A 57,168-nucleotide genomic window follows, 5' to 3' on the forward strand; every position below is an offset into this window, starting at 1 on the left:
CCGCAGCAATGGATATACACCCCGTCCAATTCTTATCTACAACCCCACGCTTAAGTGAGCTGTATTACAGTAATCAGCGCACTTTGTGATAAACATCACGCTTGAGAACGAGAAGCTTTCATCGCGATTATTACTCGCCGGTCGTCGCTCATCCGGGAAAAAATTTGCGCTCATCCAGATGCCGATTAGTATTGCGTTAGGCTCTGTAAATAATTGAAAAGGCTGAGCCGGATATCCTTGGGGCCACGACTCCATGGAATCGGTTTTGAGGGCAGTAGAACGGCACGTGTTTTACTGGCGCAGGTGATAAATACGCTATTTGACTTGTCCTTACTTGGCTAAATGGATGGGCGTTTTCTTATGTCTGCGACCCTTTCAAACCAGGCACTCACCCAACGTCTAGCGGACTTTTCCACGCTGGTGGAAGCACTCGATTATGCCGCTTCAGGCCAGGGCGGCATGAACTTCTATGACAGACATTGCCGCTTGAATGCAGCGCTCGATTACTCAACGCTCAGAAGTAATGCTGTCTCGATTGCCCAGCGCCTACTTGGGCTCAAGTTGAACAAAAGCGATCGGGTTGCGCTCATCGCCGATACGCACCCAAGCTTTATCGAGTCGTTTTTCGCCTGCCAGTACGCTGGCTTGATCGCCGTTCCTCTGCTGGTTCCTGCCAGCCTGGGAAGCCATCGTTCCTATGTGGACAAGTTGAAAGGGTTGTTCGCCAATTGCACGCCGGCGGCCGTTTTGGGGGTGGAGGAATGGCTGCCCTATATCCGCGAAGCACTGGGGGACACCCGGCAGGTGTTCGTCGGGACGCTTGAGGCATTGGGCGAATTGCCCGCGTTGCAGACGTTACCCACGGTCGTGCCGGAGGACATCGCCTACCTGCAATACACTTCCGGCAGTACCCGCTTCCCGCGTGGCGTGATCATTACCCAGCGTGCGGTGATGGCCAACATCAGAGGCATCGTCGTGGACGGTGTTGGCGTTCGCGCAGGGGATCGGTGCGCCTCATGGTTGCCCTTTTATCATGACATGGGGCTGGTGGGTTTTGTCCTGGCGCCCATGGCGGCGCAATTGACTGTCGACTACTTGCACACCCGGGATTTCGCCACTCGGCCCGGGCAATGGCTCAAGCTTATCAGCCAGAATCGAGTCACTGTCTCGGTGGCGCCGCCCTTTGGCTATGACCTTTGTACCCGGCGAGTCCGGGACCTGGAAAAAACGCCGCTGGATCTCTCCTGCTGGCGCGTGGCGGGGATCGGGGCAGAACCGATTCGGGCATCGGTGTTAAGCCGTTTCGCCGAGTGTTTTCTCGACACCGGATTCGATCCGGCTGCCTTCACGCCTTGCTACGGTCTGGCGGAAAGCACGCTGGCCGTCAGCTTCGCCCGTCGCGGGGTGGGGGTGCAGGTGGACCATGTCGCGCGCTCGGTATTGGAGCATCAGCTCAGGGCGCAGGCGAGCGCCGCCGATGATCCGGCAAGCTGCGCTTTCACCAACTGTGGCGCCCCTTTGCCCGGCCATCGCGTGGAAATCCGCAACGCTGCGGGGCAGCAGGTTGCGGAGCGTGAGGTAGGGCAGATATTCGTCCAGGGACCCAGCGTAATGTCAGGTTATTTCAATGACCCACAGAGCACCCGGGCAGTCCTGGAAGATGGCTGGCTGAACACCGGTGACCTGGGCTACCTGTCCCAGGGTGAACTGCATATCACCGGTCGGAGCAAGGATTTGCTGATTGTGCGCGGTCGCAACATCTGGCCCCAGGATATTGAATACCTGGTGGAATCCGAACCTGAACTGAGGCCCGGCGATGCGATTGTATTCGTCGTTCCCGTCGATGATGAGACCCAGGTCGTGGTCCAGATTCAATGCCGCATCCGTGAGCCAGAAGGTCGTGAACGCCTGGTCCGTACCCTGGTGGCGAAGATCACCAGTGAGTTCGGTCTCACTGCTGACGTGCACCTTGTGCCTCCTCACTCGTTGCCGCGAACCTCCTCGGGCAAGCCTTCCCGTGCCGAAGCCCTTGAACGATTTTTGGCCCAGGCGAACACCGACCTTCCTTATCCAGCGCTGGAGGTGACGTGAGTGCTCGCGTTGTTTCGCTCACTGGCGCGACTGGCTTCATAGGCAGTGTCCTACGCGAACGGCTCATCACCCGTGGCGTGGAGGTCCGTGCCCTGGCTCGCTCCAGGAGCGCAATGACAGCGGATGGAACAAAGTGGATCAGCGGAACACTGGAAGATGAACAGGCCCTGGCCGAGCTCACCAGGGGGGCAGATACAGTCATTCATTGCGCAGGCAAGGTCAGGGGCAGGAATGCCCGAGACTTCGACGAGGTCAATGTGCAGGGCAGCAAGCGCTTGATGGAGGCGGCGCGGATGAGTGGGAGTTGCGAGCGTTTTTTGCTGATCTCGTCCCTTGCCGCTCGCTATCCGACATTGTCCTGGTACGCCGCTTCCAAATTCGAAGGGGAATGCCAGGTCAGGGAGGCGGCCGGGACGATACCCGTGTGCATTTTCAGGCCAACCGCCGTATATGGACCAGGCGACCGCGAGTTGCGCCCGGTGTTCGAGTGGCTCCTGCGGGGCTGGCTGGTCACGCCCGGTAAAGGCGATTCACTGCTTAGCTTTCTGCATGTCGACGATCTGGTCAGTGCCGTCATGCAGTGGTTGGATGCGCCTGTCATGCAATCGCAGACCTTTGAATTATGTGATGGCCAGGCGCAAGGGTACGACTGGGCAAGCCTGGCCAGCATCGCCACCGATATCCGCAATGCGCCGGTACGGCACGCGGTAGTGCCTGCCAAGGTGTTGAAGGGGATCGCACGAGCGAACCTGGTGCTGTCGCGCTTCACCCGCCAGGCGCCCATGCTGACCCCAGGTAAAGTCAATGAACTGATGCACCCTGACTGGACTTGCAGCAATGCCCGCATCAGCGCGGCATTGGGTTGGGAGCCTCGGATTCTTTTGCGCCAGGCCTTGCACGATCACTTGTTCTGAACGGGTGACGGGCTACTGAACTCAAGGAGCGCCACGTTGATCTCAAAAGAAGCGATACTCGAAAAGGTGATAGTGCTCATCAAGAAACTTGCACCTGATGGAGCGCTAATAACACCGGATACCGACCTGATCCAGGACCTGGGGATTGAGTCAATAAGGGTGATGGACATGTTGATGGAACTGGAGGACGAGTACGACATCTCGATCGAGCTCAATGTTCTGGTGAAGGTGCGCACCCCCGAGCAGTTGGCCCAGGCCATTCTTACCCTGATGGAGCCTAAATATGGGACTGTTTGACAAGTTCGGCAAGCTGGCAGCCGAACGCGCCAGTCTCTGCGACTCACAGATCCATCCCTTTGGAATTCGCATCGATGAGATGTATTCCCCAACCGAGGGCCTGATCCAGGGTAAGCGGGTGATTCTTGCCGGCACCAATAACTATCTTGGGCTCACCTTCGACCCCGCCAGCATCAAGGCGGCGCAGCGCTCGCTGGAGCTTGAAGGAACCGGCACCACCGGCTCTCGCATGGCCAACGGCAGTTACGCCGGGCACAGCGCGCTGGAAGAAGAACTGGTCGATTTCCTGGGGCGGCGTTCTGTCATTGTGTTCTCGACAGGCTATGTCGCCAACCTGGCTGTCATCGGGACGTTGGCGGGATCGCGCGAGGTAGTGCTGCTTGACGCCGACTGCCACGCGAGCATCTACGACGCTTGCAAGCTGGGAGGTGCGGAGGTGATCCGGTTTCGCCATAACGATGCCGCTGACCTGGAGCGGCGTATGGTTCGGCTCGGTGAGCGCGCCCGAGAAGCGATCATCCTGGTGGAGGGGATCTATAGCATGTTGGGTGACCAGGCGCCACTGCGGGAAATAGTCGACGTCAAGCGCCGCCTCGGAGGGTACCTGCTGGTTGACGAGGCTCATTCCTTCGGCGTCCTGGGGGCTAATGGCCGGGGCTTGGCCGAGGAGTTGGGCGTAGACTCGGAGGTGGACATCCTGTTGGGAACGTTCAGCAAGAGTCTGGGCGCCGTCGGCGGATTCGCCGCCTGTCACGACGCGCAAATGGACCTGCTTCGCTACGCCAGCAGACCTTATATTTTTACCGCTTCACCAGCCCCCTCGGCGATTGCCTCGGTAAGGACGGCGCTGGCGGCCATCAAGGAACGCCCGGAGCTGCGGCATCAGCTGTGGTCGAACGCCCGACGGCTGTATCAAGGTTTGGCAGAGTCAGGCTACCAGTTGGGACCGCAGGCCAGTCCAGTGATTGCCGTCATGCTGGAGTCGCCTCAAGAGGGCCTGACCGTTTGGCGGGCGCTGATAGAGAGGGGCGTCTATGTCAATCTGGTCCTTCCTCCCGCGACCCCCGGCGCCGTCACCCTGGTGCGTTGCAGCGTCAGTGCGGCCCATACACCTGAACAAATTGACCGGATCATCGAGGCCTTCGCTTCATTGCGTGGCGCGATGGGCCAGGTCACGGCGGGCGCTTGATGAGTGTCGTGAGCTGTCGGTGAGCTAATCTTTACCTACGTCATAGTGAACCACAGTCATGCGGATTATTTTTGCCTTTGGCCGCTCCTATCCGGCCCGCACCGTGCTGATGCTCCTGAGCCTGCTGCTGGCAGGGGTGGTTGAAAGCGTCAGTTTGAGCACGATGCTGCCCTTGATATCGGCCATGCTTGAAGACCAGCCCCATTCGAAGCTGGCGGTCTACGTCTTCGGGGCGATGAACTCGATTGGCCTGCAGCCGACGATCGCGAACATGCTGGTGGTCATTGTCGTGGGCATGACGCTGAGCAACCTGCTGATACTGTTGGGCAACCGTCAAGTGGGCTATACCGTGGCACACGTGGCAACCGACCTGCGTGTGAGCCTCATCAAGGCATTGCTGGGTAGCCGCTGGGAATATTACCTGCGCCAACCCTCCGGAGCACTGGCCAATGCCGTGGCAACCGAAGCCTTCCGGGCTTCAACAGCCTATGAGCATGCGGCCAATATGCTGGCGCTGGGTATCCAGGCGGCGGCCTATGCACTGATCGCGCTTTTTGTCTCGTGGCAGGCCGCGATCCTGTCACTGGTGATCGGCTTCGTCCTGCTGGCTGCCGTGCGAGGTCTGGTCAAGACATCGCGGCGTGTCGGGAAAAGCCAGACCCGCCTGATGCGCGAGTTGCTGGTCCACCTGACGGACACCCTTGGCTCGGTGAAACCGCTCAAAGCCATGGCACGCGATGACATCGCCGATTCCTTGCTGCGTCGTCACGCCGGCGAGCTCAATACCGCATTGGAGCGCGAAGTGATGAGCCGCGAAACGCTGCGGGCCTTGCAGGAGCCCATGCTGGCGATCCTTGCCGCCGCGGGCCTCTACGCGGGGCTGGTCATCGGCGGCATGCCGCTGTCTTCGGTGATGGTGTTGATCTTCGTGGTAGTGCGCATGCTGGGGTTGCTGCACAAGGCACAGCAGCGCTATCACCGGATGGCCGCGCAAGAGAGCGCCTATTGGGCCATTAACGAGTCGATCGACAACGCTATTGCCGATGCCGAGCCTGTCGGAGGGACTTGCACGCCTTCCTTGCAGCGGCATATCGATTTTGAAAATATCAGTTTTGGCTACGGCGGGCGGCAGGTTCTTGACAACGTGTCGATGAATTTCCCGGTCGGTTCATTCACCACCATGATCGGTCCTTCCGGCTCCGGCAAGACCACCGTGCTCGACCTGATCTGTGCGCTGCTCGCGCCACAGTCCGGACGCATCAGGGTCGACGACTGTGACTTGCATGCCTTGGACAGGAAGGCCTGGCGCCGAATGATCGGCTACGTCACCCAGGAAACCCTACTGCTGCACGATAGCATCCTGGCGAACGTCACCTTGGGAGACAGGGCCTTGAACGCCACCGACGCAGAGCGCGCGCTGCGTCAAGCCGGTGCATGGCAGTTTGTGCAGGAATGCCCTGGCGGACTGCAATCGATCGTCGGCGAGCGCGGGGCCAAACTCTCAGGAGGGCAAAGGCAGCGTATCGTCATCGCGCGTGCCCTGGCCCATCGCCCCAGGCTGCTGATCCTGGACGAAGCCACCAGCGCACTCGATCCGGAGTCGGAGGCGGAAATATGCCAGGTGCTGAAGAACCTCACGCCTGGCATCACTGTCATCGCAGTGTCGCACAGGCCTGCCGTGATCCGCATTGCGGATCAGATTCTCGAGGTCCGAGACGGCAAGGTACTGGCCACGCACCATGCCGTCGATCCTGATGGCACTCGGGCTGACGAGGCGAAAGCCTGAGAAAAGCGCAGGGGTAGGGGGCGTCCAGTCTGTAGGAGCGAGCATGCTCGCGAAAAACCTGAGAGCACCGCGGCGTGTCAGGCTCCTCGCAACATCGTTGACCTCCATCGTCGGAACGCCGCCCGGAGCATGCTCGCTCCTACAGAGATATCCGTTCATTCGCGGGAGCTAGCGTTTACAGGCTGCCGACCAGATGGCCGCCGTCCACTGCCAGGACCGCGCCTGTCATGAAGGCGCCGGCCTCGCTCGCGAGCAGGAGAAACGGGCCTTCCAGTTCCTGCAGGCTTCCCAGTCGACGCATCGGCACGGTGTCGCGTATATACGCCTGGCCCTTTTCGCTGTCGAAATACTCATCGTTCATTTCGGTCTTGAAGTAACCCGGCGCAATGGCATTCACGCGGATCTGGTAGCGCGCCAGTTCCAGCGCCAGGGATTTGCTCAGTTGCACCACGCCAGCCTTCGCCGCGCAGTAGTGGCTGTAGCCAGTGCCTACGCGCAGCCCGAGCATCGAGGCGATGTTGACGATGCTGCCAGGTCGCTGTGCCTTTGCGAGGCGTTGCGCTGCACACTGGGCAACGCGCCAGACGCCGTCGAGGTTGGTCGACAGCATCGCCCGCCAATCGGCCTCGCTGATCTCCAGCACGCGCTGGCCGTTGCCGATGCCGGCATTGTTGAGCACTACATCCACCACACCGAAAGCAGCCTGGGCGGCGTCAAACGCTGCTTCGACGCTGTCGCGATCGGTAACGTCCAGGGCCACGGCCATAGCCTCACCGCCAGTCTGGCGAATTTCGTCTGCCAGTTGCTGCAAGCGCTCCACGCGCCGGGCGCCCAGCACTACGCGCGCACCCGCACCGCTGGCCACGCGCGCCAGATGCGCGCCAATGCCGCTGGAGGCACCGGTGACCAGTACCGTCTTGCCAATCAGGGAAAAACCGGGGTTTTCATTCATCGCATTGTTCCTGTCGGGGAGTGGATCGGCCGCCCATGGCGGCCGATCGGGACTCAGATTCGTTCGATGCGGGTCTTGCCGGCAGCCACCAGGCGTTCCAGCAACGGGGCAGGGTGGAACCACATCTCGCCGTATTCGCCGAGGGCCTTGCGGTAATGGCGGATACCGTCCAGCACCTTGTCCAGGCCGATCTGCTCGGCATAGTGCATCGGCCCGCCGAGCCACGCCGGGAAGCCGTAACCGTTGATCCACACCAGGTCGATATCGCCACTGCGCTCGGCAATGCCTTCGTCGAGCAGCTGGATGCCCTCGTTGATCAGCATGAACAGGCAGCGGTCATGAATCTCCTGCGTGGCGATCGGCCGGCGGCGGATGTCCAGTTCGCCGGCGATGCGTTCGGCCAGGGTGATGACCTCGAAGTCCTCCTTGCGCTCGCGGCCCTCATAGATATAGGCACCGCGCCGGGTCTTCTGACCGAAGCGGCCGAGGGCGTTCAGTTCGTCAGCCAGGCGGCAATAGCTCGGATCATGGGCAATCGCTTCACGACGCGACTCGCGCACCAGGAAGCTGACGTCGATCCCGGCCAGGTCGTGCATCGCCATCACCCCCATGGCCAGGCCGAGGTCAGTCAGCACCTGGTCGATCTGCGCTGGCGTAGCGCCCTCCAATACCAGGCGATGGGCTTCGCGGGAGTAGGGTTCGAGCATGCGATTGCCGATGAAGCCGAAGCACACGCCGGACACTACCGGGATTTTCCCAATCGTCTTGCCCAGTTTCAGTGTGGTCGCCAGCACCTCGGGCGCGGTGAGTTTGCCGCGAACCACTTCGAGCAGGCGCATCACATTGGCCGGACTGAAAAAGTGCAGGCCGATGACGTCTTGCGGGCGGCGCGTAACCGCGGCGATCTGGTCGACATCGAGGGTGGAGGTGTTGCTGGCCAGAATCGCGCCTGGCTTGCACACCTCGTCCAGGGTGCGGAACACTTGTTGCTTGATCGGCAGGCTTTCGAACACCGCCTCGATCACCAGGTCGCACTCGGCAATGTCGGCATAGTCAAGGGTGCCGGTGAGCAAGGCCATGCGCTGGTCGAGCTGTTCCTGGGTCAGCTTGCCGCGTTGCCGGCTGATCTCATAGCTGCTGCGGATTTGCCCCAGCCCACGCTCCAGCGCCTCGGGTTTGAGCTCCAGCAGCGTGACGGGGATGCCCACGTTGGCGAAGTTCATGGCGATGCCACCGCCCATGGTCCCGGCGCCGATCACCGCGACCCGGGCGACCGGACGCAAGGCAGTGTTAGCGGTGACACCGGCCACTTTGCCGGCCTCGCGCTCGGCGAAAAACACATGGCGCAAGGCCTGGGATTGCGTCGAGGCTTCGGCTTCCTTGAACAGGGCGACTTCGCGCTGCAGGCCGGCCTGCAACGGCAGCACGCAGGCCGACTCGACGGCCGCCAGCACCAGTCGGGGCGCCAGGCGGTTTTTCCAGCGCGGTTCGTGGCTGGCCCGATAGTCTGTGAAATACCCATCGGGCAGGGCGGCGGCCGGGTTGGCGTGACGTTCTGCGGGGCGCGCCGGTGCGCCTTCGCGGATCAACTCCCGGGCGAAGTGACGTGCGCCATCGAGCAGGCATTCGCCGTCCCCGAGCAAGCGGTCGATCAAGCCGAGCTCAAGGGCCCTGCCTGCGCTGACAGGCTGGCCGGAGATCATCATTTCCAGTGCCGGTTCGGCGCCGATCAGTCGCGGCAAACGCTGGGTCCCACCCGCACCGGGCAATAGGCCCAGGTTGATTTCCGGCAAGCCGAGACGGCTGTCGGCAGCGCTGATGCGATAACCGCAGGCCAGCGCCAGCTCCAGCCCACCACCGAGGGCGAAGCGATCGATGCTGGCAATCAGTGGTTTGTCGATTTGGGTCAGACGCAACAGCAAGTCGGGCAGCGAAGGGGCGGCGAAAGACCCGGGAAGGCCGAATTCGCTGATATCGGCACCGGCGCAGAACAAGCCGTTTGCACCGTGCACGATGATCGCCGAGACGGCAGGATCGCTGGCGGCGCGCTCACAGGCGTCGAGAATGGCCGCACGCAGGGGTTGCCCCAGTGCGTTGACCGGCTTTGATGCCAGGCCGATCAGGGCGAGGTTGTCTTCGACGTGGTAGGTGACCAGGTTGCTCATGTTGATTTCCCGAAATTTATTGTTATCACGGCCCCCTGTAGGAGCATGCTCGCTCCTACAGGGGAGGGGCATTAGAACCAGCGGTCCTGCATGTAGTAGGCGACATGGTTGGCTTCAGTGAGCAGCCGCCCCTGGGACTCCAGCGACGCCAGTTCCCAGGTCATGTAGTAATGCGCAGCCTGCAACTTGCCTTGATAGAAATCGGCGTCGCTGTCGCCGGCGCCCGAACCCAGGGCGCGGCTGGCCAGCAGGGCCTGGCGCAACCAGATCCAGCCGACCACCACGCGTCCAAACAGGTCCAGATAGGGCGTGGCATTGGCCATGCCGAGGTTGGCATCGGCCGTCACCTGCGCTTGCAGGCTGGTGGTGACTTGCTCGAGTACGCGCAAGGCATCGGCCAGCAGTGCCGCGAGCGGCGCACAGTGTGGGTCGCTGTTGGCGGTGAGCAGGGTGGCAAGCACTTCGGCAGTGAACAGTCGATAGCCGTCACCTCCGCGCGGCCCCAGTTTTCGACCTAGCAGGTCGATGGCCTGGATGCCTTCGGTGCCTTCATGAATCGGGTTCAGGCGATTGTCGCGGTAGTACTGTTCCAGCGGGTATTCGCGGGTATAACCGGCGCCGCCAAGCACCTGGACGCCAATCTCGGACGCGAGCAGGCCGTAGCGCGAGGGGTAGGTCTTGACCACCGGCGTCAGCAGGTCGAGCAATTCGCCGGCATTGTTGCGCGCCAGCGCAGTGGTCGCGGTGTGGGCATCTTCCACCAGGCTGCTGGCATACAAGCACAGCGCCAGGCTGCCCTCGGCGTAGACCTTCTGTTGCAGCAGCATCCGACGCACATCGGCGTGCTCGATGATGCGCACCTGGGGTGCCGCCGGGTTCTTGTTCCCGGGCAAGCGGCCCTGTGGCCGCTGGCGGGCGTAGTCCAGGGCGTGAATGTAGCTCTGGTAGGCGAGGCTGGCGGCCCCGAGGCCGACACCGATGCGGGCCTCGTTCATCATCTGGAACATGTAGCTCAGGCCCTGATGTTCCTCACCGACCAGGTAGCCCACGGCGCCGTCGTGCTCGCCGAAGCTGAGCACCGTGGACGTGGTGTTGCGATAGCCCATCTTGTGCAGCAGGCCGGCCAGCGCCACGTCGTTGCGCGCACCGACGCTGCCATCGGCATTGACCAGGAACTTGGGCACCAGGAACAGCGAAATGCCCTTGGTCCCGGCCGGCGCGCCTTCGATGCGGGCCAACACCATGTGCACGATGTTATCGGTCAGTTCGTGGTCGCCACCGGAGATGAACATCTTCTGGCCGAAGATCCGGTAAGTGCCGTTTTCAGCCGGGCGTGCCAGGGTGCGCAGGTCGCCCAGCGCCGAGCCCTGGCCGGGTTCGGTGAGGGCCATCGTGCCGCTGAAGCGACCGTCGAGCATCGGCGCCAGGAAGCATTCAAGCAACGGTGGACTGGCAAAGGCCCTGAGCAGATTGGTCGCGCCGATGCTCAGGAAGGAATAGGCGACCGTGGAAATATTCGCCGCGTTGAAGTAGGCCATGCAAGCTCGCAGGATCACTTCCGGCAATTGCAGGCCGCCATCGGCAAAGTCGTGGTGGGCGGCCAGGAACCCGGCCTGGGCAAAGGCGTCCCAGGCGACTTTGGTTTCGGCGATCATGTGAACCCGCTCGCCATCGAAGGTCGGTTCGTTGGCATCGCCCTTGTGATTGTGCGGGGCGAACAGCTCAGCGGCGATCTGGCGGGCGGTGGTGAGAGAAGCGTCAAACACGCCGCGGTCGTGCTCGGCGTAGCGCGGGCGTTGCAGCAACGCTTCGGTATCGAGCAGCTCGTAAAGCTGGAAGCGCAGTTCGCGTTCGTTGAGCAGCAGGTCAGTCATGGCATCTCTCGTCAAACAGTGTCGAGTGTGGGCCATGGAAGCAATTCTCGGCCCGTTACAGGCGTCCACAATAGTGTGATGTGCCGGGCTTTTATCCCCCTCCTTTGGGGGAGGCCCGGACGTCGTCAGGTGATGGAAACAGTGTCCTCGCCCGCAACAGGCGCGAAGAGAGAGCCTCGAAGGTTCCAGGCACGGGGCTTGCGTCGAAGCACCCACCGCCGATGCTATGATCTGAGCGTCTAGGCCTGGCCAAGAGATCGTCCATGGATCGCCTGTCTACCTTGTTTTCGCAGTTCGGCGTACGCGCAAACCTGTTTTACAACGGCAGGTTATGCGGCCTCGCGTCCTACGATGGTGCGCAAGGGCGTGGTTATATTCATCTGCTGCAGGCGGGCAGCGTCACGTTGCTGGGCGCCGATCGCAAGGACGTGCTGCTGACCCGGCCCAGCCTGATTTTCATGCCACGCCCCAGCCGGCATCAGTTGTTTGCCAATGAGTCCGAGGGCGCTCAACTGTTGTGTGCCTCAATGGAGTTCGAGGGCGGAATCGATAATCCGTTGGCGGCTTCGTTACCCGATTGCCTGGTGTTGTCCCTGGATGAACTGCCCATGCTGGCCGATACGCTGAAGTGGATGTTCGGCGAGGCAGCGAGCGCGCATTGTGGCAGGGAGGCAGCTCTGGAGCGTTTATTTGAATTGCTGATCATCCTGTTGTTTCGGCATCTGCTTGATCACCAACAATTGCGCACCGGAATGATGGCCGGCCTGGCCGATCCGCGGTTGGCTCGCTCCCTGGTGCAAATTCACAACGCACCCGAGCGTGCCTGGTCAATTGCGCAACTGGCGAGCGAGTCGAATATGTCGCGCGCGGCCTACGCGGTGCATTTTCGCGACGTCATCGGGCAGACACCTGCCGAATATCTGTTGAGTTGGCGGATCAGCCTGGCGCAGAAACGCCTGCGTGAAGGGCGGTCGATTACGCTGATCGCCGCCGAGGTCGGCTATGAAAGCCCTTCGGCACTGGCACGTGCGTTTCGACGCAAGACGGGCTGCAGCCCGCGGGACTGGGTGAAAGACCTGGCGGGAGACGATGATGGGGCAATGGCCTGAAAGCATCGAACTGCTTCAGGCCATCGCGCAGGGTCGATCATCGGTTCAACGGCTTTGCAGCTCAGTCAGCGAGTGGCCGGCGATAAATATCGAGGCGGCAAGCAAGCCGATGTCCTTGAGCAGAAACTGGCCCGGCGCCACCGAGATGCCTGGAAAACCGAGGCCGGGTTCAATCACGCCGGGGGTCGAAAACATGAAGCTCAAGGTGGTGAAGAACAGTCCGGCAGACAGGGCTGCGCCGATCAATGAAAGCTTGGGTGACAGCAAGCGACCTGCAATCAGGACCCCGATCGAGACCTCCAGTATGCCAAGCAGGCTGGAGAAGGTATCGACACTGAAAATGTCGTAGACCCAACCCAGCAAAGGGCTGTTACTCACCAGCGGCACCAGACCGGTGGCTTCGTAGTGGGTGAACTTCATCCCGCCAAACCAGAAGTAAATGACGGCGAGTGCAAAGTAGGCACCATAGGTGCCAAGCGCCATGGTTTTGATCCCGAGCGTGGAAGAGCTTTGTACGTTGGTGCTGCTGTTGTCGATGCTTAAGGTTTTCATGATCAAGGCTTCCAGGAGAGTGGTGAGGAACGCTAATCAACAACCCGGCGCGGTGTGCGTTGGGAGTGCGGACAGTGTTGCCTTGGATGCCATGCTCGTGGCGCCAGAACGTATTGCATTCAGTGCAGATCGTCTTGACTTGGCGACGAGAAAAACCACAAGACCAGAGCAGCAGCACTGATCGAGGCGCCCAGCAGGCTGACGGCCATCCAGCCCCAAAGCGCATAAACCTGGGTCGCTGCGGCGGCTCCCAGCGCGCTGCCGACCGAGTAGAAGCACATGTAGGCGCCGACCATGCGACTGTGCGCGTCGGGTCGTGCGGCGAAGATGATGCTCTGGTTGCTGACGTGTACTGCCTGCACCGCAAAGTCGAGCAGGACGACGCCGCAGACCAGGGCGACCAGGGACGTCTGGGCGAATGCAATGGGCAACCAGGACAGCGTCAGGAGCCCTAGCGAAATGCCGGTCACTCGTTGCCCCAGGCCTTGATCGGCCCAGCGACCGGCTCTTCTGGCCGCCAGGGCACCGGCGACGCCGGCCAGGCCAAACAGGCCGATAGCCGTGTGTGACAGCGACAGCGGCGGGGCGCTCAAGGGCAGCACCATGGACGTCCACAACACGGAAAAAGCGGCAAAGATCAGCATCGCCAACAGGCCTCTGGCGCGTAACGTGGGCTCGGTAATGAATAGGGTGAACAGCGAACGGATGAGCGTGAGGTAGCTGTCTTGATGCCTTGGCACTGCCGTTACGGGCACGCTTTTCCACAGCACCGCCGCGAGCGTGAGCATCAGCCCTGAAGACACAAAGTACACGGCGCGCCAGCCCGCGATGTCCGCAATCACGCCAGAGGTAAACCGCGCCAGAAGAATGCCCAGGACAATCCCGCTGGTTACCGTCCCGACGGCTTGCCCGCGTTGCGAGGGCGTTGCCAGCGCGGCGGCGTATGCCACAAGTACCTGTACGACCACGGCCAGCAGGCCCATCACGATCATGGCACTCAACAGGGCCAGCCATTGCTGGGCAGCACCGACCGCCGCCAGCGCCAACGCCGACAGCAGCACTTGCGCCAGAATCAGCCGCTTGTGATTGACCAGATCCCCCAGCGGGACGATGAACAGCAGCCCCAGCGCGTAACCCACCTGGGTGGCCGTCACCACAATCCCGATCATAGATGAGTCCACGCCCAGACTCTGGGCCATGGAATCGAGTAACGGTTGCGCGAAGTAAACGTTGCCGACTGCAAGTGCGCAGGTGATGGAAAACAATAACGTCAGCGATGGTGAAAGCCCTGGAGAGTGTTCGAACCCGGTGCATTCGCCGATTTGCCCAGGCCGCCTGACCAGGCATTGGGCCGCTGAATCGGTATCTGCTGTCATGTGCGCCTCCGTGGCGTTAAACTGGTTGCAAATTAAAACCTGAATCTATTGTTGGCATGACAGGTTTCAAATTGCAACCACATTCCCGGGAGTAAAAAATGCTCGACGACGCTACGCCACAAGGCAACGAATGCCCGGTCGCAAGAACACTGGAAGCCATTGGCGATCGCTGGTCGCTCATGATCATCCGCGATGCCTTTGACGACATTCGCCGGTTCAGCGAATTTCAGAAGAGCCTGGGCGTGGCCAAGAATATTCTGGCTTCGCGACTGAAGACTCTGGTCGAGATCGGGATATTCGACATCCGACCGGCGTCGGATGGCAGCGCCTACAAGGAGTACGTGCTGACAGAGAAAGGACGGGAGATCTTTCCGTTGGTGGTCTGCATGAGGCAGTGGGGCGAACGATTCCTGTTCGAGCCGCAGGAGACCCGTTCTGTGCTGTTGGACAACGCGTCCGGCAAGCCGTTGATGCCGATTGAGGTGCGCTCAGCGAGCGGGCAGACGCTGGGGCCCGCTGATTGCCACAGGGTTAGACTGGTTGATGGCGAGTCGTGAATCGGCTGTTGTCATTCCAGAAGTGGTGAGGGCCAAGCAAACTTTCCATCATCGCCCAGGCTGCCATTGTGAGTACCCTGGCAGACCCTCCCCATTCAGCCACGCCACGTCCTGCTCCGTCCAGATGTGATATTCGGGCCTGGAACCAGGATCCTCGTCCAGCGTCGCCACGCGCACGATCATCGCGCTTGAGCCGTTACGCTCTGCCGCAAGGTGCGATCCGCAGTGCGAGCAGAAGTGTCGGATCTTCCCGGGAGTTGACTCGAAAGGCCTCAACGCGTCCAGGCCTCGTGTCCACCTGAAATGCTCTTTCAACACGCCAGCCGTGGAGACATAAGCAGCGGCATGGGTCTTGCGGCAGGTGCTGCAGTGACAATGGCTGATCGGCATATCAATGCTGTCGATCTCATAGCCTACAGCCCCACAAGCGCAGCTTCCTTTCATTTTGTCCTCCGGTTTGGGCACTGTGTGAAGATCACGGCTTTTTGCAGTCTGACGGCGTTTGCCAAGCGACAAGCTCGACGTAGCTCGACTCCCCACCTCCAGTCGCACCCGACAACCAACCCCATACGAAGGACAGGGTGGTCCGCCCCTCGTGATCAACGCCTACCGTGCCACGAGACCAGCCGGACAGAATCTCACCCTCCGTGGTCAGGCAATGAAAAAGCAGCTCGATGGTCTCGGGGCCTGTCACGCGGCCGACCTGATGGCCCATGCGGATCTTGCCGCCCTGGTAGGTACTTGAAATGGCATCTCCCTCGACCTGGTAGTGAAACACCGTGCCTGCACCGGACAGCCCGTGGGTATTGCCTGCTACCGTGAATCGGCGATTGTTCAAACGTTCGGTGACTTGAGAAAAGGGGCTTTCCATGAATGTTGCTTCCTTGTAGTGGAGAGGGTCCATCTTAGCGTTGGAGTACTGATTACTTTCCGGGGAGCGATGCGATCATTTGATCAAATGCCGTTACCGAATATCTCCCATCAAGGTTGCCGACGGTGGGCATTTTTGAAGGAAACCCGAATCGCACTCTGCCGGGAAGCACTTCATCCATGGCTGAGTACCAAGTCAGCAGCGCTTGTTGGAGGCGCACGTGTAGCTCGAATTTGCTGCGTCGGCGGGTGGTGTCTGCTTTGGCACGCGCGCGCGCGAGCTGGGGATCGATGCGGCCAACAATGTAACAGTCAGCAAAGCCAATACGTCCTTGTGCGATCGTTTCTCTTGTAGCGTCCAACTCTACCCGCCACTCGGGTTCGCTCGCCTCGCCGATTTGCCAAAGGCTCCAGATGTAGTGGAGCTTGAGAGGATCACTGTCACATAAGGCCCACGAAGAGGTGTCTTCCATGGCCAACGTTTGTTGCCAGCGATCCACGTTTCGCTCTGCCCAAAAGGTGGCTGCTCCGACTGGATTCTTTATCCGGTCCGGCTCGTTATCAAAACGGCCGTTTTCGGGAATGACATGCTGCTTTCCATGCTCGGCGCACCAAGTGGTTTTCCCACTGGCGCTGATACCTTCAACAACCAGGATCATTGTTATGACTGCTCCATTAATTGCGTCATTGCGGCACGCGTCAAAACCTTCCCGTCAGCGGATACTCCACAGCCAGGCGTATCTGGTCGGTGTCCAGTTCTGCCTGTGCGGTATTGCCCCGATGCACATTGTATTGCAACGACAGGGTGGTGCCTTTCGCCGCGCCACCTTGCACCACATGGCGCACCTGCAGGTCACGCTCCCAATGTTTGCCGCCTTCGCCATAACCCAGGTAGGCGTAGCCGCCTTGCGGGTCGACATGGCTTCCATCGATCCGGCTGCCGCGCACATAGGCGGCGCTCATGGACAGGCCCGGTAACCCCCAGGGGCTGGCATCGAAATCGTAGCGGGCTTGCCAGGACTGTTCATGGGGAGCGTTGAAGTCCGACAGCTGGACGGCGTTGCTGATGAAGATAGCGCCACGGGTGACGTAGTCAAACGGTGTGTTGGCGTCCACCTTCTGATAGCCGAGGCTGAAGCCATGGGGGCCTTGGGTGTAAGTGGACATCAGGCTCCAGGTCGTGCTGTCGATCCTGCCGGACAGCGACTTGCCCTCATCCGTGGTGCGGTACAGGTTCAGGTTGATCGACAACGCGCGGGTTTCATCCAGCGGCTGGATGAAGGAGCTACCCAGGTAATGCTGGTTCCAGGTGTCCTCATAGCGCGATGTATAGGCGCTGACGGTCAGCTTCTTTGCCGGTGTGAAGACCACGCCCGCGAGATCGAAGGCATTGCCTTTCACGGCGTTGGAGTAGTTGACCACAAAGCCCTGGTCATGGCTGCTGGCGTTCCGATCGGTACTTTCGCTGAAATGACCAGCTACCAGCGTCAGCGCCTCGAACTCGTTGCTTGTGAGAAACACCCCGGTGGCGGTCTCCGGGAGCAGACGGCTATCGGACGAACTGAATACCGGCGTTTTCACGCGCTGTTCGCCATAGCTCAGCACGGTCGATGACCGGCGCAGTTTGAGTGCCGCACCGCCGCGGCTGAACGCATCCTTGGGATGTCCCTGGTTGTCGAGACCGAGCAATCGCGCTTTCCCTGCGCGGCCACCGCCGCTGTCGAGTTGTGCCCCGAGGTAGGCATGGGCATCCATGCCCACCCCGATCAAGCCCTGGGTGAAGCCCGATTGCACCGTCGCCATCAGCCCGTAGGCCCATTCTTCGGCGTAGCCATTACGCTCGTCACGCGGTTTGTAGGCATTACGCGCAGCGCCATTGCGGGCGCCATTGAGGTACTCGCGATGGTCGTAAACCGTGCGATTGAGCACGCTCCAGGCGCTGTCCTGGATAAATCCCTTGGCTTGCGATTGAACTGAATCGGCGAGTGCGAGAGGGCTTGCCAGGGCGAAGAGAATGGCTGATCGGGTATGCATTCCGGGGTGTCCACAAACAAATCAGGATGAGCGCAAGCGCAGGATGTGCGTGCCGTCGAAGGGGTCAATGAGGTAGTGCGCGTGCACCCCGAAAGTCTCCAGCAGGCGTCGCGGGGTCAACACCTCGAGCGGCTTGCCAAGGGCCACCAAGCGCCCTTTTTCCAGCACCGCCAGACGATCGCAGGTGAGTGCCTGGTTGAGGTCGTGCAGGGCAATCACGGTGGTCACGGGCAATGCGTGAACAACGTGCAGAATCGCCATCTGGTGCTGGATATCCAGGTGGTTGGTCGGTTCGTCCAGCAACAGGATCTGCGGGCGCTGGGCCAGGGCGCGAGCGATATGCACGCGCTGACGCTCGCCGCCAGAGAGGCTACGCCACGTGCGCCTGCAAAGATGCGTCGCATCGACGTCGCGCAAGGCTTGATGGACGATGTCTTCGTCCGCCTTCGACCATGGACTCAAGGCCGACAACCACGGCGTTCGGCCCAGGGCCACGGCATCGAACACACTGATCGCATCCAGGGTGTCGGCCTGCTGCTCAACCACCGCCAGGGTTTGGGCGATGGTTCGCCGGGACAGGGCCTTGAGGTCTTGGCCGTTGAGATGGACCGCTCCCCGGCTGGGCGCACGCACGCCGGCCAGCAGTTTGAGCAGGGTGGATTTTCCAGAGCCGTTGGGCCCGACAAGGCCCAGGGTTTCGCCACGACGAATGTCCAGGTGAATCTGGTGCAGAAGTTCAACTTCGCGGATATGCAATCCGAGTTTGGAACAACTCAGCACGGTTTCGTCGGTAACCGGCGCAAGCGCATTCATCGGGCATTCCTCCGACCGACCAGGATCAGCGCAAACACCGGCGCGCCGACCAATGCCGTAATCACGCCGACCGGAATTACCTGGCCCTTGATCAAGGTTCGCGACAGCACATCGGCGGCCACCAGAAACACCGCACCGCCCAGCGCACTCGCCGGCAACAGGCGGGTATGCCGAGTGCCCAGCAACAGCCTGGCGGCGTGGGGAATGACCAGTCCAACGAAACCGATAGAGCCGACAATCGACACCATCACCGCCGTCACCAGGGCGGCGCAACTGATCAACAGAAATTGCACGGGACGAACCGCAATGCCGAGTGAGGCCGCGGAGTCGGCGCCAAAGGTGAAGGCATCCAGTGCCCGCCGGTGCCACAGGCAAACCGCCAGGCCGGCCACCGCAACCGGTACAGCCAGCCACACGGAGGGCCAGCGCACGCCACTGAGATTGCCCAGTAGCCAGAACATGATGCCGCGAGCCTGTTCGGAACTGGCCGACTTGGTGATCAGGAACGCGGTGAGCGCATTGAACAGTTGTGAACCGGCAATGCCCGCCAGGATGATCTGGCCGGTACTGCCGGGCGAACCGCTGGCACGGCCCAGCAATACCACGACGGTGAAGGCGGCGACGGCGCCGGCAAACGCCCCGGCCGACATCGAAATTGCTCCGGCACCCAGGCCCAGCAACGCCACCAGCACCGCACCCGTCGAGGCCCCCGCGGAAATGCCAAGCAGGTAGGGATCGGCCAACGGGTTGCGCAGCAACGATTGCAGGATCACCCCGCAGGTCGCCAGGCCCGCCCCGCAAGCCGCCGCCACCAACGCGCGAGTCAGGCGGTAGTTCCAGACGATGCCCTCATCGATAGGATCGAGGACATACCCGGCCATCCACATTTTATTGGCCAACACCTGGAACACCACGCCGGGTTCGATGCGGGTTTCACCGATGGCCACGCCGGCGATCACGGCCACGAGCAGCATCACCAGTGCAAGCAGAGTGCGAATCAGCGTCGCGGTCATTTTGGCAGGTCGTAGCGGTTGATGGCCGTTGCCAGCGATTCGAGACCGTCGAACATTCTCAAGCTGGCCTGCATGGCCATGGCGTCGAGGATAATGATGCGGTTGTTTTTCACCGCGTCCATGTTGCGGGTCACGGGATCGCTGCGCAGGAATTGCAGTTTCCGTTGATAGTCGTCAGCCGGGAAACGCCGGCGATCCATGCGGGCGATGACCAGGAATGTCGGGTTGGCCTTGGCGATGGTTTCCCAGCCAACGGTTGGCCACTCTTCGTCGGACTGCACCACATTGCGCACGCCCAAGGTGCCCAGCATGAAGTCGGGGATGCCCTTGTGCCCGGCGACATAGGGATCGATGTCCAGGCTGGCACTGGAAAACCAGACCAGCGCGCTGGTGTGCGTGAGGTCTTTGCCTTGCACCGCGGCAATGGACTTGGCCAGGCTGGCCTGCAGTTGCGCGTTCAGTTGCTGCCCGCGCGCCTGGACATCAAAAATCTCGGCCAGCTGGGTAATGCTCTTGTAGAGACTGTCAATGCGAAACGGCTGCAGGCGGGTGCCGTCGGCCCCCACCAGGTTGTCCTTGGATTCGCAGTCCGAGGGCATGAGATAGGTTGGAATCTGCAGTTCGTGAAACTGCTCGCGGGTAGCGACTGCGCCTTGCGGGCCGACCATCCACTCAAGTTCGACAGCGACCAGTTCCGGGCGCTTGCCGATGACCGACTCGAAACTCGGCTCGTTATCGGCCAGGCGTTCGATCCTGTCGTTTTGCCCCTTGTATTTGCCCAGCACATCATTGAACCACAGCGAAGTGCCGACCAGTTTGTCACCGAGTCCCAGGGCGAAGAGCATTTCGGTGCCGGCCTGGCCGATAGTCACCGCCCGGACAGGGGCGTGCGTGAACGTCAGTGTGCTGCCGCAGTTCTCGATCGTCAGCGGGTAATGAGTAGGGGAGGCACAGGCGAGGGCAGAAAGTCCCAGGCCGGTGACGAGGGCGAAAAAGCGCGGCAACAGCATGATGCAATCTCCATTTGAACCGTACACGCAGCCAGGGTGCAAGGTCTGGAAAACACATCATCGAGCGCTGCCGAAAACAGCAGTGCAAGGCCCATCACCTGAGTGACGCGCGCGCAGATGTCCTTCCCGGACACCCCGCCGGTTAGTGATTTGTTGCTTGGCCGGCAGGTCTCCTGACTGATGCGTCATGGCGTGCTCCAGCCTTCCCGGGAATCGATCCCAGTGGCAGTTCAGGAGCAGGCTCGGCACCTACAGTTGCGGGGGCAGTTCCGTTTGATGCGTTGGCAGCATCACGGATTCCCTATTAATCCCGTTTGGGAACCGGCGGCGGCATGGTAGTCGATCATGCCGCCCGAGGCGAACCCAAGTCCTGTTGAGCTGTGCCGATCAGAAGTATTTGAGCCAGCCGATATCGCGACGACGTGCCTTCAATGCCGCGAACCAGCGCACTGGCAGGTACAGCGTTGCAGCCAGGAGCACGGCCGCCAGCCACACGGCCCACATGCTCTGGAAGCCGAAGTAGTCGCCCTGGTTCAGACCGAACATCGCCACGCTCAGCAGATACAGGATTTTCAGCACATAAAGATGGAGCAAGTAGAAGAACATCGGTGCCGCGCCAAACACCGCCAGGGCACCGATCCACTGGCGTTGTCGGGCCCGCTCGAAACCAGACAGCAGCAGTAGCCCGACGCCTAGCGTCAGACACAGGAACAGCAGGGAAGGGGGGTACTTGGTGATGTTGAAGAAACTCATGAGGGTTTCTGTCGTGCTTTCATGAACCACCCACTGCGCTTCGCCATAACCGTTGACCAGGCGCAGGGCGATGAAACCGATCAATGCACAGGCACCTGTCAGCAACAGATAACGCTGACGCATTGCGAACGAGGTAGAGCGCGCGAACCACGGACCGATGCAGTAACCCAGGGCGATGACGCCGATCCACGGCAGCACGGGGTAGGAGGTGCGCAGGCGCAAGTGGTCGGAGAATTCGATCCAGCCGCGATCATGCAAAATCGCCCAAGGCAGGTGCAGCGCCGATCCGGGCGGGAAGTGCAGGGGATCGAGCAGGTTGTGCAAACCGACTATGGCCAGGCCCAGGACACACAATATTGGCCGAGGTAGCCAGGCCAATACAGAGAGAGCAATCATGCTGACACCAATCGCCCAGATCACCTGCAGGTAGATCACAGCAGGCGGGAACTGAAAGGTCCAGGCGAAATTCACCAGGGTGAACTCCAGCACAACCAGGAACAGGCCACGCTTGAACAGGAACATCGACGGCGTGCCCTGGTGCTTTTCACCGTACAGGAATGCCGACAGTCCAGTGAGCAGAACGAACACCGGCGCACACAAATGTGCGAGGGTGCGGCTGAAAAACAACGTTGGCTCCGTGCTGTCGACAAGCATCGGGTCGGTGACCTGGCGGTGCAGGAAGAACGTCTCGCGCACATGATCCAGCAGCATGAAAATAATCACCAGGCCCCTGAGGGCATCGATGGACGTCAGGCGTTGGCCCAGGCGGGTGATGGGCGGGATTTGAACAAGGTTTGTCATCGAAAGTCGCAGGCAGGGGGTGGGTCACGCTGTCGGTTAGCAATCGACAGTTTCTATGTTGTTATAACGTAACATACACCCTATTGCTGTGTCATCAGCAGCCGCTCTACCGTAAAACCTTTGTTTCTCAGTCGTTTCAATAGGGCTGCGTAAGCTTGAGGGGCTACGTGAGTTGTTCGAGACAAAATCCACAAATATTTGCGAGTCGGCTCACTGACGGCGGCCAGTTGATATTGGTTGTCAATATCTACAATCCAGTAGTCCCCCCACACTGCCGGAAGGAACGACAGCCATTCTGGCGCGAAACGCACTTTAAGCTTTGGAGAGTGGGTATCACCCACTTGATGACCAGTGGCGATAAAAAGATAGGGTTGGCCATTGCGCAATCGACAGCGGTAGAGCGCTTGCACGGTACCGTCGGCTTGCAGGTGAAAATCGGTGCGGGTGAAGCCCGCGCACTTTTTCTGAAACTGATTGGGGGTTCGGGCGATCTCGTACCAGATGCCCATGAACCGAGGAAGATCAATACTGACGACAGGTTGCAATGAGCGATTGGGGCTGTCTGCCTGATTACCAGAAACGGTAGAACTCAAACCGGCCAAAATCAGGCCAGTAAAAAAGTAGTCAAGTATTCTGCGCATAGCACTATCGCTCAAAACTGGCGACTCATACCCCTTTTGCCGTTGGAAAGTCTGGTGAACAACCTGGTTCTTAGGTTCAACGATAGACCTAAAGCCAGTTCAATCCATTGTATCGCTCCAATTTGGTACTGATGAACGGCGGCCGTGCTTGTTGAGCCAGGCGAGTTTGCTGCATAGATGTGAATGACCCCGGGTTTTATAAGTGCTCTCTAGGCTCGCGGTGCAATGTGTTTGAAACTCAATCGGTGACAGCTGAATGTCCAATAATTGCAAGTTAGACGGCTTTCAAATGCACGCTGGTGAACGGCCGACGCGACGATAGGAATTCTCGGTAACGCAGTCATTCGTGCGGGGGACATGGCCTGGCGTTCGTGGTTACCAGCCGCTCACCTGTGCGGCTCGATTCATCTAACTGCCCCGGCGCCAGTGAAAGCAATCGTGCGGTATTGATAAGCGCCATATGGCTTAAGGCCTGCGGGAAGTTTCCTAGCATGTGTCCGCTGCGAGGGTCGAACTCCTCGGCGAGCAGGCCAACGTCGTTGCGCAAAGCTAGCAGGCGCTCGAACAGCGCCTCGGCCTCAACTTGACGACCGGTCACGGCGAGGCAGTCGGCTAACCAAAAACTGCAAGGCAGAAAGGCACCTTCGCCTGGCGGTAGGCCGTCGACGGCCGTCGCAGTCTCAACGCGGTAGCGCAGCACCAGGCCGTCGACCACAAGTTCGCGTTCGATCGCAGCGATCGTGGATCGTACTCGAGAATCGTCCGGCGGCAGAAAGCCTACCAGTGGGATGAGTAGCAGGCTGGCATCAAGCGCCGTACTGCCGTAATGCTGAGTGAAGCACTTACGTTTCACATCGAAGCCAGCTTCGCAGACCTGCGCATGAATTTGTTCGCGGGTTCGACGCCAGGCCGCAACGGGGCCCTCTAAGCCATAGCGTTCGACCGCTTTTATACCTCGATCGAAGGCAACCCAAGCCATTACCTTCGAGTGCGTGAAATGCCGTCGAGGCCCACGGACTTCCCAGATACCCTCATCAGGCCCTTGCCAATGGCTGTCAAGATAGTTCAGCAAGGCACACTGGATGTTCCAAGCATGCGGCTGCAGCACCTGACCCGCCGCGCGCGCCAAATGCAGGGTGTCCATCACTTCTCCATAGACGTCGAGCTGGAACTGTTCCGCCGCTGCATTGCCTATGCGCACCGGTGCGGCCTGCATATAGCCAGGAAGCCACGGGATTTCGGTTTCTTTAAGCCGGCGTTCGCCTGTCACGCTGTACAGTATCTGCAGGTCGGCCGGGCTACCCGCCACAGCGCGCAACAGCCAGTCGCACCAAGCCAGAGCCTCGTCGGTATAACCAGCGAGTAGCAGAGCGTTTAGTGTGAAGGTCGCGTCGCGTAGCCAGCAGTAACGGTAGTCCCAGTTACGCACGCCACCCGGGTACTCGGGCAGCGAGGTGGTTGGTGCTGCGACGATGCCACCTGTGGGCTGGTAGATGAGTGCCTTTAGCGTGAGTAAGGAGCGCAGCACTGCATCCTGCCAGCGGCATTCAAAGCGACAGCGCCCAGACCAATTCTGCCAGTGGCGCTCGGTTTGCTCCAGCGTACTTTCGGCGTCAATGGCGTGCTGTGCCGGTTCATGCGACGGCCGGTAATTGAGCACGAAAGGCACGCGCTCACCGACTCCGACTTCAAAGTCGGCCCGTGAGGTCATCTGCTCGCCACGTATGTGTACAGGGGTATGCAGTTCGAGAGTGTCTGGCCCGGCAGTCGCGAACAGCGCGCCATTGTGCCGGGTTACCCAAGGGACAATGGAGCCGTAATCAAAACGGATAACGAGTTCCATTCCCATGGCGACGCGCCCCCGCAGGCCTACGACGATGCGTAACACATCCCAACGTTCGTTCGATAATGGCATGCAATCAATCAGGCGTACTGCACCAGAAGGGGTCTCGAAGTCTGTTTCCAGGATTAAAGTACCTTCGCGATATCGGCGACTTACCGAAGTGATTTTTTCGCGTGGGGCAATCGCCCAGCGCCCATTCTCTGAGCCACCTAGCAGGGCTGCGAAGCAGGCGCCCGAGTCGAAATAGGGCAAGCACAGCCAATCGATCGAACCATCACGGCCCACCAGTGCGGCGGTATGGCCGTCACCGATCATGGCGTATTGCTCTATAGGCATGGACATTGTTCAACTCGCCGAATCAGAATGCTGCCAGCCGTAATCGGTGTTATCGAGTGCGGTCAGTAACGGCTGATGTTTTGGCCTCAATGCGGATCTTGGCTAAAGCGTTCATGGGCGACCTCTACGATGAGGTCCCTAAGAAATCATAGCAGGGGGTTGCCTTGCGTGTAGCGGCTCAAGTGATGCAATAGGCCAAGGCCAAGGCCAAGACTGATGCGTGATGTCCGGAAAGTTTTACTACTCTGCACGGGGTGTGCATCATCGCGCAGCCCAAAACATATTCCACGCTCGTGCAAGCTTATTGGCCACCTTGGGAAAGAACCGGGCCTATCCTGCATCGCCGAAGATCACCTTGGCCATGGCATTAATGTGCGCGAAGCGGAACAACCGATGTGAGCGCCCGGCAGAGACATCTCTGTATTCCGCCCGCGATGTCCGGAGATGGTATGCCCAAGCTCTGCTGCCAAGGCTGGAGCATAAGAACAACCCAGCTTCTGGCATCAGATGGTGCAGCGCTAATCGTGGCTTCGTGTGAAGCTGTGGCTCATCACCAATTGCCGCATCCCCAGTTCGGGATTAGTAACCTCCTGCAATCTGACATCTTGCAGCTGCTGAACTACGCTTTGGTTCCAGGACTCATGGAAACGACATGCATTGAATGTCATCGTCAAACTCCGCGTAGGAACCTGTTAATCAAGGAGCAGGCAGATGCGGGACAGGTTTCTTCCAATACTGGTCGCCGTTTTAAGCATGTCCTGGTCTGTTTTGCTCTTCGCAGAAGACGCACTGCACCCTGTTGAACATCCTCCTGCAGATCTCAAAGTCGCCAATCGCAGCATCATGGTCTTCCGTGCAACTCTGCTGGGAGAGTCCCCGGACACTCGAGCGAAGCGCGCGAAAACGGTGATCAACGAAGCGCTGGATGATTCTGACGATCTCGCTGTTACCCTCGACCCCATTCAGAATAGCTACTTGATTCTGCTGGGAACCAAACGCGCTTTTATCGTCTCACCCAAAGATGTCGACAGTTTGGAATATGCCTCGGTGCGTGAGGCAGCCGAAGGCACGGCTGAGAAGCTTAGGCAGGTGGTGGCTGAAACTCAGGAGGCACGAAGTCTACGGTTGATTCTCAGAGCTCTTGGCACTGCGGCATTCGCCACAGCCATTTACTTTGTGCTGCTTTGGGGCATGGCCTATTTACGACGGAAACTGCTGGGGAAACTCCCCGAGTTGATGCATCGACACACCCGGACCTTAAGGGTCGGGCGAACCCAAGTGATCGACGCTAATTATCTATACCCACTGGTCAGTCGTTTGTTTGGGGCACTGCGTTGGGGCGTGATACTGCTGCTGACGTATGAGTGGTTGGGATTCGTCATGTCGCGCTTTCCATACACCCGACCATGGGGGGAAAGTCTCAACAAATACCTTCTGGAAGTCGCAACTTATTTGCTGCAAGGCATAATGGATGCAATACCTGGAATGGGTGTTGCAGTGGCGATCTTTCTCATCGCGAAGGGTACAACCGCGTTCACTCGTCGAATAGTCCATCGCGTGGCCACCTCTGGGTCCTTCAGTTGGCTGAGCCATGAAACCCTCCGGCCGACCCAGCGCTTGACCTCGTTAGCAATCTGGTTGTTTGCCTTCGCCATGGCCTATCCCTATTTGCCGGGCGCCGGCACCGATGCCTTCAAAGGATTGTCGGTGTTGATCGGTTTAATGATCTCGCTCGGCGCGTCCAGCGTAGTGGGCCAAGCGGCTGCGGGTTTGATCCTGACCTACACTCGAACCTTGCGCCCGGGTGAGTTCGTGCGCATTGGCGAGTATGAAGGCACGGTCACAGAGCTGGGGACGTTCACAACAAGCATTCGTACTGGCCTTGGGGAAGTGCTGACTTTGCCCAACTCGATGATTACGGGCACCGTCACCAAAAACTATTCTCGAACCGTAAAAGGTGCTGGTTATGTAGTCGACACCGTTGTAACCATTGGCTACGACACACCATGGCGGCAGGTAGAGGGGATGCTACTGGAAGCCGCCAAGCGTACCCCGGGTGTTCAGGAGGACCCGCCACCTCAAGTGTTTCAAACGGCATTATCAGACTTCTACCCGGAATACCGGCTGGTTGCCCAGGCGATTCCCAGCCTGCCGCGACCCCGTGCGGTACTGCTCAGCATACTGCACGCCAACATCCAGGATGTATTCAACGAGTACGGCGTACAAATCATGTCACCGCACTATTTGGGTGATCCGCGCGAAGAGAAGAAAGTACCCAAAGAAAAGTGGTTCACGGCACCCGCACTTCAACGGAAGGACACTTGATCTTACTCAAAGGAAGTCTGTGACATGCTCGAATTTATGTTGCACGCCCTGCGTTCCAACCCGGAAATTGCGGTATTCCTCGCCATTGCGCTGGGCGTTTTTATCGGCCGTATTCGAATCGGCAGCTTTCATCTAGGTTCAGTGGCTGGTGCGCTGTTGATGGGGCTATTGATCGGTCAGATCGGCCTGGAGGTACCCGCCGGGATGAAGTCGGTATTTTTTGTGATGTTCATTTACGCCGTCGGTTTCAAGAGCGGACCGGAGTTTTTCGGCAGTCTTAATCGCGGCACCCTGAAATTGGTGGTGCTTTCTGTAGTCCTGTGTGCAACGGCGCTGGGATCAATTCTATTGATGTACGCCTTCTATGATTTCGACGCAGGTTTTACTGCCGGGCTCGGCGCCGGGGCGTTGACCGATACGGCAATCATGGGGACAGCGAGCAGCGCCATCAATCAATTGGCAATCGATGCTGCGGCCAAGGCCGAACTCAACAGCCACATGGCAATCGCCTATGCGATTACTTATTTGTTCGGCACCATTGGCCTAATTGTCTTCGTGGGCAGTGTTGCTCCGAAGTTGCTAGGTGTCGACCTCAAGGTATCTGCTCGCGAACTGGAACTGGAATTGGGCATTGCCAATGATGAAGACGCAATCACTGTGCCTTACACGCGCATCGTGGTGCGCGCGCACCAAGTGATTACCAACGGTTCTGCAGATGGCCAGCGCGTTGCCGATTTAGAAGGGCAGCACCAGTCGCTGACAATCGAACGTGTAGTGCGCGTCGGCGTGGTGATAGAGCGTGATGAGGAGTTCGTCCTCAAGGCAGGGGACATTGTTGGGGTTTATGCCCCGCGAGAAGAAGTCGGTACGCTCACCGAATGGATAGGGCCGGAAATGGACCATCCCGAATCCTTGTCATTCCCGACTCGTCAGGTGGACATTGTGCTGACCTCGCCGGAGTTTGCTGGCAAAACTATCCATGAGGCTCGAGTCAGGCTGGCCAGTACTCAACGCCTCGGTTGTTTCGTCAACACCATTACCCGTCAGGGCTACGACTTGCCTTTGTTGCCCAATACCGTATTGCGTCGAGGCGACGTGATTACTCTTACGGGCCGCACCACCAGTGTCGAAGCGTTAGCCGATCGATTGGGAAGGATTCGAGAGAACAACTACAAAAGTGATATCGCAATGCATACGTTGGGTATGGTGGTAGGGTCATTACTTGGCCTGCTAACTACCCATGTCGGAATGATTCCCGTGGAGCTAGGCGTTGGAGGTGGAGTATTGGTCACTGCCCTGGTGATTGGATGGTTCAACTCACGGCATCCTGAAATCGGCGCGTTGCCACCGGCTGCACAATGGGCATTTTCAGAGTTCGGATTGACCGCGTTCGGTGCGGTGGTGGGCTTGCTGGCCGGACCGGCTGCGTTTGCGGCGATGAAAGAGCACGGGATATCGTTGCTGCTGTCCGGCGCTGTGGTAACGATCCTGCCGCCGCTGGTGGCACTGTACTTCGGTCGCTATGTACTGCGCTTGCATCCGATGATTCTATTTGGAGCCCTGGCCGGAGCGCAGACCGAAGCAGCATCGATGAACAAAATCATCGAGCAATCCGGGAGCAACACTCCAGTAATTGGTTTTACCGTTTGCTACGCGATTTCCAATGTGTTGTTGGCAGTGTGCGGTCCGATCATCATCTTTGTGGTAGCCGGTTAAGCAATAGGCTAGAAACCTTTAGAGTACTTTACGGAAAGGATTTGTCAGAAGGGGCGGGTGGAGTCGCGATAAAGCGGCATCCACCACCCCTACGAAATCGCACGAGCGAAAACACCATATCTGTCCTGCCAGGTTATTTACCTGGACTCGCAAAGCCAAGTACGGTGATCACTGGATTTTGAGTGAACGGGGTGTTGTCAGCGTAAGCGTCCGGCGAAGTCATCTATTTTTATGCCGGCTGTGCAGCGATATATGTTCGGCGACGATCATGAACTTGTTCCAGGCCGCCCGGCACAGTCATTGAATTTATCCGGATACGGTGAGTCATTGGCGTTAGACGAACCTGCATGGAGAATCTAAAGATGACCGCCCCCCAACAAACGCGCCAAGCTCTACCGCATGGTCATGCCCGAACACGTATGTCCTTTTCGGGCTTAAGTCCCGTGACCTGCTCAAGCGCGAGGGTTATAACGTCGATGACCATTGGCTGCGCACATGCGAACAAACCGATGATTTCAAGCGTGGGGTAGGCGTGGACACCACCCCGAAGTCACTCAATACCGCCCGATGTTTACGGTATTTGCCGTGGCCCTGTTGATGGCACTGGCCAGTGTGTATGCCGCCTTCGGCACGCTGTTTAGCGGGCGGGTAATCGAATGATTCCCAGCCATGAGCATGACCCTGTTAAGTATGACTCAGGGCGTGCACCTATATCTTTTGACATAAGTGGCGACCGACTTGCGAATCTCCACCCTTGCGTCATCTGCGCTCCCCCAACGCCCCATCTTCAGCCATTTGCCTGGTTCCAGCGCCTTGGAGTATTCGAAGTAATGCTGGATCTGGGCGATCAACAGTACAGGAAAGTCTTCCCATTCCTTCACGTTAGCGTACATAGGGCTGAGCTTCTCGTGAGGTACCGCGACGATGATGGCTCCGGTGCCAGTTCTACCTGTAGTGTAGATCACGCCTACTGGCCGGCTGCGAATTACAACACCAGGCGATACTGGGTAAGGGCAAATCACCAGTACGTCGAGAAGGTCGCCATCATCACTCAGCGTATTTGGAATAAATCCGTAGTAGGCCGGATAGAGCGGCGATGTACTGATGAAGTGGTCGACGAAAATCTGCCCACTTAATTTGTCCACCTCGTAATTAACTGGAGAATGGTTTGCGGGAATGTCGACAACTGTAAAAAAATCATCGGGAATCTCGTTGCCTGCTCTAATATCCTCATAACTCATTTTGCACCTCAATGATTTAATAAGGTCGCCCGTTAATTCCATTCAGCTTGCAATACTCCTCCCATTCCATTTCTACCATTTCTGCCACCTCTCGATGAAATTCTATGGTCATGCATTTCAGCTCTTCGGGTGACTCTGAAATCAGGGTAAGAGTTAATTCCCACACCTCGATCCCCAGACGCGTGGCCTCTTCTTCGAAGGCTGACTCGATGCACTGTTGTTTTTCATCCTCACTCAGTCCCTTAACGGCGTCATTAAGTGCTGAATCGCCCTTGAAGAACTTCGACAGTGCTAGATCTCTTCGCAAGTCATCGGAGTTCATCGGATGCTCCAGCTTCGTGAGTCGCCCGAGGATTTCCACCTCGATGCGAGGTAGCGTCGGCCCCGGTCATGCAATCGCAGGTTCATCAAACCAACCGAGGACTGTTCTATAAAAAAATAGATGCATTGAGTCCCACCAACGTATCCACCAAACACCTGGTTCACCGTCTTCCAATGCTATCAATGGCAGGCTCCCAAGTTTCTGCTCAGCATCGTACAAATCCAGTTTTCCAACGATGGTGCCAGCAGAAATAGGCGCTTCGAGTGGGCCGTCAATCTTCAGCCGTGTCTCTACTTCACGGTTTTCATTCTTGGGCAAGGTGAGGGTCAGATCGTCCAGCAATCCCACGGCGATCAATCGTTCTTTGCCTTTCCAGAGCGCAGACCACGTGAGTATCTCCCCTGCTTTTTTGTAGGTTTGGGTATCAAAGAAGCGAAAGCCATAACCCATGAGTTTTTCCGTCTCTGCCGTGCGTTTATGTGCGCTGCTAGCGCCAAATATCACACTGATCAAGCGTCGCCCGACTCGGTGCGACGAAGCCACCATGCAATAACCGGCGGCCTCGGTATGGCCAGTTTTCAATCCGTCAAAGCTTGCATCGCGCCATAAAAGTAGATTGCGATTGGCTTGCCGAATACCGTTCCAGGAAAAGTGTTTCTTGGAGTAAAGGGCGTAGGAGTTAGCCCCTTGGCTGATGATTGCGCGGGCCAACAAAGCCATATCGCGAGCAGATGAATAATGCTCTGGATCAGGCAGCCCGGTGGAGTTCATAAAGTGTGTGTTACCCATGCCTAATACGGATGCGGTGGAATTCATCATCCCGACGAAGGCTGCTTCGCTTCCGGCTACATGTTCGGCGAGTGCAACGCTTGCGTCATTGCCAGAGTCGATGATCACACCGCTCAGCAAGTCGTGAACTGAAACCGAACTGCCCGGGTCAAGAAACATTCGTGAACCACCCGTACGCCAGGCATTTTCGCTAACGGTGCTGCTGTCATCAGCCTTCAGGTTCCCGGCCTTGATTTCACCTGTGGTGACATACGCGGTCATCATTTTTGTCAGGCTTGCGGGGGGTAATCGCATTTCGCTGTTGTGACTGGTAATCACGCTACCCGTAGCCGCGTCGATCAGTATCCAGGCTTTAGCCCCGAGCTTTGGAGGGGCTGGGATCATTGTCCCAGGTGAGTGGGTTTCAGCCAGCGCAGGGTTAGCCAAAACTACAGGCATTAGGCAGAACATGGTTAACACAAGCAGGGACAGCAGGTATTTCACAAGGAAGACGCCTTGGATCAGCAGAATGTGCTGCAAAGCTAGCTCTCAGGGCTGGGGGCCTCAAATTAAGTTGGATTAAGTTAAATTTAATGTGCAGATGTCGATGAATCCGCAATCAACTGGAAATTGTCGGGCAGATAATCAAGACACGGGTACCGCTATGCATGGCGGTAGGCTGAATATCCAGCGTGTAGCCATGTAATTTTACGATGGCCGCGACCAGGGATAACCCGAGGCCATGGCCGGGTTGCATTCTGCTGGCGTCCCCTCGATAGAGCCTGCGAATGACGTGGGTGCGGTCTGTCTCGGGTATGCCAGTCCCATCGTCAGCGACTTCAATGACGACCGCTGAATCCTTGATACTACCCCGCAATTTTATGTGGCCTCCCTCTGGAGTAAATTTGATGGCGTTATCGAGCAAGTTGACCAAGGCTTCAAACATCAACGAAGAGTCGCCATACAACTGAGGCAGGTCATTGGTAATTTCCAGGGATAGCGTCTGGGAGCGATCGAGCGCCAAAGGCTCATAGAATTCATACGCTTGCTGTAACAGCGCCATGATTTGGAATGGTGCAAAAGCCGAGCGGCGACGAATGTCGTCGAGTTCAGCAACCCGAAGCAACCCTTGAAATCGAACCATGATCGATTCGCTTTCCTCAAGGGCTTGATTCAATGTTTGCTCGTGATCACTGTCCATAGGCAGTTGCTGGAGCTGATAGAGTCTTGCACGCAGCCGTGTGAGTGGCGTACGCAGATCGTGGGCGACACCATCACAGACGCTTTTGACCTCATGCATCAGTTGCTCGATATGATCAAGCATCGTATTCACTGCGCTTGCCAGCATATCCAATTCATCGCGGCGGGTGGATAAGGGTAAGCGCTCCGACAAGTTGCCTGAAACGATACTCTCGGTACAAAGTTGTAGGCGTTTGACACGGCGTAGCGGCAGACGCCTCAACAAATACCAACCAATCAATCCGGGGATGAGTGTTAACGAAAATCCCCACAGTAGTGCCTGCTCGATAATCCCGCCAACGGCTAAAATCGAGCCGCCGTCACGCGCCAGGATAAGAATATGCCCGTCGGGGCGACGTGCTAACAGGGCATAACTGCTTCTGGTTTCCTTGTCAGGCAACGCAATGCTCAGTCCGCGCTCAAGATAATGAACCTTGCCATCATCGGGCAAACTGGAGCGCAATTTGAGCAGGTCTCCAGCAATGTGTGTGCCGTCGGAAGTGAACAATCCATACGCATCGATTCCGGGCGTTGAATAGGCTTCACTGGCAGCCAGTTCTTTCACCAGTTTTTTGTCATCGATTTTTTGATAGTAGTGGGCACGCTGCAATAATGTCCGCTCTGCGACGGTTCCCAGGTAGTGGGAGATTTCCCAGTACAACACCCCGGTGAAAAGAGCGCTCCAAACCACAAAAAATACGGCGTAGAACCCGATCAATCGACTACCGGATGAGCGCCATTCCTCAGTCTTTGGTAGCAAGGACATAGCCGGCACCGCGTATCGTATGAATGACGGGAGTACCTTCATCGCCTTCAAGCTTTTTGCGCAGACGACCAATGTGAACATCGATGATGTTCGTCCCAGGGTCGAAGTGATAACCCCAGACCTCTTCAAACAGCATGGTTCGGGTGACCAACTGACCGGCATTGCGCATCAGGTAATTTAGCAGCTTGAACTCGGTCGGTAGTAGCAGGATGTGTTCGTCATTGCGAGTCAGTTTGTGCTCAACCAGATCCAGTCGCAGGTTTCCGCAGCTAAGTTGCGGATGGCTTGTGCCTGCACTGGTGCGTCGAAGCAACGCGTCAAGACGTGCAACCATCTCGATAGCAGAAAAGGGTTTTGTCAGATAGTCATCGCCGCCAGCCCGCAGGCCCTGAACGCGCTCATCGACGTCTGAAAGTGCGCTGATCATCAGGACCGGTGTTTGAATCCCTAGACTACGCAACGTACTGACAATGGTCAGGCCATCAAAATCGGGAAGCATACGATCCAGGGTAATGGCGTCGTAACCTCCTGCAATCGCCAGTGCCAGCCCGTCGCGCCCAGTTGCAGCCCATTTCGAACTGAAACCGTGGCGTTGGAGTTCCGCGATGATGACTTCCGCCGTTACCTTGTCGTCCTCTATAACCAGTGCGCAACTCATACCATCCTCCGATTCAGCCTGCCTCTAAGGCTTGCGACTCAATGCCGAGAGCCTAGGGAGGTCTACCTTAGTGACCAGCGTTGCGGTCGAAGATTAAATTTTCTTAACACACCTTAACCTTGTTGCCTGCCAAAGCACGGATATATTCACGACAGATGTGCCCCACACCGGAAGGAGGGAAAGCATGACCCCTTATTTGGCGTTCTTTTTGTTGGCCTTTGGTTTGGTGTGTACCTACGCAAGTCGGGTCACTGCGTGAAACAATCGGTGTGACTGATGTGGAGCTGGGGCTATCAACGAGTCTCTTGCAACCAATGAATTCTTACCGATGTCAATTGTGTATGGATGCAAATCAATGCTCGGTTTCCGCCGTTGGAGCCCCTATGACTCGGCAAGAAGAGTTTTTAGCAAAAGCGTTGGAAATACACCATGAGTACGAACAGGCGACAGCTGTCATCCTCGACATGATGAGTAAAAACATGGCCCGGGGCCCTGAGTGGGACGCTGCTGTCGCCAGGCAGCTCGCAACGCTTGACACTTGGATGGAGTTGCCGAGAGGTTATGGAGACTTCCGGGCTGACCACTGATCGCCCACATTTTGCATAGGCCAGATCATGGGCGTTCACACACAGGTGTGGAGTTCTCGGGTGAGTGGTCACACGGTTTCAGCGTCTCGTGTGATATACGCCTCGTTCACCTTATTCCATAGAGAATTGTAATTCTCCTGCGTGAGGTATTTTGCTACACGCCAGGCTGTCGAATCGTCCGCGCGATAGGATTTAGTGGCTTTCACGACCGGTCGGTAGTGCCAACTACCGTTTTCCAACCGGACGTTTTCAGGAACTTCCATTCCCGCAACATTGCCCTGGATACTGGCTCCCTCCATTACCAGTCCTTGCTTAGTGACGCGGTAGTCCTCCTCCCAACGGACCTTCTCGATGGTGTGGTTCCACGCCAATGTGAACTTCGAAATGGGTAACTGGGCCCAGACGACACCGGCCAGGCCCAGGCACAATCCAATCATGCGTTAGCCGTACCGATCTGCTTCGACCGCCCCAGGTGTTGAAGGACTACCAGCAGCCCAAGTGCGAAGCCAACTTCATCGGTCAGCGGCAAAGCAACTATCAACAGCGCACCTGCGCCAACACTCAAGAAGCGTTCCCATAGCGCCATCTTCTGCTGCAAGTAACCCGTTGACGCCATTCTCCACAGACCGACCGCCAACGTGGTCTTGATCAGCATGTAGGCAGTCATCCATAGACTGTCACCTTGCAACATGAGCGCCGGGTTTTAGACGGCCATGAACGGAGTGATGAATCCAGCGAGCGCAACACGGACTGCCCATAGGCTGATCTTGAATCCGGTCTCCTTCGCAATCGGTGCAGCGGCAAAGCAGGCGAGGACCACCGGTGGCGTCAGGTCGGCGAGGATGCCGAAATAGAACACGAACATGTGTGACACGATCAGGGTACACCCAGTTCCATTCCCAGCTGGAAGAATCCAGTGCAAAGAATGCCCAGGGCGATCCAGAATGCACAGCGCAGCCCAAAACCATGCACTCTGAGAATGATCGCCGAGCCAAGAATCCCGATCGCCGTCAGTGCCAGCCCGACCCCGCCGGCAAAAGCCGCCCGGTAACCAAAGCGCTTCATCAGCGGGATCGTGAATTGTCCTGTCGTCACGACGTTGGCAATCCCCAACCCAGTAATGGGGCGCCCGGGTGCATTGCTATCGGCAGGTTTTTGGCTGCATTTTCCAGCTTGATGTCCTTGGCCGCCGAATGAGAGTTGCCCAGTCGGGTCAGGTTTTCGAACAACAGCTTGGTCATTTCATAAGCCACTTCATCGGACAAGTCGGCACGCGTTACCAGAATATTAGTGATCGCCACCGTCGGTACCGCTTCAGGTTGCCCACCCGTTTTTTGTAGGCTCCCATGGCAGCGGCATTCCCCAAGTGATCGCTGCTACGCGCCAGGCGCATCAAGGCAAACGCGTCGACAAACTGGTGTCGCTGCATATTGCCTTTGCCAAGATAGGCCTCGGTACGCTGGCGCTGACGGGTGACTTTTCCGCTGGACGTGAAGAGCCGCCAGTGCAAGTCGCCGCCTCGATCATGCATTTTTTCCACCGTTATCTGCCTAATGCGCGAATCATCCGCAGCGAAGATCTCATTCTGGCTGGAGGGGCGGCAGGTATCGCAGCAGCCTTCAATACACCGCTAGCCGTTGTAGCCTTTGCCGTCGAGGAGTTGGGGCGCAAGCTGGAGACTCGCACTAGCGGGGTTTTGCTTAGCACGATCATTCTGTCGGGGATGGTCGCCATCGCCTTGCAGGGTAACTACAATTATTTCGGTCACTTCGATATTCACGAAATCGGTCTGGATATCATCGTCCCGGTCGTGGTGACCGGCATTGGTTGCGGGTTGCTGGGCGGATTGTTCAGCCGGATGCTGCTGTGGCCTCAACGTCATCATCGATTCGTCCTCTGGGAATGGCGGCGCGTGCATCCCGTCTGGTTTGCCGGCGCTTGTGGGATGATAGTGGCGATTCTGGGTTGGTTGAGTGGCGGCATGTCATTTGGCAGTGGCTACGGGATCACGTCGCAGATCATCGTGTCCGATGTCGGCCTGCCGTGGCGCGCGCCGATCACCCGTTTTCTTGCGACGGTAGTGACATACTTCTCCGGTATTCCGGGCGACATTTTTGCCCCGTCCCTGGCCGTTGGCGCCGCGGTAGGTGAGAACGTCGCGGACTTCTTTGGTTTGGCGGCGCAGCCGATTATTGCGCTGTGCATGGTCGGTTTTCTCACCGCTGTAACACAGTCTCCGATCACTTCCGCGATCATTGTGATGGAGATGATCGACAGCCATGGGATGGTCATCAGTCTCTTGGCAGTGGCATTGATTGCCAAAGCAGTCAGTGCGCGGATGGGGCCCGAGTTGTACCAGCAACTGGCTCGCGGCTTTCTGCAATCACCGGATAATGACTCCGCAACACGAAAATCAAATCGATAGGTTGTTTTTGTGAACCAGGGTTCGATCCAGTGCACTGAGCTTCGCTTTGTCTTCGGACATTGTGAGCGCATGCTCTGCCCGCTTGAGTAAAAGGGTCATATGTCTGGCACAGGGATTCTTGAAAATATCCGGATTGATCTGGGCCAGACTGATCAGTGCCTTCATCATTCGAAGGTCCACTTCAATCAAGCTCGCGCCATCTCTGGCGATGGGGGCAAAAAAGTCATCGAACAGATCATCGACGTCCAGTCCGCGCAGGAAGACTCGCTCGCACCCGGAATCTACATGCTCGATCTCCCCTGGTGGCTTACCCCAACAGGTGAGACTCCTGACACCGCGACCGAGTACGTCAATTGCAGTTCCGGGGTCATTGACCGCAGGTGACAAGGCGCGTGAGGCAATCTCCGACAGCACCGAAAGCCCGAACCGGGGATCGTGCTCAAAGGTTCGTCGTACGCCAATGGTCAACGCGCCAAGGATCTTTTCAGTGCAGGCTTCCAGTTCTTCGACGCGCTCATTGCTTAAAATCGCGACGCGGGCTAAGCGCATGTCTTCATGTACAAAGGTGCCAGGAAGAATATCGAGATAAATCTGCGTCTCGTGCTCTTCAGCAATTGCCCCTAAGGCATGTACATCGATGTGTTGGACATACCCGGTCTGAAGGCTGGTGATGGCTCTCGTTGAGTATGGAACAATTCCGTCGGTAGGGTAGGCGACTCCCCCCAGATAAGGCCATTTGACCCGATTGTTGATCGCATTGATGGTGGCCTCTTCGACGCGATCAATGGTTTCACCCACCCGTCCCAGTCTCGATAGGTGATCGATCCAACGCAGAAGTGTGTACACGATCAAAATCACTACGGCGATGGTCACCGCAAAAAGCAAAACCCTTCCCTGCGCGCCATAGACACCAGTGCTTAATGCAATGATCCCAACCAAGCTGAATAGAAATGAACCGATAAAGGTAGCTAGCGCATTTTGGGTCGTGCTGTCTTCCATCACCAATGTGGTGGCGCGGGGTGTGACACCACTACTTGCGGCACCATAGGCGGCCACCATGGTGCTTAGCGAAAAGGTGGTAACGGCGAGCATGCTGGAGGCGATGATGCCCAGAATCTTGTCAACGGCGTCGGCGCCGATACGCGCGGGCAGTGAGGCGGGAATGTAGTCCTTGAAGACAACGGCGAGCAATGCGGTCGCCACCCCCAGGACAGAAAACAAGCTGGCTCTGACCCAAAGCCGTTTAGTCATCTGATGCAGTAGCCAGCGCCAACGAGCAATCATCGTCAATACCCTCTCTAGCGACGTCATTGAGCCAGGACGCATATTCGGGTCTGCCGATGCAGCAACCCAATTACCTTTGATGGAGTGCCATTGTCGGCGGAAGGTTCATTGCCGGAGTCATTTGCTTCCCATCGGCAAGCTACTTATCATCGAGCTGGGTGCGTTGCTGCATACGGCACATCGCAGGTTAATGCTCAAACGCTGGTCGGGCCGCTAGCGGAGAGTCAATGTGCCTGATCAAAACTCGGCGTCCCCCTCTATTCCGCGTCCCCAGCTGTTGACCGCTCGCGCGCTGACTGCGATTGAGCAGTTTTCTCATATCGAAGCCGTCAGTGGTGTGGTGCTTTTACTCGCGGCATTGGTTGCGCTGATTTGGGCGAACAGCCCGATTGCCGATTCTTACGAGCATTTCTGGAATACCCAGCTCACATTGGGACTAGGTGACTTCAAGGTCGCGTGCTCATTGCACTTTTTGGTTAATGACGGGTTGATGGCGATATTCTTCCTCGTGGTTGGCGCGGAGATACGCCAGGAAATTCATGACGGCGCGCTCGCGAATTTAAAGTTGGCGACCCTGCCTCTAGGCGCCGCATTGGGCGGAGTCTTGGTGCCGGCGATCATCTACATGCTGTTCAATCATGGAACCGAGGCCAGTGCAGGTTGGGCCGTACCGACGGCCACCGATATTGCATTCGCAGTAGGTGTACTCGCACTCCTGGGGAAGTCTATTCCGGGGGGGATTCGTGTGTTGCTGTTGGCGCTGGCCATTATCGACGACATTGTCGCCATCCTCATCATCGCCGTGTTCTATACCTCGACCCTCAATTATCTCGGTTTGGGGGTGGCGTTGAGCGGTCTGGCACTGGTGTTGGCTTTTCAGCGAATGGGGATCAGCAAGGCCTACGTGTACATACTGCCTGGTGCAATTGTTTGGTTGGGTCTCTTGAAAACCGGTGTGCACCCAACGCTCGCGGGGGTGATTCTCGGGCTGATGACGCCGGTCATCTCCAAACCTGCCACGGAACGCCCGCTGGACACCATAGGGCGCACGTTTCATGAACTGATGGATCGACTTGCCCAATCCGGGAGTAGTGCGCAGGCAGTGGCGACACCGCTCAAACAACTCCGACACGCTGAGCGGGAAATATTGCCTCCTGTGCAGCGAGTGCAGGCGGGATTGCATTCATGGGTCGCGTTTGGGGTCATGCCACTTTTTGCATTGGCTAACGCTGGGGTGAGTCTGGAGGGCAATAACCTGGGCGATGCGGTTTCCCTGAATGTGTTCATTGGGGTGGTACTGGCGCTGGTGCTGGGTAAGCCTATGGGAATCATTTTGGCCAGCGTAACCCTCGTCAAATTCAACATTTGTGAGCTACCCCAGGGGGTGACTTGGGTGGGTGTTGGCCTGGTGGGACTGTTGGCTGGCATCGGATTCACCATGTCCATTTTCATTGCGTCGTTAGCGTTTCCTGATCCGGCGTTACTCTCGGCAGCGAAACTCAGTGTTCTGGCGGCTTCTGCCTTGGCCGCACTCTTTGGATTGATCTGGGGGAAACTGAAGTACTGAGACTTTTAGCTATGTGCTAGTTTCATCGGTGCGATCACCACTGGGCGACGGCAGCCCGGCCATTGCTCGATTGAGTTTACATCCTGCCGGTGGTGTAGCTGATGAGGAGTCGTGGCGTTGAATCAATGATCACTGTGCGGAAAGTCGAAGCAGCCTATCGTCGCAACCTCTTTTCACGAGTCGAGTGCTTTACAAAATGGCCTTTGGCACTATCCGCGGCCTGTGCTTTGTTGTCAGTTCTCCATCCCTCTCAGTTGGGGGCCGTTGAGGAGCATGGGTAAACCCGGCCTAGTGCCGGGTTTTTTGTACGCTGGATAAGTTTCGACAACTGACAGCGCGGGTCTTGGCTAGCTGTTTCTGATCGTTACCTGGCTGATAATAGGGACGTGGCTGTGTTTACACAGCGATTACGGCTGGTGGGATGCCTTTCGCATCGTAGCCGTCAACGTGACTTCGGTCGTCACGACAACGGGCATCGCAGTAGGTGACTACACACTGTGGGGCAGTTTTTCTGTGTTGTTGTTTTTCTACCTGACCTTCGTTGGTGGATGCTCAGGATCTACCGCTGGTGGCCTAAAAACTTTCCGCTTTCAGGTTGCTGCCGCGTTGCTCCTGAGTGGCTTGAAGCAACTGATCCATCCTCGCGCAGTGATCCAGAAAAAATACAACGGTCACCCGATTGATGAGGAAGTCCTGCGCTCGCTGTTGACGTTCTCATTTTTCTTCACCATCACCATCACCATTGCCGTGATCGCATTGGGATTGGCGTTGATCGGATTGGATTGGACGACGGCCTTGAGTGGGGCCGCCACTGCAGTATGCAATGTTGGGCCGGAGCTTGGCACGATCATTGGGCCTGCGGGCAATTCTGCTTCGTTGCCAGACACTGCAAAGTGGTTGCAGACCGTTGGCATGCTACTTGGGCGCTTGGAGATTCTGACGGTGCTGGTGATTTTGACGCCTGTGTTCTGGAGATATTGATCACTTTGCCTTGGATCCGCCAGCAGATCGTTTACCAGGTCGTAATGTCCGAGTGCGCAATAGCGGTCCTCTGCTCAAAATAAGAAACGGTCGTATTCCCAGCCACTGGCGCGATCGGCTGAATAGTTCACCAGATTGTAGGTCTTGAAGTCCTGAGCGTAGTTATTTTGCTGTCCGCCAGTGGATGGTCGGTGGCCATGGGGTCAGCCAAAACAGGAAGAGTTTGCTGGCTTCGTTACTCACCTTTGGCTTGCTCGTTGGCAGTGCTTCAAGCCAGGCCTCGGGTTGGTGCGATTCGGTCAAGGTGCTGAAGTTTGCCGGCCTGAACTGGGAGAGCGGGATGCTCCTGACCGACATCATGATGGGAGCAAGCACCTGGCGGTGTTCAAGGATCCGGAGGAACCGCCCAAAAGGCCGTTTCTACAGCCGATTTGTTGAACCAGAACCTGGCGCGGATGACCCAGGAGCGCATCGAATCGCTAAAGCTGGCAAGGATAATCCTCAAGGAGCACCCGGAAGCCTGGCACGCCTGGATCGATGAAGCCGCGGCAAAAAAATCAAGGCAGCGCTCTAACCGGTCTCGAGGGCACGGATGCCCGCCGCTTATGTAACGTCGCGACACTCTCTCACTACTGATTTTTACCGCTTCTGCACAGAGGCGACTCCTTTGGGCGCTCAGGAAAAAGTCCATGATCAAATCACGAACTGCTGTCGCCTTCGCGTCGAACCAGCCTCTGCAAATCGTCGAAATCGATGCTGGTGCTAATCATCGTCACCGGCATCTGCCATACACGACGAAGGGGACCGGGTCCGCGAGTCTGGGCACCTAACGCCTATGCGGCTTACGCGCGAGACCTGGACGGTAACAAGCTGGCGGCGTACTCCTTCAAGGCTGCGTAAGCTGCATATTGCCGCGCCTGAACGACGCGGCCTCCTGAAATCAGCGGGCGTCCACGGAATCCGGGTTAGCTATCAAGCGACCAAACATCAAAACCCCACATCCAGCACCACACTGTCCAGATAACTCCCCGCTGGCGGTGTCGCCTGATCGGTGTAGATCTTCGCGTTGTAATTGAAGACCTGGCTCCCCGTCCCCAGTCCATTTCCGGGATTGACCTCGGCGTCAGAACTGGCCCGACGTGCAACAGGAAAGGTCCCACTGGGAAAGCTCGCTCGACCTGGTCGGCGAGCAAATAGGACATGGGCCAGGTCTTGCTTCGGGGCAAGTGGTGCAGGTGGGGCGCCAACGATGCGCTGTACATCAGGAAGCGAAGATTGATCACCAATGCGGTGACCACCGTGCTCGCCGTCGAAGAGATAATGCGGGCCTGTACGCCAGCCCTGGCTGCCCAGATCAAGCATCCTGAAGATCTCGCCAACGTGCGCTGTATCCCGGATGTGAGTGACTGGGAGGTATGGGCCCGCTCGGTCATGCCGACTCAGAAGTTCGTCGCCCGCGGCCCCGGTTTTTCCCTGTACTCCATCGCCGTGCAGCAAGCCCTGATGGCCGCGGGTGTGCTCATTGGTCGCCGCAGCCTCATCCAGCGGTATCTGGACAGCGGCGAACTGGTCGCACCGCTAGATCAATCGGTTGCACTTGGCATGGTCATCGCTTCCTGGAAGCTTCCAGGGGGCAAGGGCAACCGCATGGTGGCTGCGGTGGAGGATGCGCTGATGCAGTTGGCATAGATACGAATCGCTCCCCTCAGGTACACAAGTCTTGCGGTCGACACTTACTTCGCGAATTAAGATACAAGGCCCAGTGCAATTCACTGCTTGTAGCCAATCTGCCGCAACAGGTTCTTGCGCCACAGGATGTCGGCGTCGCCTTCAATGTCGTTGGCGCAGAAGCCATCCACTACGCCCAGGATTGCTCGCCCTTGATCCGTCTCGGCGAGAATCACTTCAGTCGGATTGGCTGTCGCACAAAAAATGCGGCATACCTCTGGCACCGTTTTTACGCTGTTCAATACGTTCAGCGGATAAAAACCGTCACCCAGGAAGATGATGAAACTATGGCCTGCGCCGATGGCCTTGGCATTTTTCTGTGCAAGTTCAATCATGGCGGTATCGGTGCCGGACCATCGCACCAGACATTTTCCCGAGGCCTCGCAAAAGGCCACGCCAAAACGGATACCCGGCACGGCATTGACCAATGCTTCGTGGATATCCTCGACCGACTTGATGAAGTGCGTCTGACCCAGGATGAAGTTCGTATCTTCCGGCTTTTCGATTTTCAACGTGATGAGTTGCATCTCAAACGCCTCCTTTCACGAAGTTGCTGGCAGAGCTTTTCAGCGATGGGTTCGTAGCCTGGGGTTTTGCGAGGGCGGTGATTTATGCCACGCGTAGCCCTTCGCGCTGAGTTGAAAGGCGTAATCGAACAACCGCTTCATGTACTCGCCATCGAATTTTTGAGTGCGCGCTACGTTAAAGTCAGAGCCGATGTACGCCAGGTTGAAATGCGCTCCATCCTGCTGCGCCATGCGGTAGATTCGCTCCAGGTCGCTGATCCCCTGGGTTTGAATCAATGCACTGATGGCTCGGCCGCCGATGCTCAATGTACGGCGCTTGGTCCCGGACCATTGCGGCTCCAGCGTCCCGTTGCGAATGACATAGAAATGACGTTCGAGACGCAAGGGTACGCCAGCGGCCCTGTTGAGCCCCACGAGCGTGCCAGGTGGGTAAAGAAACACTTGAGTGATGACCCCGCCGTCCACGTGCATTTCATGAAACTGCTTGCCATCGACCTCCACATCGATCATCACGGGTGAGACAGCACCCGGAATGCTCATCGACGCGATCATGATGTTACGAAACAGGTCGAGCGCTCCCGGTGCCTGGCTTGCGGCAATGGCGCCCATGTTCCAGGTGACGGGTCGGCCTGCATCAAGGTCAGTGGTGCCGATCAGCAGGATCCTGCCCTTGGCGTATTGTGCGGCGATCGCCGCCACAATCTGCTCAGTGACGTATTTTGTAATGAGCCGCGACAGTGGCTTGCTGTCCGCTATGCCGTCGCTGGCAAGACGGGTCAGCACGTTTCGCGAATGAAAAATGTCTTTTGGACCGATTTCATTGCAGACGTGCCGGATCACGCTGTCGTATTCCGGCCCCAGGTAAGCGAACGGGGCGACCAGGGCACCCGCACTAATGCCCGTGACGACCTTGAAGATTGGCCGTGTGCCATGGGTGGTCCATCCAGCAATCAGTCCCGCTGCAAATGCGCCTGCATCGCCGCCACCAGAAACGGCCAGCATGCTGGCCGGCGGCAGGATATCGCTCGGCTTACCGGCCTTGGCGAGCACCTCGCTCTCACGTTTGTTGGATTGAATCGCATCCTGGATGAACGGCGTCAGGTCATGGTCCAGCCTGTAGCGAGCATCGGGAATGCCCGGGATGACCGCTTTTTCCGTCAAGGTGGGCGGAACAGCGTCACGGCGGGGCAGGCACGCTTGAAGAAATACGTCCAGGGTCGAGGTGCCGGGTTTGAGCGGGAATGGTTTCAAAACGCCTCCTCCAGTCCCCAAAGTCGACAGCAAACGAGTTCATCGTCCCCTTGGCCATGGCGCCCGATATGACTGGCACGCCCACTGGGCGAGACACGTCATTCGAACGCCAGGTAGCTCATTCTGCGCTCCTTTAAATGATAAGAAAACTCATTGGGCGCGCACCCTTCAGCGTTTGATCAGGGAAATCTTCGTGCCTTCGATACTGATGCCGGCCATCAGACCCTGTTGGTCGAAGATGAACGCGTACGCGTCGTCTTTCAGCGTCGAGCTGGACAGGTTCTTGGCAACCCCTTCATCCACCACGACCACGGTTGGCCCTACGCCGATTTCCCAGCCTTTGGTTTCAGTGATGTATTTCACCGCTTTGTCGGTCATCAGGAAAACCACATAGCCATATGACTGGGCGCCTGCCTGCAGTCCCCAGGAGCCGCTGACGGAGTTGTAGTAATCCACGACCTTCGAGCTCTTCATCAACACGCCTTCGCCGTAGCTGCCGCCGAATACCAGGCCGGCCTTGATGATTTTCGGAAAGACCAGAACGGCCTTGGCTTTGTGCGAGATGGTTTCGGAAAAGGGATTGGTCTTGTAGAGCGTCTGCAACGCTTGCCGGGAGTCGGTATTGAGATCCTCGGCGGTGGCGGCACCTGCAGTGTTCAGGAAACTGGCCGATGCCAATGCTGCAACCGCGAGCACGGTTGTCAGGAATAACCGTATTGATTGAGTCATGTGCGTACTCCGATCAGGGAGCATTGGATGGCAGCAGCAGTCAGCGCCTGTGTCGAAAGGACTGAACTCACTGAAGGTTATCCGGCGCGCCCAGGAATGTGTGAATTGTAAGCGCCGCGGCTGAAGGAAGCAGGCTTGAGGCCACATCAGTTGCGATGCCATCAATTGTTGTGACCACTGAGCGATGGCGGCGTTCAGCGTCAGCATTTTGCTGGGGGGGGCGCTCCTACAGTGCTCGCCGCCGTGAGCCGTGCGATCGCGCCTGCACATGAAACGCGTCTCGGACCTCCAGACGTGCACGATACCCTTCCGTTCTCAGGGTATGCGTGCCTTGGCTATGCCGATTTCGTCACCTCCTGCATCAAAAGGCATCAAGCCTCGTTGCTTCGAGCGGATCACCCTGACAGGTCTTTCCCAGGAGATGACCATGATTCGACTGACCCTGATCGAAGCCCGTGAACTGGCCGAATCGATCCTGTTGCACAACGGTTTTAATCTGGCCCATGCGCAAGCGGTGGCGGCGACGGTAATGGCCGGTGAGCGTGATGGCTGCGCCTCTCACGGGTTGTACCGGATTCTTGGTTGTGTCAATTCCCTGCGAGCGGGCAAGGTGTCGGCCGATGCCGAGCCGAGGGTCATCGACCAGGCGCCGTCGATTGTGCGGGTGGATGCCGGTGGCGGGTTTTCGCAGTTGGCGTTTCAGGCGGGGCTCCCCCTGTTGACCGAGAAAACCCGTGCCAACGGGATTGCCGCGTTGGCGATCAACCACTGTGTGCATTTTTCCGCGTTATGGGTGGAGATCGAGCAACTGACGGGGACCGGCCTGGTCGCGCTGGCGTGTAACCCTAGTCATGCCTGGGTGGCGCCGGCCGGGGGGCACTTGCCACTGTTCGGCACTAATCCCATTGCCTTTGGCTGGCCGCGCGGCGGGCAAGAGCCTTTTGTATTCGACTTTGCCACCAGCGCCATCGCTCGCGGCGATATCGAACTGCATCGACGAGCCGGCAAGGCGATCCCCGAAGGGTGGGGAGTGGATGGGCAAGGCCATCCGAGCAACGATGCGAGCGTGGTGCTCGACAGTGGCGCGATGCTGACGTTCGGCGGGCACAAGGGATCGGCACTGGCGGCGATGGTGGAGTTGATCGCCGGGCCGTTGATTGGTGACCTGACAAGCGCTGAATCACTGGCTTACGACGCGGGCAGCAAGTCATCGCCTTATCATGGCGAACTGATCATCGCTCTGGATCCCCGGCGCTTTTTGGGCGATGCAACCCAGGAACACCTGGCCAGGGCAGAAGCGTTGTTTCAGGGAATTGAAGGGCAGGGCGCGCGCTTGCCCTCGCAACGACGCTATGAGTCGCGGGCGCGCAGCCTGGTGGAGGGGGTGCAGGTTCCCGAGGCGTTGTACAGGGATTTGCAGGCACTGCTGGATTGAAAAGGAAACGGGCGCCCATGGCGCCCGTTCGGTTTACAGCGACTGGCGCTGGAGGATGCCATCGACCAGGCGATTGAGGCCCAGTGGGTTGGCGTTCTGAAGCGCTTCGGGCAGCAAGGTGTCGGGGCAGTTCTGGTAGCACACCGGGCGCAGGAATCGCTCGATGGCCAGGGTGCCGACTGAGGTGCCACGGGCATCGGAAGTGGCCGGGTAGGGGCCGCCATGTACCATCGCATCGCAGACTTCGACGCCGGTAGGGTAGCCATTGAAGAGCACACGACCGACTTTCTGCTCCAGCAGCGGCAAGACGCCTGTGCAGATTTGCAGGTCGAGGGTTTCTGCTATCAACGTGGCGGTCAGTTGACCGTGCAAGCTTTGCAACACTTGCTGCAGTTCCCCCGCATTGGCGACTTCAACCAGCACGGTCGTCGGGCCGAATACCTCTTCCTGCAGCAGCGCATCACTCTTGAGCAGCAGGCTGGCGTCGGCCTTGAACAGTTGTGGTCGGGCCTGGTTGCCCAGCTGTTCTTGACCGGCCAGGTGGGTCACCCCTGGATGACTGAGCAGTGCCTGTAGCGCTTTTTTATAGCTGGCAAGGGTTCCGGCGTTGAGCATGGTCTGGGGCGGTTGCTCGCTCATCAGACCACTGAGCAGCGCTGTGAAAGCGTCGAATCGCGGTGACGAGATGCCGATGACCAGGCCGGGATTGGTACAGAACTGACCGCAGCCCTGGACCACCGATGCCACCAGCTCACTGGCGATTTTTTCGCCACGAACCTGCAAGGCTTGAGGCAACACCACGACCGGGTTGATGCTGCTCATTTCAGCGAACACCGGAATCGGTTGTGATCTTGCAGCGGCCATATCGCACAGGGCACGGCCGCCCTTGAGTGAGCCGGTGAAACCAACAGCCTGGATCGCCGGATGCTTGACCAGGATTTCGCCCACGCCGGAGCCGTAGATCATGTTGAACACGCCCTTGGGCATGTCCGTCTGCTCGGCGGCGCGAATGATCGCATCAGCCACCCGTTCGGCAGTTGCCATATGTCCACTGTGGGCCTTGAACACCACCGGGCAACCGGCGGCCAGGGCGGCAGCGGTATCGCCACCGGCGGTGGAGAACGCCAGGGGGAAATTGCTCGCGCCGAAAACGGCGACCGGGCCGACACCGATTCGATACTGACGCAGGTCTACCCGTGGCAGTGGTTGGCGTTCGGGCAAGGCGCGGTCGATGCGCGCTCCGTAGAAATCACCACGACGCAGGACTTGGGCGAACAGGCGCATCTGGCCGCTGGTGCGAGCACGCTCACCCTGTATACGAGCGGTTGGCAGTGCCGTCTCGCGAGTGACCAGGGCGACAAACTCATCGTCAAGCGCGTCCAGTTGCGTGGCGATGGCCTCGAGAAATTCCGCACGGCGGCTGGCCGGCAGGTTGCGAAAGGCCGGGTAGGCGGCTGCGGCGGCCTGGGCGGCAGCGTGCACTTCTTCTGCGGTGGCTTGCATGAACGAGAAGGGCAGGACTTCGCCGGTATTTGCGTCATGGCTTCGCAGCGCGATGCTGCCAGCGGCGCTGCGTGTACCGCCGATGTAGTTGTGACCGAGGATCTCAGGCATCTAAAAGGCTCCTGTCAAAAAAGGGGGGTAATTCAACTCCCCTGTAGGAGCGAGCATGCTCGCGAGGCACTCAAGGGCACCGCGTGAATCCAGAATGCACGCGTCATCGTTGACGTCCATCGCGAGCATGCTCGCTCCTACAGGGTTTACGCCAGTGAGTCGGCGCGACGTGGGGTTGTCGCGGTCGGGCCCAGCGCCGCAATCCGCGCAGCAGACTCGGCATCCACCGTGTGCAACGATTTGCCACGGGTTTCCCGGGTCAGCCCGACGGCCACGATGGAGATCAGCGAAGCGCCGACCAGATAGAGCGCGATCGGTGTCGAGCTGTGGTACTTGTTGAGCAGGGTGATCGCGATCAGTGGCGCCAGCGAGCCTGCGAAGATCGGCGCCACCTGGTAGCACAGCGAGAGTGCGGTGTAGCGCACGTGGGTCGGAAACATCTCGGCCATCAGCGCCGAGTAGGGCGCGTAGGTCATCGATTCGATGGCCAGGCCCAGGGTGATGGCCGCCATGATCAGCCAATTGTTGCCGGTGTCCATCATCGGGAAGCCGACGAATCCCCAAAACGCGGTGAGTACTGCACCCACCAGGTAAACCGGTTTGCGCCCGACCAGATCCGACAGATAACCCATCAACGGAATCAGGAAGAAGTGCAGCAAGTGAGCGCCGAACATCAGCAACAGAATCTCTGACGTGTCCTTGTGCACCACCAGTTTCAGATAAGTGATCGAGAAGGTCACGACGGTGTAGTAGAGGATGTTCTCGGCAAACCGCGCGCCGATACCGACCAGCACCGAACGCCAGTGGTGGCGCAGCACTTCGACCACGCCCAGTTGCTGATGCCTGGTCTGCGCCTGACGAGCCTGGGCCTCCTTGAAAATCGGTGCGTCATCGACACTGGTGCGAATCCAGTAGCCGATCAGTACCACCACGGCCGAGAACCAGAATGCTACGCGCCAGCCCCAGGCGAGGAATTGCTCCTCGGACAGGTTCGACGACAACAGCAGCAGGGCAACCGTCGCCACCAGGTTGCCGGCTGGAACACCGGCTTGTGGCCAACTGGCCCAGAAGCCTCGACGGTTGTCCGGGCAGTGCTCGGACACCAGCAAGATCGCACCGCCCCATTCGCCGCCAAAGGCGAAGCCCTGGATCAACCGCAACAGCACCAGCAACACCGGCGCGGCATAGCCGATCTGGTTGAAGCCGGGCAGGCAGCCCATCAGGAAGGTGGTGATGCCAACCACCACCAGGCTTAATTGCAGCAGGCGTTTGCGGCCGTACTTGTCACCGTAGTGACCGAACACCAGCCCGCCCAGCGGACGGGCGAGAAAGCCCACGGCATACAGGGCGAAGGCAGCGATGATGCCATCGATGGGGCTGTCGGTCTGGCGGAAGAACAACTGGCCGAAGACCAGTGCCGAAGCGGTGCCATAAAGGAAGAATTCATACCATTCGGCAACGGTGCCGGCCATGGCGGCGGCCACGACACGTTTGAGTCCCGAGGGTGTGGTTGCGCTAGACGGGTGTTGAGCGTTGGACATGCTGGCGTTTCCTGTAGATGCGCAAAAACAGGCAGCCGGGACGGGTCCGCGAAGACCCACCCGGCAATCACTCAGAGACCGACGTCCGGCAAGTGCGGACGGTTGGCCAGGGCCTTGGCCATGATCTGCTCGACAAAGACGCGATCGGCTTCCGGCAGGGCCAGGCGTGGCGGACGGGTCAGGGCGCTGCCGCGACCGGCGATGGCTTCGCACAGCTTGATGCACTGCACCAGGTCGGCACGGGCGTCGAGGTGCAGGATCGGCATCAGCCATTCGTAGATCGGCATGGCTTCGGCATAGCGTCCGGCCTTGGCCAGGCGGAAGATGGTTTCGCCCTCTTTGGGGAATACGTTGGACATGCCCGACACCCAGCCTTCAGCGCCCACGGCGAGGCTTTCCAGCACCACGTCGTCGAGGCCGGCGAACAACACGAAACGGTCTCCCACTTCATTGCGAATGTCGATGAAGCGGCGAGTGTCGCCCGAGGAATCCTTGAAGCACACCACGTTGTCGCAGTCGGCGAGGGCTATGAGGATGTCCGGGGTCACGTCGTTTTTGTAGATTGGCGGGTTGTTGTAGACCATCAGCGGCACGTCGGCGTTTTTCGCCACGTAACGGTAATGCTCGGCGGTTTCGAACGGCTTGGAACCGTAGACCAGCGCCGGCATTAGCATCACGCCATCGACGCCGACCCTGCGTACCGCGTTAGCGACCTTGGCCGCTTCCACGCTGGTGAACTCGGCTACGCCGCAAATCACCGGTACACGGCCGCCCGAGGCCGCGACCGCGACTTCGGTCACGGCAATTTTTTCGGCGGCACTCAGCGAGGTGTTTTCGCCTACCGAGCCGCAAACCACCAGTCCTGATACGCCGTCGCGGATCACGTTGGAAATGACTTCATGGGTTTTTTCCAGGTTGATGGAGAAGTCATCGTTGAATTGAGTGGTCACCGCTGGGAACACGCCACTCCAGTTAACACGCTTGCTCATTGTTGCCTCCAGATTGTTTATTGTATTTCGTATACGATATTGAAAGTGAAAGAAATCAGCCAGTGGTTTGTTTACGTTTTCGGGTGTTTTTTCGGGCCGTTGGTCGGGGATCAGCGATTGAGCATTCAGGCACCCGGCCAGGTGTCTGACAGTCGATAGCCTTGTGGCCACGGATCGCTTGGGTCGAGCAGTAATTGATGGGTACCGGTAATCCAGGCCCGCCCGGAAATGCACGGGTAGATGGCGGGGCGCCCGGCCACTTCGGTCAGCGAGTCAATACGGCAGTGGAACGCTGAGCCGATGATCGAGCGACCGATAAATCTGTCCCCAACGCCCATCAAGCCTTTGGCCTGCAACACGGCCATCCGCGCGGAGCAGCCAGTGCCGGTAGGCGAGCGGTCGATCTTGCCCGGTTGAATCACCACCGCATTGGCACCCGTGGCAATGCCCTGCTCACGAACGATGGGCGCGGCGATCTGGCAAAAGGAAATGTGCGACCAATCGGGGTTCAGTGGATGGACAAAGCCCAATTGCTCATTGGCGGCCCGGGTGATTTTCAACCCAACCGCCACCAGGTCGGCCGCTTCATCGGGGCTGATTGAAAACCCCAGGTCCTGGGCATCGGCGATCACAAAGCTGTCGCCGCCGTAGGCGGTATCGACCTTGAGCGTGCCGACACCTTGCACTTCGATCCACGCATCGAGACGATCGGCGAAGGACGGCACGTTTTTGATTTCCACCCGTTCGACCTTGCCATCACGGCAATCGGCGACGGCTTCGATCAGGCCGCCGGGTGCTTCGAGCACCAGCCGGGTTTGCGGTTCGGTCATTGGCACGATACCGGTGTCGAGCAACACGGTGGCCACGCACAATGAGTTGGAGCCTGACATCGGCGGCGTGTCCGCTGGCTCCATGATGATCCAGGCCATCTGCGCCCGCGGGTCCTTGGCCGGCACCAACAGATTGACGTGTCGGAACACTCCGCCCCGGGGTTCGTTGAGTACGAAGTTGCGCAGGTTTTCGTCTTTGGCAATCCAGCGCGATTGTTCCCACACCGTGGCGCCGGGCGGTGGTGCGACTCCGCCGACAATGACGTCGCCGACTTCACCTTCGGCGTGGCAACTGACTACATGAATCACTTTCGATGAACGCATTCTCTGCTCCTTGTGTTGACTGTTCGGGCCTCTTCGCGGGCAAGCCCGCTCCCACAGGTTTATGGATTGGCTCGTGATTGTGTGTACACCACCAGATCCTGTGGGAGCGAGCCTGCTCGCGAAGGGGCCACCGGTTATTTCACCGATTTGAGAAACGCCGCCGTCTCGGCATGCACCGGATTGCCGATCACCTGATCCGGTGAGCCGATCTCATGCACCAGACCGTTGCGAAAGAACGCCACGCGGTCGGACACGTCCCGCGCGAAGCGGATCTCGTGAGTCACCAGCACCATGGTCATGCCGTCCTCGGCGAGCATGCGCATCGTATCCAGCACTTCGCCGACCAACTGTGGGTCCAGAGCCGAGGTGGCTTCGTCGAACAGCATATAGTCCGGTGACATGGCCAGGGCGCGGGCGATGGCCATGCGTTGTTGCTGACCGCCAGACAGCTTGCCGGGGAAGGTCTTGAGTTTGTCGCCCAGGCCCACGTGGGTCAGCTGCCGTACCGCCAGTTCCTCGGCGCAGGCCTTGCTTTTACCCAGCACTTTGCGCGGCGCCAGCATGACGTTTTCCAGCACAGTCAAATGCGGAAAAGCGTTCCATTGCTGGAACACGATGCCGATCTTCTGCCGCAGGCGGTTCAGGTCGGTGGCGTTGTGATGGACCTCGACGCCGTCGACCCGGATGTTGCCTTTCTGGATTGGCTCCAGGCCGTTGATGCACATCAACAAGGTCGATTTGCCAGAACCGGAGCCACCGATGATTGACACCACCTCGCCCTTGCTCACCGTGAGGTTCACACCCTTGACCACTTCGAGATTGCCGAAGGATTTGTGTACGTTCTCGATCTCAATCATTTTCTTGCCACCTTCTTTCCAGACGAGCGCCCAGGCGTGCGACCACCAGGCTCATGACGTAGTAGATAAGGCCCGCGATGCATAGCACCACCAACGGTTCCTGGATGCGGGTCACGATGGTTTGCGAGGCGCGCAGCAGTTCGACGATGCCGATCCACATCACCAGCGCGGTGTCTTTCATCACGCCTAGCACCAGGTTCAGCCAGCCGGGAAAGGCCACGCGAGTGGCCATCGGCAGGACGATCCAGCGCAGGTCCTGCAGGAAGCTCAGGCCCAACGAACGACTGGCGCGGCGCACCGTGAACGGCACCGACAGCACGCCGCCGCGCACGATTTCGGTAAAGTACGCCGCGGTGTAGACCCCCAGCACAATGCAACCGACGCTGAAGGCGCTGATGTTCAGGCCGACGATGCTTTTGAGCGAGTTGAACAGGACGAACTGGATCAGCAACGGCACGCTGCGAAACACGTCCAGCACCCAGGCCAGCGGCAGGCTGAGCCGTGGGAACAGGGCGCGCAGCAACCCGAACAACAGCCCTGCAATGGAACCGAGAATGATCGCCCAGAACGTCAATTGCAGCGTGACCCAGGCGCCGTCGAGCAGGAACAACAGGTCATTGGAGGAAAACTCGGTGGAAAACATGGACAGCTCCTCAGTAACGGAACAACCGCCAGGCCATCAGCCGGGCTGCCGCGACGATCGCCTTGGCAATCAGGTAATACAGCACTGCTGCGATGGCGAAGTATTCGAAGGTGCGGAAGGTCTTGACGTTGTATTCCTGAGTCACTCCGGTCAGGTCATTGTTAAGGCCGACGATGACCCCCAGCGATGTCATCAGCACCGCCCACACCATTTGATTGGTGAGCGGATAGAAGACGATTCGTAGCAGTTGCGGGACGATGATCATGCGGTAGGTCTGGAAGGCACTCATGCCGAGTGAGCGCGCGGCACGTACCTGGGTGTGGGGCACCGCCTTGAGCCCGCCACGGAAGTTTTCCGCGAGATAACCGGCGTTGTTGAAAGTGATCCCGGCCAGTAGCGCGAGCCAGGAGCTGACATGCAGGCCCAGTGAGCCGAGGCCGAAGTACAGGATGTAAATCTGGAACAGCGACGGAGTGTTGCGGGCAATCGATACCCAGCCGTTGCCGATGCCACGCAGCAGCGGGTGCCTGGCTTCGCGCATGACCGTCAGGACCAGGGCAATCAGTACACCGAAAATCATCGACAGCGCAGCGGTCTCGAACGTAACCCACGCGCCGGTGAGCATGTCCGGCAAGGCGCGCAGCGCGGTGCGCCATTGGAAGGTGTAGTCAAACATGCGAGCGGTTCTCCATCGGCAAGGCAGGTTGCAACCAGCTCGGCAGACGCCCGCTGGCGGTGGCGGTGCAGGCGGCATCGACACATTCGGCCAGGCTGGCGAAGTGCACGTTGCGCCCCACCAGGCCGGGTGCGTAATGGGCGTACTTGCCCGAGTTGGTCATTAAGGTGGTGGCGGCCCGCGGGATCACCGGTTCGCCGAGCATGCACCAGCAGGTATCGGTCACCAGCGTGGCGCCGAAGGTTTCAATGACATCGATGTACCCGGCGTCACGGGCCTGCTCCAACACCGCACGACCGCAAGTGATGGCGAGCACCACCTCGGGGTGCTCGACCCGGTCGCGACACAGCTGTGCCAAGCGGGCAAACTCGCTGAGCGAGAAGTGCGGGTTACCCAGCGAGACCACATCCACGCGGTTGTCCCTGGCGCTGTTGAGCTCACGCCAACTGACCAGCAGGTCCTCCAGGCGAATGGTTGCCACGGGCAGCGGAGTATCCGGCTCCAGTACCTGCGCCGGGTCGAGTGCTTCGGGGGTGACCCCGGCGATGTGGAACAGCGGCGCGGCGGACGTGGTGGCGAACGCCGCGCCGAAGGCTTTCAAGTCGTCCAGGTCTGGCTGGCGTTGTTCCAGGCCGAATATCAGCGGGATCCGGCTGCCCGCGAGTGCGCCGATGTGGTAACCGAGCAAGGGGTAGAACGCATCGTCGAGTTCAGCCAATTTCGGCAATTCAACGCGCAAGCGGGCTTTGCGTGGCGCGTCCAGATGGCAGCCGATCAGGGGCGCGCGGCCGGTCAGGGCGATGCAGATATCCAGGTAGTCGGGGTACTTCAGGGTGCGTGCCCCAAGCACGCTGTTGGCGTAGACCACCGCGTTGGATTCGGCCCAGACGATCTGGTCGCCGGCCTTCGGTGCGCTGTCGAGCAAATAGGGCGCACAGGTGAAACTGAGCTGTGCACCCATGGCCATGTAGGCGTCGCCCACGGCGCTGGCCGGCTCGCCGAGCAGTGGGTCGATGCCCAGCTCGCGCCAACGACGCTGGTCAACGGATATTGAATTGAGGGTAGTGGGGACCCGAACCTTGGCGCCCCACTGCACCAGTTGTTGAGCAAAGCGCAGGCTCGCAGGTCCGGTGTAAATGCAACCGTCGATGTGCGCCTGGGTAACATCTATAAGACGCTGGGCACCTTGCAGTTCGGCCAGGCGCAGGACGATTTGCATGGCCATCTGCGCCGCTTTGCCATGCGCGCCGTTGAGCAACGCGTGGTCGAACTCGCTGAGTTCGATTGCTGTGCTGGTATCGCGAGCCTGCGTCGGCGTTTCGGATGGCTGCCAGTTGTCGACGGGGATGTGATCGAACACGGCCAGACTGGCACCGTCGATTCGGGCAAATGCCTTGCCGCGCAAGGCGGCGAAGGCCTCGCTGCCGATGCAGAGCACCGGCAGTGAGCGCTCGAAAATCATCTGTGCCACCAGCACGCCCAAGGTCAGGATCTCATCGGCTTCGGCCAGTACCAGCGCGGCTGGTGCATGACCGTTGCTGATCAGTTCCATCAGCACACTGCTGCCAGTACACGAACCGCGTCCGCTGGGAATGGCGAGCACTCGACCGCTCAGGTATTCGCCGCTGAGGGGATGGTGACGGTCGATGATTTCACCCCGCAAGGGGTCGACTCCGCCCCAGAAGCTCAACCCGACATCGGCAAACAGCAGGGCACCCTGGGCAGCGCCCGGGACCAGGCTGCGACCGGTCAGAGAAGTGGGCCTAGGCATGCCGGGCACCTCAGTAGTAGACCTTTGGCACGGTCAGGTCGCTCGGCGAAATCTCGGTGCCGACCCATTTGGTGAACAACTCCTTGTAGCGACCGTTGCGTACCTGCTGGTTGACGAACAGGTTGAGGTAATTGAGCAGTCCGTACTCGTTGCGCTTGGTACCCAGGGAGACATAGTCGATGGTGTAGGGCGCGTTGCCGGCGATCTTCAGGTTTTTGTATTTACCCGACTTGATCGTTGCGGCGGCGACGGTATTGGTGACCACCGTGGCGTCGATATGACCCTGGGCCACCGCCAGCAGCGTGTCGTTTTGTGACTGGTAGGCACGGAAGGTACCGGTACCCCATTTCTTCACATCGTTCTCCAGGGCAATGGCTTCATAGGTGCCACTGGTGTTGCCCAGTGCCTTGCCCTTGATGTCGTCGAAACTGTTGATGCCGGTGTTATCGCGGGTCAGGACGACCATCTGGAAGGCGAAGTACGGCACGGTCAGGCCGACGGTCTTGGCCCGCTCAAGGGTGTCGGAGGTCGAGGCGACAATCACGTCGGCCCGCCCGGATATCAGTGCTGGAATGCGGTCCGGGAAGGGTGTTTCGACCACTTCGGCCTCGACCCCGAGGACCTTTGCCAGGTCGGTGCAATAGTCCACGTCAAAACCCGCCGGGGCGTTGCTGGCATCTCGAAAACCCATGGGCGGGAAGTCCAGCGTCACGGCGCAGCGCAGCTTCCCGGAACCGATGATGTCGTCGAGTTTGTCAGCCTGTGCGGTGGCGATGAAGGTAGTACTGAGAACAGCGCTGAGGGCTACGGCAAATGCGGGGTTTTTCATAGAGGCCTCGTTGTCGGAAGTGCTGTTAGATATCGTATTGGGGATTTCGTATACGATATTAACAATAGCAACGGTTGTGCCGATTTGCCTTTTTACCGGCAAATATTTTCCAGCCCTTGAGTCAGGGCGGTTTAGGAGTCAGGAAAATGGCAGCGGCGTCGTGCCGCCGGGCAGGCAGGTGTTACAGAAGGGAGCACCCTGTGTGCGGGGCGCCCCTTAAAGGAACATTTAACGACCGCGATCGCGGAACTGGCTGGGCGAAAGGCTGGTGAGGGCACGGAACTGGCGGCTGAAAGCACTGTGGTCGGTGTAGCCGCAGCGCAGGGCGATTTCGGTGATGGGCAGGTCGCTCTCCAGCAACAACCGCGTACCTTCTTCGAGCCGGGACTTGTGGATCATCTGCCGTGGGGTGAGCTGGAACACCCGTTTGCAATGGCGTTCGAGTTGCGCAACCGAAAAACCCGCGATTGCCGTCAGTTCGGCAAGGCTGATAGGTCGAGCAAAATGACGACGGATGTGCGCGTCCACCGCTGCCAGTTTCTGGAACGCCGGGTGGTTGGACTGGGGCA

The 57,168-nt window shown here is 58.6% G+C and carries 48 protein-coding genes, 8 pseudogenes and 1 riboswitch (1 of these 57 only partly in view); of the genes and pseudogenes, 18 read left to right on the plus strand and 38 right to left on the minus strand.

Translation table 11 applies throughout. The annotated features are described in order from the left end of the window. Positions 1-360: 360 nt before the first annotated feature. The 5 genes from PG5_RS13770 to PG5_RS13790 all read left to right on the plus strand — a co-directional run bounded on the left by PG5_RS13770 (position 361) and on the right by PG5_RS13790 (position 6,277). Positions 361-2,091, plus strand: coding sequence for a fatty acyl-AMP ligase (locus PG5_RS13770; protein WP_020797728.1), 1,731 nt, complete (start codon positions 361-363; stop codon positions 2,089-2,091). Next, positions 2,088-3,005, plus strand: coding sequence for an NAD(P)-dependent oxidoreductase (locus PG5_RS13775; protein ID WP_042955410.1), 918 nt, complete (start codon positions 2,088-2,090; stop codon positions 3,003-3,005). The genes PG5_RS13770 and PG5_RS13775 overlap by 4 nt, the downstream gene beginning before the upstream one ends. A gap of 36 nt (positions 3,006-3,041) precedes the next feature. Then, positions 3,042-3,302: an acyl carrier protein gene (locus PG5_RS13780; protein ID WP_020797730.1), complete on the plus strand. Its 261-nt coding sequence runs from the start codon at positions 3,042-3,044 to the stop codon at positions 3,300-3,302. Further along, complete coding sequence (locus PG5_RS13785; protein WP_020797731.1) at positions 3,289-4,491, plus strand: aminotransferase class I/II-fold pyridoxal phosphate-dependent enzyme; 1,203 nt, start codon at positions 3,289-3,291, stop codon at positions 4,489-4,491. The genes PG5_RS13780 and PG5_RS13785 overlap by 14 nt, the downstream gene beginning before the upstream one ends. 109 nt (positions 4,492-4,600) lie before the next feature. Beyond that, positions 4,601-6,277 (plus strand): ABC transporter ATP-binding protein, encoded by a 1,677-nt coding sequence (locus tag PG5_RS13790; protein ID WP_256228293.1) that lies wholly within the window; start codon positions 4,601-4,603, stop codon positions 6,275-6,277. Positions 6,278-6,452: 175 nt separating this feature from the next. On the opposite strand, the gene PG5_RS13795 is transcribed toward PG5_RS13790, so the two are convergent. The 3 genes from PG5_RS13795 to PG5_RS13805 all read right to left on the minus strand — a co-directional run bounded on the left by PG5_RS13795 (position 6,453) and on the right by PG5_RS13805 (position 11,268). After that, a complete protein-coding gene (locus PG5_RS13795; protein ID WP_020797733.1) occupies positions 6,453-7,229 on the minus strand; it encodes an SDR family NAD(P)-dependent oxidoreductase in 777 nt (258 codons plus the stop codon). A gap of 53 nt (positions 7,230-7,282) precedes the next feature. Continuing rightward, entirely contained in the window at positions 7,283-9,394 is a 2,112-nt protein-coding gene (locus PG5_RS13800) for a 3-hydroxyacyl-CoA dehydrogenase NAD-binding domain-containing protein (protein WP_020797734.1), read from the minus strand. 71 nt (positions 9,395-9,465) lie between these two features. Beyond that, positions 9,466-11,268 carry an acyl-CoA dehydrogenase gene (locus PG5_RS13805; protein ID WP_020797735.1) on the minus strand — a complete coding sequence of 601 codons (1,803 nt, stop codon included), beginning with the start codon at positions 11,266-11,268 and terminating at the stop codon, positions 9,466-9,468. A 263-nt stretch (positions 11,269-11,531) separates the two neighbouring features. Between PG5_RS13805 and PG5_RS13810 the strand changes: the two genes are divergently transcribed. Beyond that, the gene (locus PG5_RS13810) at positions 11,532-12,377 is read left to right on the plus strand and encodes an AraC family transcriptional regulator (protein ID WP_020797737.1); all 846 of its coding nucleotides are present in this window, start codon (positions 11,532-11,534) and stop codon (positions 12,375-12,377) included. A gap of 45 nt (positions 12,378-12,422) precedes the next feature. On the opposite strand, the gene PG5_RS13815 is transcribed toward PG5_RS13810, so the two are convergent. Further along, the gene (locus tag PG5_RS13815) at positions 12,423-12,929 is read right to left on the minus strand and encodes a YkgB family protein (protein WP_020797738.1); all 507 of its coding nucleotides are present in this window, start codon (positions 12,927-12,929) and stop codon (positions 12,423-12,425) included. Between the two features lie 119 nt (positions 12,930-13,048). Beyond that, complete coding sequence (locus PG5_RS13820) at positions 13,049-14,305, minus strand: MFS transporter (RefSeq protein ID WP_020797740.1); 1,257 nt, start codon at positions 14,303-14,305, stop codon at positions 13,049-13,051. A 98-nt stretch (positions 14,306-14,403) separates the two neighbouring features. Here PG5_RS13820 and PG5_RS13825 point away from each other — a divergent pair, with 98 nt between their 5' ends. Continuing rightward, a complete protein-coding gene (locus PG5_RS13825; protein WP_020797741.1) occupies positions 14,404-14,862 on the plus strand; it encodes a helix-turn-helix domain-containing protein in 459 nt (152 codons plus the stop codon). Positions 14,863-14,910: 48 nt separating this feature from the next. Here the strand turns inward: PG5_RS13825 and PG5_RS13830 are convergent, their stop codons facing one another. The 10 genes from PG5_RS13830 to PG5_RS13875 form a co-directional block, all read right to left on the minus strand. Beyond that, positions 14,911-15,306, minus strand: a complete 396-nt coding sequence (locus tag PG5_RS13830) for a GFA family protein (RefSeq protein WP_033043439.1) — start codon at positions 15,304-15,306, stop codon at positions 14,911-14,913. Between the two features lie 31 nt (positions 15,307-15,337). Next, complete coding sequence (locus PG5_RS13835) at positions 15,338-15,733, minus strand: hypothetical protein (RefSeq protein WP_020797743.1); 396 nt, start codon at positions 15,731-15,733, stop codon at positions 15,338-15,340. Between the two features lie 52 nt (positions 15,734-15,785). After that, positions 15,786-16,391 (minus strand): hypothetical protein, encoded by a 606-nt coding sequence (locus PG5_RS13840; RefSeq protein ID WP_020797744.1) that lies wholly within the window; start codon positions 16,389-16,391, stop codon positions 15,786-15,788. Positions 16,392-16,431: 40 nt separating this feature from the next. After that, positions 16,432-17,766 carry an OprD family porin gene (locus PG5_RS13845; RefSeq protein ID WP_020797745.1) on the minus strand — a complete coding sequence of 445 codons (1,335 nt, stop codon included), beginning with the start codon at positions 17,764-17,766 and terminating at the stop codon, positions 16,432-16,434. 21 nt (positions 17,767-17,787) lie between these two features. After that, positions 17,788-18,579 carry an ABC transporter ATP-binding protein gene (locus PG5_RS13850; protein ID WP_020797746.1) on the minus strand — a complete coding sequence of 264 codons (792 nt, stop codon included), beginning with the start codon at positions 18,577-18,579 and terminating at the stop codon, positions 17,788-17,790. Further along, positions 18,576-19,592: an iron ABC transporter permease gene (locus tag PG5_RS13855; protein ID WP_020797747.1), complete on the minus strand. Its 1,017-nt coding sequence runs from the start codon at positions 19,590-19,592 to the stop codon at positions 18,576-18,578. Before PG5_RS13855 ends, PG5_RS13850 begins: the two co-directional genes overlap by 4 nt. Beyond that, positions 19,589-20,602 (minus strand): ABC transporter substrate-binding protein, encoded by a 1,014-nt coding sequence (locus tag PG5_RS13860; RefSeq protein ID WP_020797748.1) that lies wholly within the window; start codon positions 20,600-20,602, stop codon positions 19,589-19,591. The genes PG5_RS13855 and PG5_RS13860 overlap by 4 nt, the downstream gene beginning before the upstream one ends. A gap of 145 nt (positions 20,603-20,747) precedes the next feature. After that, positions 20,748-20,943: riboswitch (cobalamin riboswitch) on the minus strand. Positions 20,944-20,989: 46 nt separating this feature from the next. Then, positions 20,990-22,156 carry a DUF1624 domain-containing protein gene (locus PG5_RS13865; protein WP_020797749.1) on the minus strand — a complete coding sequence of 389 codons (1,167 nt, stop codon included), beginning with the start codon at positions 22,154-22,156 and terminating at the stop codon, positions 20,990-20,992. An 80-nt stretch (positions 22,157-22,236) separates the two neighbouring features. Further along, on the minus strand, positions 22,237-22,797 hold the full coding sequence (locus PG5_RS13870) for a lipocalin family protein (RefSeq protein ID WP_020797750.1): 561 nt from the start codon (positions 22,795-22,797) through the stop codon (positions 22,237-22,239). 340 nt (positions 22,798-23,137) lie between these two features. Further along, entirely contained in the window at positions 23,138-24,982 is a 1,845-nt protein-coding gene (locus PG5_RS13875; protein WP_052024691.1) for a glycoside hydrolase family 15 protein, read from the minus strand. 705 nt (positions 24,983-25,687) lie between these two features. On the opposite strand from PG5_RS13875, the gene PG5_RS13880 reads away from it, so the two are divergent. Together PG5_RS13880 and aspT are read left to right on the plus strand one after the other, a co-directional pair. Then, positions 25,688-27,301 (plus strand): mechanosensitive ion channel family protein, encoded by a 1,614-nt coding sequence (locus PG5_RS13880; protein ID WP_020797752.1) that lies wholly within the window; start codon positions 25,688-25,690, stop codon positions 27,299-27,301. A 24-nt stretch (positions 27,302-27,325) separates the two neighbouring features. Next, positions 27,326-29,017, plus strand: coding sequence for an aspartate-alanine antiporter (gene aspT / locus PG5_RS13885; RefSeq protein ID WP_020797753.1), 1,692 nt, complete (start codon positions 27,326-27,328; stop codon positions 29,015-29,017). 695 nt (positions 29,018-29,712) lie between these two features. Here the strand turns inward: aspT and ppa are convergent. From ppa to PG5_RS13910, 5 genes are all read right to left on the minus strand, one after another. Continuing rightward, positions 29,713-30,258 (minus strand): inorganic diphosphatase, encoded by a 546-nt coding sequence (gene ppa, locus PG5_RS13890; RefSeq protein WP_020797754.1) that lies wholly within the window; start codon positions 30,256-30,258, stop codon positions 29,713-29,715. A 16-nt stretch (positions 30,259-30,274) separates the two neighbouring features. Next, positions 30,275-30,580: a DUF6388 family protein gene (locus tag PG5_RS13895; RefSeq protein WP_020797755.1), complete on the minus strand. Its 306-nt coding sequence runs from the start codon at positions 30,578-30,580 to the stop codon at positions 30,275-30,277. A gap of 66 nt (positions 30,581-30,646) precedes the next feature. After that, positions 30,647-31,807 carry a D-alanyl-D-alanine carboxypeptidase family protein gene (locus PG5_RS13900; protein WP_052024692.1) on the minus strand — a complete coding sequence of 387 codons (1,161 nt, stop codon included), beginning with the start codon at positions 31,805-31,807 and terminating at the stop codon, positions 30,647-30,649. Between the two features lie 160 nt (positions 31,808-31,967). Further along, on the minus strand, positions 31,968-33,353 hold the full coding sequence (locus tag PG5_RS13905; protein ID WP_020797757.1) for a HAMP domain-containing sensor histidine kinase: 1,386 nt from the start codon (positions 33,351-33,353) through the stop codon (positions 31,968-31,970). Next, positions 33,331-34,011 carry a response regulator transcription factor gene (locus PG5_RS13910; protein WP_020797758.1) on the minus strand — a complete coding sequence of 227 codons (681 nt, stop codon included), beginning with the start codon at positions 34,009-34,011 and terminating at the stop codon, positions 33,331-33,333. Before PG5_RS13910 ends, PG5_RS13905 begins: the two co-directional genes overlap by 23 nt. Before the next feature lie 383 nt (positions 34,012-34,394). Between PG5_RS13910 and PG5_RS34595 the strand changes: the two genes are divergently transcribed. Continuing rightward, positions 34,395-34,598: a hypothetical protein gene (locus tag PG5_RS34595; RefSeq protein ID WP_042955411.1), complete on the plus strand. Its 204-nt coding sequence runs from the start codon at positions 34,395-34,397 to the stop codon at positions 34,596-34,598. A 68-nt stretch (positions 34,599-34,666) separates the two neighbouring features. Here the strand turns inward: PG5_RS34595 and PG5_RS33470 are convergent, their stop codons facing one another. From PG5_RS33470 to PG5_RS32910, 3 genes and pseudogenes are all read right to left on the minus strand, one after another. Beyond that, a complete protein-coding gene (locus PG5_RS33470) occupies positions 34,667-35,035 on the minus strand; it encodes a DUF1850 domain-containing protein (protein ID WP_081648159.1) in 369 nt (122 codons plus the stop codon). Next, positions 35,032-35,780: pseudogene (locus PG5_RS33475) on the minus strand (TRAP transporter large permease subunit); the annotation flags it as partial. The gene PG5_RS33470 and the pseudogene PG5_RS33475, both read right to left, overlap by 4 nt. Then, a pseudogene (locus PG5_RS32910) lies at positions 35,690-35,923 on the minus strand (TAXI family TRAP transporter solute-binding subunit); the annotation flags it as partial. The pseudogenes PG5_RS33475 and PG5_RS32910, both read right to left, overlap by 91 nt. Positions 35,924-35,928: 5 nt before the next feature. Between PG5_RS32910 and PG5_RS13930 the strand changes: the two are divergent. Further along, positions 35,929-37,023, plus strand: a pseudogene (locus tag PG5_RS13930) (chloride channel protein); the annotation flags it as partial. On the opposite strand, the gene PG5_RS13935 reads toward PG5_RS13930, so the two are convergent. After that, positions 37,012-38,307, minus strand: a complete 1,296-nt coding sequence (locus tag PG5_RS13935) for a DUF2254 domain-containing protein (protein WP_020797764.1) — start codon at positions 38,305-38,307, stop codon at positions 37,012-37,014. The pseudogene PG5_RS13930 and the gene PG5_RS13935 overlap by 12 nt on opposite strands. A gap of 229 nt (positions 38,308-38,536) precedes the next feature. Between PG5_RS13935 and nhaA the strand changes: the two genes are divergently transcribed. The 5 genes and pseudogenes from nhaA to PG5_RS34895 form a co-directional block, all read left to right on the plus strand. After that, positions 38,537-39,874 carry a Na+/H+ antiporter NhaA gene (gene nhaA, locus PG5_RS13940; RefSeq protein WP_020797765.1) on the plus strand — a complete coding sequence of 446 codons (1,338 nt, stop codon included), beginning with the start codon at positions 38,537-38,539 and terminating at the stop codon, positions 39,872-39,874. 354 nt (positions 39,875-40,228) lie between these two features. Continuing rightward, a pseudogene (locus PG5_RS13945) lies at positions 40,229-40,855 on the plus strand (potassium transporter TrkG); the annotation flags it as partial. A gap of 365 nt (positions 40,856-41,220) precedes the next feature. Further along, positions 41,221-41,466, plus strand: a pseudogene (locus tag PG5_RS34890) (hypothetical protein); the annotation flags it as partial. A 78-nt stretch (positions 41,467-41,544) separates the two neighbouring features. Continuing rightward, positions 41,545-41,647, plus strand: a pseudogene (locus tag PG5_RS35350) (hypothetical protein); the annotation flags it as partial. Positions 41,648-41,659: 12 nt separating this feature from the next. After that, a pseudogene (locus PG5_RS34895) lies at positions 41,660-41,755 on the plus strand (VOC family protein); the annotation flags it as partial. A gap of 278 nt (positions 41,756-42,033) precedes the next feature. Here PG5_RS34895 and PG5_RS34190 read toward each other — a convergent pair. Beyond that, positions 42,034-42,153, minus strand: a pseudogene (locus tag PG5_RS34190) (AzlC family ABC transporter permease); the annotation flags it as partial. Between PG5_RS34190 and PG5_RS13955 the strand changes: the two are divergent. Continuing rightward, the gene (locus PG5_RS13955) at positions 42,131-42,544 is read left to right on the plus strand and encodes a transcriptional regulator (RefSeq protein ID WP_020797770.1); all 414 of its coding nucleotides are present in this window, start codon (positions 42,131-42,133) and stop codon (positions 42,542-42,544) included. The pseudogene PG5_RS34190 and the gene PG5_RS13955 overlap by 23 nt on opposite strands. Before the next feature lie 80 nt (positions 42,545-42,624). On the opposite strand, the gene PG5_RS13960 is transcribed toward PG5_RS13955, so the two are convergent. From PG5_RS13960 to PG5_RS13970, 3 genes are all read right to left on the minus strand, one after another. Next, positions 42,625-43,110: an adenosine-specific kinase gene (locus PG5_RS13960; protein WP_020797771.1), complete on the minus strand. Its 486-nt coding sequence runs from the start codon at positions 43,108-43,110 to the stop codon at positions 42,625-42,627. A 39-nt stretch (positions 43,111-43,149) separates the two neighbouring features. Beyond that, complete coding sequence (locus tag PG5_RS13965; RefSeq protein WP_020797772.1) at positions 43,150-44,361, minus strand: patatin-like phospholipase family protein; 1,212 nt, start codon at positions 44,359-44,361, stop codon at positions 43,150-43,152. 168 nt (positions 44,362-44,529) lie between these two features. After that, on the minus strand, positions 44,530-45,090 hold the full coding sequence (locus PG5_RS13970; RefSeq protein ID WP_033043418.1) for a YSC84-related protein: 561 nt from the start codon (positions 45,088-45,090) through the stop codon (positions 44,530-44,532). Positions 45,091-45,517: 427 nt separating this feature from the next. On the opposite strand from PG5_RS13970, the gene PG5_RS13975 reads away from it, so the two are divergent. Continuing rightward, positions 45,518-46,525: an Ldh family oxidoreductase gene (locus tag PG5_RS13975; protein ID WP_042955412.1), complete on the plus strand. Its 1,008-nt coding sequence runs from the start codon at positions 45,518-45,520 to the stop codon at positions 46,523-46,525. Between the two features lie 33 nt (positions 46,526-46,558). On the opposite strand, the gene PG5_RS13980 is transcribed toward PG5_RS13975, so the two are convergent. The 10 genes from PG5_RS13980 to PG5_RS14025 form a co-directional block, all read right to left on the minus strand. Further along, positions 46,559-48,139, minus strand: coding sequence for an aldehyde dehydrogenase (NADP(+)) (locus tag PG5_RS13980; RefSeq protein ID WP_020797776.1), 1,581 nt, complete (start codon positions 48,137-48,139; stop codon positions 46,559-46,561). Between the two features lie 146 nt (positions 48,140-48,285). Next, positions 48,286-49,680, minus strand: coding sequence for a fosfomycin efflux MFS transporter AbaF (gene abaF, locus PG5_RS13985; RefSeq protein WP_042955413.1), 1,395 nt, complete (start codon positions 49,678-49,680; stop codon positions 48,286-48,288). 71 nt (positions 49,681-49,751) lie between these two features. Then, on the minus strand, positions 49,752-50,669 hold the full coding sequence (locus tag PG5_RS13990) for a dihydrodipicolinate synthase family protein (RefSeq protein WP_020797778.1): 918 nt from the start codon (positions 50,667-50,669) through the stop codon (positions 49,752-49,754). A 125-nt stretch (positions 50,670-50,794) separates the two neighbouring features. Then, complete coding sequence (locus tag PG5_RS13995; protein ID WP_020797780.1) at positions 50,795-51,823, minus strand: proline racemase family protein; 1,029 nt, start codon at positions 51,821-51,823, stop codon at positions 50,795-50,797. Between the two features lie 134 nt (positions 51,824-51,957). Next, positions 51,958-52,680, minus strand: coding sequence for an amino acid ABC transporter ATP-binding protein (locus PG5_RS14000; protein ID WP_020797781.1), 723 nt, complete (start codon positions 52,678-52,680; stop codon positions 51,958-51,960). Next, positions 52,673-53,323 (minus strand): amino acid ABC transporter permease, encoded by a 651-nt coding sequence (locus tag PG5_RS14005; RefSeq protein ID WP_020797782.1) that lies wholly within the window; start codon positions 53,321-53,323, stop codon positions 52,673-52,675. The genes PG5_RS14000 and PG5_RS14005 overlap by 8 nt, the downstream gene beginning before the upstream one ends. Positions 53,324-53,333: 10 nt before the next feature. Beyond that, positions 53,334-53,999 (minus strand): amino acid ABC transporter permease, encoded by a 666-nt coding sequence (locus PG5_RS14010; RefSeq protein WP_020797783.1) that lies wholly within the window; start codon positions 53,997-53,999, stop codon positions 53,334-53,336. After that, positions 53,992-55,770, minus strand: coding sequence for an aconitase X (locus PG5_RS14015; RefSeq protein ID WP_020797784.1), 1,779 nt, complete (start codon positions 55,768-55,770; stop codon positions 53,992-53,994). The genes PG5_RS14010 and PG5_RS14015 overlap by 8 nt, the downstream gene beginning before the upstream one ends. Positions 55,771-55,780: 10 nt before the next feature. After that, on the minus strand, positions 55,781-56,599 hold the full coding sequence (locus PG5_RS14020; protein WP_020797785.1) for a transporter substrate-binding domain-containing protein: 819 nt from the start codon (positions 56,597-56,599) through the stop codon (positions 55,781-55,783). Between the two features lie 228 nt (positions 56,600-56,827). Further along, a protein-coding gene (locus tag PG5_RS14025; protein WP_020797786.1) for an AraC family transcriptional regulator crosses the window boundary here: on the minus strand, positions 56,828-57,168 show its 3' portion. It continues 409 nt past the right edge of the window; the window shows 341 of its 750 coding nt (coding positions 410-750); its start codon lies off the right edge, out of view — the gene reads right to left on this strand; it ends in the stop codon at positions 56,828-56,830.

Source organism: Pseudomonas sp. G5(2012), assembly GCF_000408945.1.
Classification (GTDB): domain Bacteria; phylum Pseudomonadota; class Gammaproteobacteria; order Pseudomonadales; family Pseudomonadaceae; genus Aquipseudomonas; species Aquipseudomonas umsongensis.

What these genes read in the sequence shown, in the direction of transcription:
- PG5_RS13770 (WP_020797728.1), top strand. Translation starts at nt 361, where the DNA reads ATGTCTGCGACCCTTTCAAACCAGGCACTCACCCAACGTCTAGCGGAC.
- PG5_RS13785 (WP_020797731.1), top strand. Translation starts at nt 3,289, where the DNA reads ATGGGACTGTTTGACAAGTTCGGCAAGCTGGCAGCCGAACGCGCCAGT.
- PG5_RS13790 (WP_256228293.1), top strand. Translation starts at nt 4,601, where the DNA reads ATGCTCCTGAGCCTGCTGCTGGCAGGGGTGGTTGAAAGCGTCAGTTTG.
- PG5_RS13795 (WP_020797733.1), bottom strand. Translation starts at nt 7,229, where the DNA reads ATGAATGAAAACCCCGGTTTTTCCCTGATTGGCAAGACGGTACTGGTC.
- PG5_RS13800 (WP_020797734.1), bottom strand. Translation starts at nt 9,394, where the DNA reads ATGAGCAACCTGGTCACCTACCACGTCGAAGACAACCTCGCCCTGATC.
- PG5_RS13805 (WP_020797735.1), bottom strand. Translation starts at nt 11,268, where the DNA reads ATGACTGACCTGCTGCTCAACGAACGCGAACTGCGCTTCCAGCTTTAC.
- PG5_RS13810 (WP_020797737.1), top strand. Translation starts at nt 11,532, where the DNA reads ATGGATCGCCTGTCTACCTTGTTTTCGCAGTTCGGCGTACGCGCAAAC.
- PG5_RS13815 (WP_020797738.1), bottom strand. Translation starts at nt 12,929, where the DNA reads ATGAAAACCTTAAGCATCGACAACAGCAGCACCAACGTACAAAGCTCT.
- PG5_RS13820 (WP_020797740.1), bottom strand. Translation starts at nt 14,305, where the DNA reads ATGACAGCAGATACCGATTCAGCGGCCCAATGCCTGGTCAGGCGGCCT.
- PG5_RS13825 (WP_020797741.1), top strand. Translation starts at nt 14,404, where the DNA reads ATGCTCGACGACGCTACGCCACAAGGCAACGAATGCCCGGTCGCAAGA.
- PG5_RS13830 (WP_033043439.1), bottom strand. Translation starts at nt 15,306, where the DNA reads ATGAAAGGAAGCTGCGCTTGTGGGGCTGTAGGCTATGAGATCGACAGC.
- PG5_RS13835 (WP_020797743.1), bottom strand. Translation starts at nt 15,733, where the DNA reads ATGGAAAGCCCCTTTTCTCAAGTCACCGAACGTTTGAACAATCGCCGA.
- PG5_RS13840 (WP_020797744.1), bottom strand. Translation starts at nt 16,391, where the DNA reads ATGATCCTGGTTGTTGAAGGTATCAGCGCCAGTGGGAAAACCACTTGG.
- PG5_RS13845 (WP_020797745.1), bottom strand. Translation starts at nt 17,766, where the DNA reads ATGCATACCCGATCAGCCATTCTCTTCGCCCTGGCAAGCCCTCTCGCA.
- PG5_RS13850 (WP_020797746.1), bottom strand. Translation starts at nt 18,579, where the DNA reads ATGAATGCGCTTGCGCCGGTTACCGACGAAACCGTGCTGAGTTGTTCC.
- PG5_RS13855 (WP_020797747.1), bottom strand. Translation starts at nt 19,592, where the DNA reads ATGACCGCGACGCTGATTCGCACTCTGCTTGCACTGGTGATGCTGCTC.
- PG5_RS13860 (WP_020797748.1), bottom strand. Translation starts at nt 20,602, where the DNA reads ATGCTGTTGCCGCGCTTTTTCGCCCTCGTCACCGGCCTGGGACTTTCT.
- PG5_RS13865 (WP_020797749.1), bottom strand. Translation starts at nt 22,156, where the DNA reads ATGACAAACCTTGTTCAAATCCCGCCCATCACCCGCCTGGGCCAACGC.
- PG5_RS13870 (WP_020797750.1), bottom strand. Translation starts at nt 22,797, where the DNA reads ATGCGCAGAATACTTGACTACTTTTTTACTGGCCTGATTTTGGCCGGT.
- PG5_RS13875 (WP_052024691.1), bottom strand. Translation starts at nt 24,982, where the DNA reads ATGTCCATGCCTATAGAGCAATACGCCATGATCGGTGACGGCCATACC.
- PG5_RS13880 (WP_020797752.1), top strand. Translation starts at nt 25,688, where the DNA reads ATGCGGGACAGGTTTCTTCCAATACTGGTCGCCGTTTTAAGCATGTCC.
- aspT (WP_020797753.1), top strand. Translation starts at nt 27,326, where the DNA reads ATGCTCGAATTTATGTTGCACGCCCTGCGTTCCAACCCGGAAATTGCG.
- ppa (WP_020797754.1), bottom strand. Translation starts at nt 30,258, where the DNA reads ATGAGTTATGAGGATATTAGAGCAGGCAACGAGATTCCCGATGATTTT.
- PG5_RS13895 (WP_020797755.1), bottom strand. Translation starts at nt 30,580, where the DNA reads ATGAACTCCGATGACTTGCGAAGAGATCTAGCACTGTCGAAGTTCTTC.
- PG5_RS13900 (WP_052024692.1), bottom strand. Translation starts at nt 31,807, where the DNA reads ATGCCTGTAGTTTTGGCTAACCCTGCGCTGGCTGAAACCCACTCACCT.
- PG5_RS13905 (WP_020797757.1), bottom strand. Translation starts at nt 33,353, where the DNA reads ATGTCCTTGCTACCAAAGACTGAGGAATGGCGCTCATCCGGTAGTCGA.
- PG5_RS13910 (WP_020797758.1), bottom strand. Translation starts at nt 34,011, where the DNA reads ATGAGTTGCGCACTGGTTATAGAGGACGACAAGGTAACGGCGGAAGTC.
- PG5_RS34595 (WP_042955411.1), top strand. Translation starts at nt 34,395, where the DNA reads ATGACTCGGCAAGAAGAGTTTTTAGCAAAAGCGTTGGAAATACACCAT.
- PG5_RS33470 (WP_081648159.1), bottom strand. Translation starts at nt 35,035, where the DNA reads ATGATTGGATTGTGCCTGGGCCTGGCCGGTGTCGTCTGGGCCCAGTTA.
- PG5_RS13935 (WP_020797764.1), bottom strand. Translation starts at nt 38,307, where the DNA reads ATGATTGCTCGTTGGCGCTGGCTACTGCATCAGATGACTAAACGGCTT.
- PG5_RS13960 (WP_020797771.1), bottom strand. Translation starts at nt 43,110, where the DNA reads ATGCAACTCATCACGTTGAAAATCGAAAAGCCGGAAGATACGAACTTC.
- PG5_RS13970 (WP_033043418.1), bottom strand. Translation starts at nt 45,090, where the DNA reads ATGACTCAATCAATACGGTTATTCCTGACAACCGTGCTCGCGGTTGCA.
- PG5_RS13975 (WP_042955412.1), top strand. Translation starts at nt 45,518, where the DNA reads ATGATTCGACTGACCCTGATCGAAGCCCGTGAACTGGCCGAATCGATC.
- PG5_RS13980 (WP_020797776.1), bottom strand. Translation starts at nt 48,139, where the DNA reads ATGCCTGAGATCCTCGGTCACAACTACATCGGCGGTACACGCAGCGCC.
- abaF (WP_042955413.1), bottom strand. Translation starts at nt 49,680, where the DNA reads ATGTCCAACGCTCAACACCCGTCTAGCGCAACCACACCCTCGGGACTC.
- PG5_RS13990 (WP_020797778.1), bottom strand. Translation starts at nt 50,669, where the DNA reads ATGAGCAAGCGTGTTAACTGGAGTGGCGTGTTCCCAGCGGTGACCACT.
- PG5_RS13995 (WP_020797780.1), bottom strand. Translation starts at nt 51,823, where the DNA reads ATGCGTTCATCGAAAGTGATTCATGTAGTCAGTTGCCACGCCGAAGGT.
- PG5_RS14000 (WP_020797781.1), bottom strand. Translation starts at nt 52,680, where the DNA reads ATGATTGAGATCGAGAACGTACACAAATCCTTCGGCAATCTCGAAGTG.
- PG5_RS14005 (WP_020797782.1), bottom strand. Translation starts at nt 53,323, where the DNA reads ATGTTTTCCACCGAGTTTTCCTCCAATGACCTGTTGTTCCTGCTCGAC.
- PG5_RS14010 (WP_020797783.1), bottom strand. Translation starts at nt 53,999, where the DNA reads ATGTTTGACTACACCTTCCAATGGCGCACCGCGCTGCGCGCCTTGCCG.
- PG5_RS14015 (WP_020797784.1), bottom strand. Translation starts at nt 55,770, where the DNA reads ATGCCTAGGCCCACTTCTCTGACCGGTCGCAGCCTGGTCCCGGGCGCT.
- PG5_RS14020 (WP_020797785.1), bottom strand. Translation starts at nt 56,599, where the DNA reads ATGAAAAACCCCGCATTTGCCGTAGCCCTCAGCGCTGTTCTCAGTACT.